Below are 55,707 nucleotides of genomic sequence, written 5' to 3'. Positions count from 1 at the left end.
CGCGCCCGAGGCGTCGCTGATGCTGATCTTCAGGAAGTCCGGCAGGCCCGAGAAGTCCTTCACCAGGCCCGTCGGCAGGGTCTTGGTCAGGGTCCGGCCGCCGGAGTGGATCACCTGCGACGCGACGACGGGGTCGTTGTAGGACTTGCGCGTCACCTGCAGCTCGAGCGGTCCCCCGTCGACCGTGATGTAGGTGCCGAGGTCCAGGTAGACCCCCGGCTGACCCTCGTAGCGGTCGACGGTCACCGAGGGGGAGGCGGCGATCAGTTGGAGCTTCGGTGTACCCGTGGGTGTCGCCGCTCCCGCGCCGGGCGCGTCGAGGGTTCCGGCGGCGCCGACGGTGAGGGTGGCGGCGGCGATGATCGCCGAACGCCGTAAGACGGTGGGGCGGTGTCTGTTCATGAGTGCTCTTTCTGCGTCTGGTCGGGACGAGTCGTGCACGTCTTGCAGGCACGGAAGCAGGTTCCTGTGTGCCATCTGTGAAAAGTGTGAAAGGTCGCTTCAGGTTGCCTGGCCGCCGAAATTGCCCTGAATCCAGGCTCGTTGTGGCTGTCAGCTGCTGGGCGGCGGCACACGTGCCCGGGTGAACCTTGTGGGTCGGCACCCAGGTCGATGCCGCAGGCCGGGGGCTCGACAATCCAGTCGAGAAAGCCTTTGCGGGCTGTCACCCTGGCCAGATGCTGCTCAAGCTCACCGGATCCAGCGGCGCGGGGAAGACCACGCTCGCTTTGGCCCTCGCCGACCGGCTGGAGGGGGTCGCGGTGCACGACTTCGACGAAGTCGGGGTCCCGGACCCTCCGACGCCTCCCCACTGGCGCCATCGCATGACCGAGGTGTGGGTGCGCCGCGCACTGGAGTATCAGGACCGTGGCATGGACCTGCTGTTGACCGGAAACTCACCGCTCGGTGAGGTCCTGGCCGCTCCCTCGGCCCCGTCGTTGAACGGAATCGCGACCTGCCTGATCGATGTCGCCGACCAGGACCGGCGCGACCGACTCGCCGCACGGGACGGCGGACGGTGGGACCAGGCCGCAACCGACTCCTTCTGCGGCTGGGCCGCCTGGCACCGCGGGCACGCTCGCGACCCGCGCTTCCGGCCTGATGTCATCACCGAGGGGAGCCGGCCGGAGATGGCCTGGGACCGGTGGACCTCGTGGACCGCCGAGGACCCCCGATGGCGCACACACCTGATCGACACCACCGGCCAGTCGCTCGCGACATCTGTCAACCAGGTCGAGCGATGGGTCACCGAACAGCGCGAGGCACACCGGTCAGGCCGACTGGCCTTGACTCGGGGCTGGGCAGATGAGACACGCGGCCGAACCACCCACGATGGTTGATCCACTGCCACTCACAGGCGAGGTTGATGATGCTGCGGGGACAGATCCACGAAGTCTGGGCTGCAACCTCACCCGGCAGACGTGGACGCAGCGACACCTCGATCACCGCACGCTCGCGCCCCTACGCTCCTACGCCGCTCGTGCGGGGACCGTGTGGCGCGATCGGTGGTGTCGGCTCGTAGGCTGCGGTCATGGCCGAGATCAAGACTCCGACACCCCGCGACGCCTTCGAGTTGCTGCTGGCCGGTAACCAGCGCTTCGTCGCCGGCGCCCCCGAACACCCGAACCAGGACGCCGCCCGCCGCGCCGAGATCGCCCCGTCCCAGCAGCCCTTCGCTGTGCTCTTCGGGTGTTCCGACTCCCGGCTGGCCGCTGAGATCATCTTCGACCGCGGCCTGGGCGACCTGTTCGTGGTGCGCACCGCGGGCCACGTGGTGGGTGCGGAGGTGCTCGGCAGCATCGAATACGGGGTGGACGTGCTGGGCTGCCCGCTGGTGGTGGTGCTCGGTCACGATTCGTGCGGCGCCGTGGGCGCTGCGTGCGCCGCGCTGGAGGACGGCATGGCACCGGCCGGGTACGTCCGTGATGTCGTCGAGCGGGTGACCCCCAGCGTGCTGGCGGCGCGGGCCGCCGGGCGGGTGGAGCCGGAGGAGATCCTCGCCGAGCACATAAGGCACACCGTCGATCTGCTGTTGGACCGCTCCCGGGTGCTGGCCGAGAAGGTCGCCGCCGGCCAGGCGGCCGTGGTGGGCCTGTGCTACCGCCTGGCTGACGGCAGTGCGGAACTCGTCGCGGCCCGCGGAATCGGTGCAGCGGTCCCCACCGCATCCTGAACCCGGCAAGCTCCAATGCTCGCTGGCGGACCTGGTCGGGACCCTTCCATCAGGGCGGGCACGACCAGGCCCGACAGGCGTCGACGTCGGTGCCGGTCACGCACTGGTCCGGGGCCCTGCAGCGCGGCGGAGCCGGTTGGCGATCGCCAGTCCCAGACCCTCCTCCACCGGCAGGGATGCGACGATGAGATCGCATCCCCGCTCGTCGAGTTCGCGCAGGAACCCGTAGAGCCCGCGGGCGTATGCGGCCATCGAACCGGGGACGGTCACCACGGCGTGCGCCTTCACCGGAGCCTCGGCAAGGGAGGGCGGAAGGAAGACTCCGACCTGGTGCCCGAGCTCCTGTGCGATCTCCGCTTCGGCGACGACCTTCTCGGGCTCGACGAGGACGACCCGGGCGCGCGGCGCGTAGTGGGACGGATGCTGGCCCGGCACCCGGACGCCGCTCGTCGAGTGGACCGCCAGCGGGCGTCCCAGCACCGCTTCGAGGTCCTCGCGGGTCACCCCGCCGGGCCGCAGGATGCTCGGCATCTCGCCGGTGGCGTCCACGATGGTCGACTCGACTCCGACCTCGCAGGAGCCGCCGTCCAGCACGAAGTCGACGCCATCACCGAGCTCCGTACGGACATGGTGCGCAGTGGTGGGGCTGACCTGGCCGAAGCGGTTGGCGGACGGGGCCGTGACACCGCCGCCGAAGGCTGACAGCAGCGCGAGGGCGACGGGGTGGTCGGGCACGCGCACGGCCACCGTTTCCAGGCCACCGGTCGCTTCGAGGGGCACCCTGCGACCGCGACGCAGGACCAGCGTGAGGGGTCCCGGCCAGAAGTGTTCGGCCAGCAGGCGGGCGGTCGCGGGCACGTCCTGGACCCAGTCGGCCAGGTGCTCTGCGCCGGCGAGGTGGACGATGAGCGGGTGAGAGGGCGGGCGTCCCTTGACCTGGAAGATGCGCGCGACGGCGGCGGGGTCCTCGGCGTTGGCGCCCAGACCGTAGACGGTCTCGGTCGGGAAGGCCACGAGCCCTCCGGCGCGCAGCACAACGGCCGCCTTCTCGATGTCACGGGTTTCCGCCGTCACCACGGCAATCCTTTCACCGTTCGGATCCCCCACATTCCACGGTCGCCTCGGCATACGACGATGCCTTCGGCATACGGCACCGCATGAGCTGAGGCGCACCAAAGCCGTCACGGCGACATGGGGGAACACCGCCAAGACGGCCCGGATCCAGCGTAGAACCGACGAGACCTTACCCGGTCGGCCGGGTTGCGCCGGGCGTCGCGAGACGGGAGCAGACCGGGAACCGTGCCCAGTACCCAACGACTCGGCAGCGTCAACGTTCCGACCACCCCGACCTCCGACTCGCCGGGAGCCGCAGCTGTTTCTGAGCTGTCGGCGGCTGGGTGTCCGCGGCTGTGGTCAAACCGGTGGCGTCTTGACGGACGGGCCTCGTAGTTTGTGCGCTCGTGACTGACGACCCGAGGACGCGCCCGGATCCATATGGCCTCGGCCGGGTGTTCAACGAGGTGGCGGAGCTCTACGACCGGGTCAGGCCGGGGTACCCGGACGAGTTGTTCGCGGATCTGGTCGCCATCACTGGCATGGGCGAAGGGTCGTCGGTGCTGGAGGTGGGCTGCGGCAGTGGTCAGGCGACGCGATCGCTGGCAGCGCTGGGCTGCTCGGTGACCGCCGTCGAGCCGGGCCCGGACATGGCCGAACTTGCTCGCCGTCGGGTCGCCGCCTTTCGTGATGTCGAGGTCGAGACGTCGAGGTTCGAGGACTGGGACGACCGTGGCCGGCGCTTCGATGCCCTGGTCGCGGCGTCGTCGTGGCACTGGGTCGATCCGTCTGTCGGCTGGCGGCGGGCGCACGAGGTCCTCTCGCCGGGAGGCTGGATGGCGCTGCTTGGGCACGTCGTGGTCCGTCGGCCGGGAGAGCCGGAGGTGTATGCCGAGAGCGCCGATCTGCACGAGCGGTTCTCGCCGGGGAACCCCGGCTGGTGCCATCCGCCGCTGGAGGACGACGTGCGCACCACCCACGAAGGCTGGGGCCTGGTCGAGGATCCCGGAGGATTGTTCGGTCCGACGGTGGTGCGCTGGTATCCGACGGTTCAGTGGTTCACCGGGGAGGGATTCGCCGATCTCCTTCGCTCGACGTCGCTGTATCGCAGGCTCGACCGGGAGGTCCGTGAGCCCCTGCTGGACGCTGTCGCCGAGCGCATCCGCACGCGGATGGGCGATCGGGCGCCACGCCGTTGTCTGAGCGTCCTGCGTGTCGGACGGCGCGCGGGGTGAGGCAGGGGAGCGACTTCTGAACCGCAAGCCTGGCCCCGCAGGAAGCGGGCCGGGGTGCCGAGCGGCGACGCTTCCTGGAGTTCGCCTTCGGCGGCCGGGGCGACGGAGTCCTGCTGATGTCGTACACGCGGACGTCGGTCTGCCGAACAGCTCGCCGAGGCACGGTTGCCGACCGCCCGGCTGGGACGCCGCTCGGGAACGTGGCGCCCTTCGCCATGCTCGACGGTGGCTCCTTCCACACTGCCTGACCCACCAAGGCCCTACCGCCTACGGGCTGCCGCCGCTACCGACGCTGATGGTTCCCCTTCTGTCCGGGCTGGTCCGTGAGAGCACCGGCGATTGAGAAGGTGGCCTCCGGGGGGACACATGGCTGCGTGGTTTTGGTGAGGTGAGGTGGTGATGTGCGGGTGGGTGGTGCCGTGCGCTGGTCGCGTCGGTATCCGGGTGGCGGTGGTGGCGCCCGTCGTGGCGGGGAGCGGCTGCGGTTTGTGGTGCTGGGCAGTCGGCCGCCGCGGGGTGCCGGATCGGTGACGCGTGCGCGCAGGGCCGGGGTGGCGGGGCGGGGGGCCGGAGAGGGTGTGGTGGTGGCCCGGGGGTTGCGGGTGGGGGCTGCGTATGGGTGGCGGCTGTTGGTGGTGGGGGTGCTCGCGTATGCGGGTTTTGTGATGTTGGGGCGTTTGCAGCTGGTTGCTGTGGCGCTGTTTCTTGCCTTGGTGGTGACGTCGGTGTTGCGTCCGCTGGTGGATCTTCTGGCGCGGTGGCTGCCGAGGGCGTTGGCGGTGGTGGTGGGTGTCGCAGGAAGCCTGATCGCTCTCCTTGGGCTGCTGGCGCTGGTGGGGGAGCTGGTGGCGAGTGAGTGGGACCGGTTGGGGCGGGAGTTCGGCGGGGGAGTGGGGCGTATCGAGCGCTGGCTGCAGGGGGCGCCTTTCCATGTGAGTCCCACGGTGATGTCGGATCTGCAGGGCAAGGTGGGTTCTTTTGTGTCCGAGCATCGCTCGGCTTTGGTCAGCGGTGCCGTGAGCGGGGCCGGGCGGCTGGTTGAGGTGCTGACGGCGGTGGTGCTTGCGCTGTTTTGTTCGGTGTTCTTCATTCATTCCGGTGACCGGTTGTGGTCCTGGTTCCAGGAGGGGCTGCCGCGGCGGGCGCGGGATGCGTTCGGCCGTGCGGGTGGTGCGGCGTGGCGGACCTTCGCCGGGTACACGCGGGGCATCGTGATCGTGGCGGCCACCAACGCGGTGCTGGTCGGCACCGCCTTGTTCGTGCTGCGGGTGCCGTTGGCGCTGCCGCTGACGTTGCTGGAGTTCTTTGCCGCGTTCGTCCCGCTGGTGGGGTCACCGATTGCGTTGGGGGTGGCCACGGTGGTGGCCCTGGCGTCGCGCGGACCGGTCATCGCGATCGTGGTGCTGGCGCTGATCGTGGTCGTCGGCCAGATCGAGGGCCATGTGCTGCATCCGCTGGTGATGAGCTGGGCGGTGCGGCTGCACCCGGTGGTGGTGGCCGTCTCGGTGATTGCCGGAGGCGTCCTGGCCGGGGTGGTCGGCGCGGTTGTGGCGGTGCCGATGGTGTCGGTGGCGTGGGCGGTGGGCAGTGAACTGCGCGGCCCCTGGGCCGGGCGGAGCGGGGTGGGTGCATAGGGCTCGCACCGATACGTCCGTGCGGCGGTGGCCGGAGGAGGGTCATGGCCCTTGATCCGGATCTGCGGGACTCGTGACCGACTCGACCAGGGCCTGAGGCAGGTCGAGCCCCGTAGGGCAGGAGACCGACGAGGCTCCTGTGTCGGTGGGTTGAGACGTCGAACACCTCCCTCGACGGCGCGGGAGCCTCGTGTGTCCGCGGCCCCACGTGATCCCTGCACCACACCCGCCCTGGGTGGTGGCTCGTGGCTCGCGGGGCTGCTGTGGTGGTGCTGAGGGGCGATCCAGATTTTCGGAGTTCGCGGTGTGCGGATGTCGAGAACGTGTCCCCGGCTCCGTCCCAGGGACATCAGCGGCCACCACCGGCCGCACGAGGGAGAAGGAGAAAACAACATGGCGATCCAGCGGATGGACAACGTCGGCATCGTCGTCGAGGACATGGATGCCGCCATCGCGTTCTTCGTGGAGCTCGGTATGGAGCTGGAGGGCAGGGCGGAGATCCAGGGTCCGTTCGCCGACCAGTGCACCGGACTCGACGGCGTCCGCTGCGACATCGCGATGGTCCGGACGCCGGACGGTCACAGTCGTCTCGAGCTGGCGAAATACCACAGCCCCGCGGTGATCAGTGCCGGGCCGCGCAACCGGCCGCACAACATTGTGGGCACGCATCGCGTCATGTTCGCTGTCGACGACATCGAGGACACCGTTGCCCGCCTGCGCCCCCACGGTGCCGAACTCGTCGGCGAGATCGCCAGGTTCGAGGACAGCCATCTGCTCTGCTACCTCCGAGGCCCGGAAGGCATCATCGTCGGACTGGCCCAGCAACTGCGCTGAGGCGGGGGACCGAACCATGCCGCTGCATCGCTTGTTTCAACCGGCCGCTGAGCCGCCAGACGACGGCGGCGGAAAGAGCGGCCGCGCAGATGTACAGCAGATCGCTTTCCATGACCCGCTCCAGCGCCTGGCTCGTCTGACCGGGAGTGCGGGCGTTCTTCAGCGCGGACAGGGCGTCGGCGCCCGTGGAGCCGCCGCCACGGGCGTGGCCGTGGGTACCCTGTACGGGCACTTCCCCACCAAGACCGACCTGGTCGCCGAAGTCGTCGCCGCATACGCGGGCTCGGCCGTCGCCGGCCTCATCCGCGCCGGGCAGGCCGACGGTGACATCCACGCGGACATCACCGTCAATGACATCTACCTGCTGTTCTCCACCGCACCCACTGACCAGCCACCCGCCGCCCGCAACGCTGGCTCGCCCTCGTCACCCCCCCCGGGCTGACGACACAAGCCCGCCAAACGGAGAGCTGACACCCCCCGGAGGCAGGCCGGGCTACAGCTCCTCTGTCAAGCGTGCCCAGGTATGGGCGTCCAGGCTGCACCGTGTAGTGCCGGTCGGGCCGGACCCCGTCGTCGTAGGCGAAGCGCAGGAGGGCTTGGTAGCCCTTGGAGCGCAGGCCGCCGAAGATCTTCTGGATGTTGGCCAGGGCGTTGGAGGGGATCGTGGTGGTGGCGTAGTCCCACAGGTGGACGTAGAGCTGGGTGAGTTTGACTCCTGTGGTGGGAACAGCCGGCCCGGCCGACACGGTTGCATCAACCGGGGACCGGCGCCACGGGGCGGGGAGCGCGGAGGCCGCAAGGTCGTCCGCCCTGCCAGGATCCGGGCCCCAGGATCGTGGCACGCCCGCCGCGCTGCTTGGACCAATACGTATGTCTGCTGGAGGACTGTTTCATGACTGACCGCCGCTTGACGCTCATGGCAGTACACGCCCACCCCGACGACGAGGCCACCGGAACCGGAGGGGTCCTGGCGCGGTATGCGGCGGAAGGCATCCGCACGGTTCTCGTGACGTGTACCGACGGCGGTTGTGGTGACGGGCCGGGAGGTGTCAAGCCGGGCGATCCCGGGCACGATCCGGCGGCGGTCGCCTCGATGCGCCGTCAAGAACTCATGGCGAGCTGTGATGTCCTGAAGGTCAGCGATCTGGAGATGCTGGACTATGCCGACTCCGGGATGATGGGCTGGCCGAGCAACGACGCCCCTGGATCCTTCTGGCAGACCCCGGTGCAGGAAGGCGCGGCCCGCCTCGCGGAACTCATGCGGCACTACCGGCCTGATGTGGTCGTCACCTACGACGAGAACGGCTTCTACGGCCACCCCGACCACATCCAGGCCCACCGCATCACCATGGCGGCGCTGGAGATGACCGAGCTGGCGCCGAAGGTGTACTGGACCACAGCGCCCCGCTCCATGATGCAGCGGTTCGGCGAGATCATGCGCGAGTTCGGCGAGGACATGCCTGAGCCGGACCCTGAGGCTGCGGCGCCGGTCGAGATCGGCCTCCCCGACGACGAGATCACCACATGGGTGGACACGACCGGGTTCAGCGGCCAGAAGTTCGACGCGCTGGCCGCGCACGCAAGTCAGGGCGAGAACATCTTCTTCCTCAAGATGGGCAAGGAGAGGTTCGGCGCGTTGATGGGCATGGAGACCTTCGTACGTGTCCAGGACGCGACCGGCGCGCCCGTACCCGAGAACGATCTCTTCGCCGGACTGCGCTGATCCGGCCGTCCGACCGGGCGTAGAAGCGCATTGATCGGCACGGCGCGTTTGAGCGGGTCACGCACCCGGAGGCTGGTTCGCAGGAGTTCCGCTCGTCGACACGCGCCCGCACCCGCGACCCGACACGCGCTCTTCCCCGACGGGCCGTCCGGTTGAAGTCCGATGTGTGAGAGGAGAGTTGGATGATGGCGGGTCGCCTTCCATGTGGCAGCACGTTGCGGCGGTCGACCAGCGATGCCAGGCGCGGGCCACGCGCTCGTACCACGGTGGTGCGCCCGCATGGGCTCCAGGTGCGGGCCTGACGAGACGTCATCGAAGCGTGGCCACGTCCTTCACAGCATGGCCAGGGCTGAGCGCGGCCGCGGTCATTGCGCCTGCGACCACGGGTCCTTGCGAGGCAGCTCGACCGCATGCTCGTCGCTTTCCCGCGCCCGGCGGGCGGGCCTGCGCCCGTACATCGTCCGCCTGACGACATCAGCAATCAGGTGCGGGTCGTATGGGGATCCTCGTCGCGCTGGTCATCTGGACCCAGGTATGTGGCCGTTCCCAGCAGTGTGGTGCCCCCTGGGAACGGCCACTCGGTGTCTGGCTATGCCGACCTCACGAGGTCGAGTCAGAACTCGATCGCGTGCGTGTGGTCTTTGTTGTCCTCGCTCATCGAGATGCGGTTCACGATCGTCTGGGACACATCCCCGTCGTCGAACGTCAGGTCGAGCCTGTAGCCGAACTTCCAGGTGTCATCGCCGTTCGGCTCGATGTGAAGTCGCAGACTGCCGCCCTGAAGCGCGTCCCAGGTGATGTTCCTCCGGACGAGCAGATTGACGGGCACGACGGAACCGTCGCCGAACTTGCCGAAGGTGTCGAACGCCGACGCCGCGGTCTTGCCGGCGGCAGTCACCACCTTGATGCTCAGGGTGGTGTTGTTGTCCTTGTCTTCGCCCGAGGTCAGGAATGTGATCTTGGCCGTGGTGAGGGTTGCGCCGACGTCCGCCGGGCTGAAGCTGCGCGACGGCGCGGCTTCGTGGCTGGGGGTGGCGCCGGCCACGCCTGCCCAACCCAAGAGTAAGGCGATGCTCGCCAGGACCGCGGCTACAGTGCGTCCGAGTCGTTTTCCTCGCATGGGATTCCTTTGTCCAGGCCCCATAGGAACGGGGCCGTGAGTGAAATGAGTGGGGGGACAGGGCCGACGACCTTCTGCATGGATGGTGCGCCGCTACGGGGCGGACCGTCACAGCCGTGCCATTCAGCGGAACAGGTATCACCCTCAACGGGGCGCACGGCTTGCTGACGGACCTCAGAAACCGACACGGCCACCGCCCAGACCACGCCGAGCTCGTCCTCACCGCTGCCCGGCGTGGGCGTTCCGGCGGGCCTGACAGGGACTTGGGAAGCGAGGAGAGTGAGTGTATGAGCGGGGGTTGGTCCGCGCTGGTGGTGGCCATTGTGGGTGTCGTCGGCACACTCGGCGCGGCACTTTTGACACAGAGTCGGGCTGACCGGACGAAACGGATGGAGCTGGAAGCGGCCCAGGAGCAAAGGCGCGAGGAGCGCCAACAGGCCGAGGCGTTGCGGCAGGCAGAGCGCTCCGAGCAGAAGGCGCAGGCGCTCTTCGAACTGCTCCGCTCTTGCTGCATCTCCCTGAACACGGCCTCACGGCAATACATGACCGCTCAAGTCAACCTCCTGCACGCGTTGCAGACGGGCACGGGGGTCGAGCTTTGCCTGGAACAGCTCGAAGCCAGCCGTATCGCCCAGCGGGACAGCTACGCGCAGGCTGAGATGGTGGTCCCTGACGACGTGCTCGCAGCGGCCACGGCAGCCGGCCACCGTCTGAACGCAGGCTATGGACTGCTCAAACGCATCTCCGCGACCACCCCATACGATCAGCAGGAACTGAACGCCTTCGCGGCCGGGGTCGATGAGTCGTGGAGCCAACTGGCGATGATGCGGCAGCGGATGCGCCAGGCCCTTGGCATCGAAGGCAGCATGCGGGCTGAAGGTGACGACTAGGGCACCGGGTCGGTACCCGGAGCACACGCCGCAGCCCGCCACGGAACTGCTGGTCACGGTAGGTCGGCCACGCGGCGCACTCGGTCGCAGTGAGGTCAGGGCCGTCGTCGTCGCAATGATCGGGGAAGAGCTTGAGCGGGGTGGAGACGTACGTCCAGGGGCGTTGTCCTCCGAAGCCGTGCATCTCGTCGAGCGCGAACCCCTCCGCCTCGGCCGGCCACCGCCGGAAGACCCCGAAACCGGTGGAGGACCAGGACACGTCCGGGCTGCTGACGTCGCCGTCACCGGGCTGAGCCCGGCCGCAGTTCAGCACGCTGATCGCCGCGCTGCGGTGCGAAGGTGCCACCGGACGCGCACCGGTCTCGCAGATCGGGCACGACGGGAAGGACCCGCTGCGAGCGCGGTGGCGCCGGGCGTGATCAGCGAAGGTACACCGGGAGGGAGCGGTGACCGTTGGAGATGAAGGACTCCACCGGCTCCAACTCGCCCCGCGGCACGGCGAGGCGCAGATCCGGGAAGCGCGCGAAGAGCGCCGGCAGCGCGATCCGCGCCTCCAGCCGCCCCAGCGGAGCGCCCAGGCAGAAGTGCACGCCGTAACCGAAGGCCAGATGCTCCTTGTCGACGCGGGTGACATCGAAGCGGTCCGCCTGGTTGCCGTACTTGCCGGGGTGACGTCCGGCGGCAGCGTACGCGGCCAGGATGGCCTCACCCTTGCCGATCACGACTCCTTCGGGACCGCCGAACTCGCTCATCGCCAGGTCCTCCACGGCGTATCGCAGCGGCAGGCTGGCGACCGGCGCCTCGACGCGCAGCGTCTCCTCGATCACGTCGTCCCAGGAGGCGCGGCCGCTGCGGACGAACGCGAGCTGGTCAGGGTGGGTGAGCAGGGCATGGATGGCGTTGTCGATGAGGTTGACCGTGGTCTCGTGGCCCGCGCTGACCATGAGCATCAGGGTGTCGAGGAGTTCCTGCTCGCTGAGGCCGGTGCCGCTCTCGTCGTCCCGAGATGCGATGAGCGCGGAGGTCAGGTCGTCGCCGGGTGACTCCCTTTTGAAAGTGACGAGTTTGGCGAGCGCGGCGTAGAACCGTGTGTAGATGTCGGTGACCTCCTCCGGCGTGGCGGAGGTGTGGAAGACGCCGTCCACGACGGCCCGTAGCTCTGCGCCCTGATCCTCAGGCAGACCGAACAGTTCGCTGATGACCTGGATCGGCAGCGGGTAGCAGAACCCCTCGCGCAGGTCGACGACCCGCCCGTCCTGTCCGGCCTGCTCGACCCCGTCCAGCAGGTTCTTGGTGATCTCCTCGAGTCGAGGCTGGAGCGCGGCGGTGCGGCGGGCGGTGAACGCCTTGGCGACCAGGGCTCGCAGGCGTTTGTGCTCGCCGCCGTACGCCGTGAACATGTTCTGCACCGCGACCCAGGTGAACAGCGGCCACTCCGGGGCGATTTCGCCGTTGATCCAGCGGGTCCAGTGCCGGCGCGGATCCTTGGAGACGCGCCGGTCGGTCATCAGGCGCTTGAGCAGATCGGGGGAGCTGACGGCCCATGCTTCAACCCCGTCGGGAAGTTCGACCAGAGTCACTGGTCCGTGCGCGCGGATCCGGGTGGCCTCGGCGTGGATGTCGCGGCCGGTCGGGTCGATCACTAAGGGGTGGGGGTTTCCCATTGCAGCCTCACAGTCTCGGACGCCTGTACGAAGCGTTACGCTACATGGCCGTAGCGTGGCAGGGCATGGGGCGTGCCTGCCGGCTAGACCGCGGAGGCGCGCAGCCGGGTTGAGGCCTTGGGGGTGGCCCCGCGGTGGGTGAGCCAGTCGCGGCCCTTGAGGTCGGCTGCGTCCGGATGCTGGGCATCCGGTCCCTTCGGCAGGATGCCCGCATCCTTCTTCGCCTTCGCCTCCTCGGTCGCGGCCTGCCGCTTGAGGACCTCGTTCGTGGGCCGCACCACGCAGCCGGGGACGGCTTGTCCAGATGGGCCGACAGATGGGTGCCGGGCCCCTCGAAGGCATGGAAACGCCACTGACCGAGGGGGACACGACGGACCTGCTCAGTCGAAGCGCAGATCGGAGAGTTGTTTCTTGGACAGGGTCAGGTCGTCCTCAGGTACGGGATGCGCTGCTCTGGTCGCCAGGATCGACGCCATCTCCCTGCCCGCCCGGCGTATCCGTGCGGGCAGGCCTTCCGTGTGCGCGTCGCTGCCTGACCCCCAGTCCTCCGACGCCGCGTACACGCCGGTCGGAAGGACCACGGTCCGCAGGTAGGTGAAGAGCGGGCGCAGTGCGTGGTCCAGGACGAGGGAGTGGCGGGCCGTGCCGCCCGTCGCGCCGATCAGGACCGGCTTGCCCGTGAGGGCACCCGGATCGATCAGATCGAAGAAGGACTTGAACAGCCCGCTGTACGAGGCGCTGAACACCGGTGTCACGGTGACCAGACCATCGGCGCTCGTCACCGCTTCGATCGCACCGGCCAGCTGCGGTGGGGGAAAACCGGTGACGAGGTTGTTGGCGATGGCGACAGCCAGGGCACGCAACTCGATGACGTCGACTTCCGCCTTGTGACCTTGATCGGCGAGCTCGTCGCGGACCGTGTCGGCGAGACGGTCCGCCAGTAGGCGCGTGGACGAGGGGGTGCTCAGACCCGCGGATACGGCGACGAGCTTCATGCGGTGGTCACCCTTTCCGAAGAGGTTTCCTGAGCGGAAGCGAGGAGCGATGCGTGCGAAGGCGCCTCCGGTACGTCCGCCGGCCGTCCGACGGCGAACTCCTTGCGCAGCACGGGTACGACCTCCTCGCCCAGCATGTCGATCTGCTCCAGCACGGTCTTCAGCGGCAGCCCCGCGTGGTCCATGAGGAACAGTTGGCGCTGGTAGTCGCCCGCGTACTCGCGGAAGCTCAGCGTCTTCTCGATCACCTGCTGCGGGGAGCCGACGGTGAGCGGGGTCTGGTCGGTGAAGTCCTCCAGGGAGGGCCCGTGGCCGTAGACCGGCGCGTTGTCGAAGTACGGCCGGAACTCCCGCACCGCGTCCTGCGAGTTGTGCCGCATGAACACCTGCCCGCCGAGCCCGACGACGGCCTGCTCGGGCGTGCCGTGCCCGTAGTGGGCATAGCGCTCCCGGTACAGCTCGACCATCCGCTTGGTGTGGTCGGCCGGCCAGAAGATGTTGTTGTGGAAGAAGCCGTCGCCGAAGTAGGCGGCCAGCTCGGCGATCTCCGGCGAGCGGATCGAGCCGTGCCAGACGAAGGGCGGTACGCCGTCCAGCGGCCGCGGGGTGGAGGTGAAGCCCTGCAGCGGAGTGCGGAACTTGCCCTCCCAGTCGACGACGTCCTCGCGCCACAGGCGGTGCAGCAGGGCGTAGTTCTCTATCGCCAGGTCGATGCCCTGCCGGATGTCCTGTCCGAACCACGGATACACCGGCCCCGTGTTGCCGCGGCCCATCATCAGGTCCACCCGGCCGTCGGCCAGGTGCTGGAGCATCGCGAAGTCCTCGGCGATCTTCACCGGGTCGTTGGTGGTGATCAGAGTGGTCGAGGTGGAGAGAACCAGCTTCTCCGTCTTCGCGGCGACGTAGCCGAGCATCGTGGTCGGTGACGACGGCACGAACGGCGGGTTGTGGTGCTCACCGGTCGCGAAGACGTCCAGGCCGACCTCCTCGGCCTTCAGCGCGATGGCGACCATGGCCTTGATGCGCTCGCGCTCGGTCGGAGTCCGGCCCGTGGTGGGGTCCGGCGTAACGTCGCCGACGCTGAAGATCCCGAACTGCACGGTTCCTCCGGTTATCAGATGATCGAGTGGTTCTCGAACGGTAGGAGCCCCCTACACGGGCGGGATGACTGCGCGTGCACGGGAAGTGGTCCCACAGCGTTCTTCGCCTCTGCGGCGTGACGTTCGGCGTTGTGACGGCCGAGGCCGCACTTCCAGCTCGGGGCGTGCCGGTCGATGCGGTACTGGGGCAGATCGGGGAAACGGTCCGCAATGGACTTGGGCATGATGCAGACGCCCTGGGCGATATCGGTGAGCTCCACCACGGCCAGGTCCACCGTGCCCTCACGCAGTGCCTGCCGGATGTCGGCGACGGCCGCCCGTCGCAGGTGCACGACCACGCCGGGATGCTCCGCACGCGGCTCGGCCAACGCGTGGTGGAGTCCCCGCCCATTCCCCTGCATCGTGCCGACCGTCACGCGCCGCGACGCCTCCCGGGTCGGTTCGGCGGCGCGGCGCGTCGCGCGTGCGGCGGCACGTTCGAGGGAGTGGACAGTGCCGGATACGGCGGACCGGACCACGTGCAGCCGTCGTGCCGCACCTGCTCACCCAGGCGGGCAACGGTCGGAGGCTGTTCCTCAGGCACGCACCAGCGGCGTGTCGACCAGATGCTCGGCCAGGAACCAAGCCTGCCGTTCGCCGGTGCGGATCACCTGGGAGACCAGCAGGTCGATGGTGCCGTCGTCACTGCACTCGGCGGTCCGGGCGGTGGCGTCATGGGCGTCGATGAGGATCGTCTCGTGGGCCTCCAGCAGCCGGGACAGCATGGCCGGCACCTCCTCGACGCCGTCCGGGGGCCGCGGGATCGATGTGATCTCGGCGACGTGCCGGGGGTCTGCCACCGCGACGCCGCCCAGCGACTGGACGCGTTCGGCGATGGTGTCGATGAGGTCGAGCTGTTCGCCCGCGTGCTTGTCCAGGAGCAGGTGCAGCTGGTAGAAGGTGGCGCCGCGCATCAGCCAGTGGTGCTTCTTGTAGAGGCCGTAGAGGATCTGCGTGTCCGCGAGCACCTGATTCAGGCGCTGGCAGGAGTACATCCGGGCCTCATAGGTCAGGGCGATGGGCAGCTGTTTGACGGTCCCGAACTCCTGGATCACCTCACCCTTCTGGTGCAGCAGGGGCTGACTGCTGTGGGTGGTGGGGGAGTTGGTGGTCATGGACGCCTCCTGCGGTTCCGTGCTGTGCGTACCCCGGTGACGCTAGGTGCCGGATCGGAAGGTGTCTTGACCGGCAGTGCATGCGACGGTGCCCGCCAGCGCACTGTGCCGGTCCCTGTCCTCGGCGTTCACTCTCGGTCAAGCATCCGTGCGCCGGTGGACTCGGGCCGCCTGCCGGCCGCTCTAGCGTCAGCGGAACAGTCCATGCCCGGCGAGCCGGCGGAACGAGGAGAGGCATGAGTGCGAACGAGCAGGCGGATGTGGTGGTCGTCGGGCTGGGGCCGGGCGGCGAGTACGTCGCCGGCACGCTGGCCGAAGCGGGACTTGACGTGGTGGGGGTCGAGGCGGAACTCGTCGGGGGTGAGTGTCCGTACTGGGCGTGCGTGCCCAGCAAGATGATGATCCGGGCCGGGAACCTGCTCGCCGAGGCGGGCCGGGTTCCCGCCCTCGCCGGTGAAGCGGTCGTGACTCCGGACTGGGCCAAGGTCGCCGGACGGATCCGCGACGAGGCCACCGACGACTGGAACGACCAGGTGGCCGCGGACCGCTTCACGGCGAAGGGCGGTCGGCTCGTCCGGGGGAGGGGGCGCCTCGCCGGGCCGCGCCGTGTGACGGTCGGTGATCGCACCTTCGAGGCCCGGCGCGGTGTCGTGCTGGCCACCGGCACCCGGCCTCGGATCCCCCCGGTGCCGGGTCTGGAGGGAACCCCGTACTGGACCAACCGGGACGCCATGGCCGCCAAGGAGCTAGCGGCGTCCATGGTGGTGCTCGGCGGGGGCGCCATCGGCGTCGAACTCGCCCAGGTCTTCGCCCGCTTCAAGTGTGCGGTCACGGTGATCGAGGGGCAGGACCGGCTGCTGCCGCAGGAGGAGCCCGAAGCAGGGGAGCTGGCCGCGCAGGTGCTGCGCGCGGACGGAGTCACCGTTCTCACGGGTGCCCGGGCGGGGCGGGTCAGCCACGACGGCGCCGGGTTCACCGTGCGCCTTGAGGGGGGTGAACAACTGCTGAGCGCTGAACGGCTCCTGGTCGCCACCGGACGTGAGGCCGACCTGACTTCCCTGGCGGTCGACTCGGTGGGGCTCGATCCCGCAGCGGGAGCCGTTCCCACGGACGGGCGGATGCGGGCCGGGGACGGACTGTGGGCGGTGGGCGACATCACCGGCCGGGGCGCCTTCACCCACGTGTCGATGTACCAGGCCGAGATCGCCGTCCGGGACATCCTCGGGCAGCCCGGACCCGCCGCCGACTACCGGGCGCTGCCCCGGGTCACGTTCACCGATCCCGAGATCGGAGCCGTGGGGCTGACGGAGCGACAGGCGCGGGAGCAGGGGCTCTGCGTGCGCACCAGCGTGGTGACCGTCGCCTCCTCCACGCGCGGCTGGATCCACGGGCCGGGCAACGAGGGGTTCATCAAGCTCGTCGAGGACGCCGACCGGGGAGTGCTGATCGGTGCGACCTCGGCGGGGCCGGTGGGCGGGGAGGTGTTGTACGGGCTGAACGTGGCCGTCCATGCCGAGGTACCCGTCGACCGGCTTCAGCACATGATCTATACCTATCCCACCTTTCACCGGACGATCGAGGCGGCCCTGGGAGCCCTCCGCTGAACCGCGCCCCGACCACACAGGCGGACCCGGCGGCGGGACGGTGGCGCACCATGATGGGCCGCGACCCCGATGAACCGCACCGATCCGCCACTTCGCTGGAGCTCTTCTTCGACCTGTGCTTCGTCGTCGCGGTGGCGCAGGCGTCCACCAGCCTGCGCGGGGCGCTGACGGCAGGGGACCACGGCAGCGGTGTGCTGCGCTTCGGGCTGGTCTTCTTCACCATCTGGTGGGCCTGGATGAACTTCACCTGGTTCTCCTCCGCCTACGACCCCGACGACGTCACATACCGGCTGACGGTGCTGGTGCAGATCACCGGATCCCTCATCCTCGCCGCCGGCGTACGCCGCGCTTTCGAGGACGGGGATCTGCACGTCATCACGCTCGGTTACGTCGTGCTGCGCACGGCCCTTGCCGCGCTCTGGCTGCGTGCCGCGCTGTCCGATCCCGCCCGGCGGAGAACCACGCTGCGCTTCGCCGCGGGGGTGACGGTATGCCAGTTCGGCTGGGTGGGGCTGCTCTTGGTCCCGGATCCGGTACGGCTGCCGGGCATCGTGGTGATGATCGTGGCCGAGGTGTCCGTTCCGGTATGGGCGCAGTCCGCCGGAATGACGCCCTGGCATCCGCACCACATCGCCGAGCGCTACGAACTGTTCACCCTCATCGTCCTCGGCGAGTCCGTCGCGGCCGCCACCGTCGCCGTCCGCAGCGCCCTCGACAGGCATCACGGCACCGGTGCTCTCTACGCGCTGGCGGCCGGCGGCCTGCTCATGGCCTACGCCATGTGGTGGCTGTACTTCGCTCGCCCCGCGCACACGCTGCTCGCCACGACGCACCAGGCCCACCGCAGGAGATTCCCCTGGGCCTACGGCCACTACCTGATCTTCGCCTCGGCGACCGCGGAGGGCGCCGGCCTGGCCGCCTACGCCGATCACGTCACGCGTCACACAGCGGCCTCGCCGACTGCCGCCGGCGCCGCGGTCACTGTTCCGGCGGCCGTCTTTCTGATCACGGTGTGGGGTGTTCACCTGCGGCCACACCAAAGAACCCTGGCCGAGCGGATTCCTTTCCCCGTCGTCGCGGTCGGGGTCTTGGCGGCCGCCTGGTCCCCGGCGCCCGCGCTTGTCGCCGGCGCGCTCCTGGCGGGCCTGGTCGCAGTGGTCACGGTGCAGAGCGGGTGACCGGGCCCCGCAGCAGGATCCCGGTCCTCAGCCGACATGAACGGTCTGCGCGGACGGACAGCCAGCAGACGGACACCTGCAGGAAGCCCGTCCGCGCGGCCGCCATGGCGTCCACCGCCTTGTCAGCCCGTGCCCGCACCGCCGTGCAGCGCGGTGCGCAGGGTGCCGGTGGCCGGCGTGATGGCGGCCTCGGCGGCGGGGGCCTCGCCCTCGTCGCGGAGCTCGTCGGCCTCGCCGGTGATGGCCAGGGCCGGGGGAAGGCCCGCGAGCTGCTCGGTGGCGGTGCGCAGTGGGGAGGCGGGGCGCTCGACGCGGCCGCGGGGCCGCTCCCGCTCCAGGAGTCGCCGCGCTCCCGGTCGCCGCGCCGTCACCCACCCCGGTGCACGGGTCCTGATCCGTCACCTTCCACCGCCACGGCCGCCCGCACCCGCTGCTCCTCGCGAGCAGAGCCGACGTCCCGTTCCAGGGGTGTGCGGCTCACGGCCGTAGCGAGGTCTTCCAAGGCCCGTTTCTGCAGTTCCGCCTCCCGCCGTACGACCGGGCTCCGGTTGCCGGCGGCGTTCTCCCACGCGTTGAGCGCTTCCTCCACGCGCCCCCAGTCCGGATTCCTGTGCTCGCGCACGTCGACTGCCGCCTGCGCGGTGTCCGCCTCCAGGGCCCCGGCGAATTGCTCCGCCTCGGGGACGAAACGGCTGTCGGCCCGCGGGACGTGGCTCTCCATGAGCATCGCCGCCCGGCCGAACCTCTTGAGCGCCTCCTGCGCCTCCTGCGCCTCGCGCGACGTCAGCCCCCTGGGGCGGACCGGCTCCTGCCTTGCCTGGTCGTAGGCCTCCTGCCAGGCGGCACGTGCCTCTCTGCTCGCCAGGAGGGCCTTGCGCATCTCGGCGCGATGCTCCCGGGTCGGTTCGGCGTAGCTGCGGAGCACCGCTGCCGCGTAGCGGCCGTTGGCGGCGAGCCAGTCCGCAAGCCGGCCCGACAGCCGGGGCGTCTCCCATGCGGGGAAGACCACGTACGCCACCATTGCCAGAGCCCCTCCGAGCAGGGTGAGCACCACCCGCTCCGGAACCGTCTGCTCCCAGGCCTGGCCGCCCATGCCGAGCAGGAAGACGACGTACGCGGCCGTGAAGCACTGGGAGTATGCGTAGCCGGTACGGATCAACGTGTACGAAAGGCCCACCGAAACCACCGCCAGCGCGCCGAACACATGAGCGTCCGGGCCTACGGCCCGCACCATTCCGGTGGCGAGCGCGACCCCCGCCAGGGTCCCGGCGAGGCGGGCCACGGCACGGGCGTACGTCCGGTGGAAGTCCGGCCGCATCACCATCACCGAGGCGATGGGCGCCCAGTAGCCGTGGCCGAGGGGCAGCCGGGCAGCAACCAGATAGCCGAAGGTGGCCACCGCCGCCAGGCGAACGGCGTGCCGGAACACGGGCGAGTCCCAGCGGAGCTCACGGCGGACCGCCCGGACGACGACCGGGACCAGCCGGAACATTGTCGGGCGCACCAGAAACCGGTCGCCCGCGGGGCCGGGCGACGTGGGCGCCTTCCCGAGTGTGTCGCCGCTCCCGGCGATCTCCAGCGCCTCTCCGAGCAGTTCCACGAGCCGCTCGGCGGCCTGCCCTTGGTCGCGGCCTGCTCGACGACCCACCGGGCGACGGCGTAGTTCTGCTCCTTGGCGACCGGATAGCGGGCCTCGGGGGACAGGTCCTACTCGGGGAACACCACAGCGGCACCCGCGCCGGATGGTGATCCACTCCTCGCCGATCTGTGGCTTTCGATCTCACCGGACTGCACCTCTTCGGACCGGCTGGAGCGGCTCTACGGCGTCCGACATGTGTATCTCCCCAGATTCGTCTGGCGCCGGGCTCGCAGGCGCGGTGAGGCGACTTTCGCATCAGACCGGGGAACTGACGAGTCGTCGATCGCAACGGCCGGCCGCTCAAGTGACGGCGATTGTCCACGAGCGCACCGGAGTTGTCCTCAGCGCGCACGGACAGGCAGTGCACTGTCGGAACGCATCCAGTGCACTGCTGGGATAAAAGGACCCTTTGGCTCGAAATAGCCTGGCGGCGCAGCAGTTGAGGGGCGCCGGGTTCGGGTTTGTGCGGTGCACAGTAGCCCGCCCCGGAATGCGGACCCGCCGCTGTCACACACATGGAAGTCGATGCAAGGCAATCGACACCGTTAATCCCGCAGGAGGTTGTCGAAAGGTGTCCACTATGCCGGTCGGTGGGCTGGTTCCCCGCGCCACCGACAACGCCGCGGACCTGGTCGTCCGCAACGCGAAGATCCACACCCAGGACCCGGTCCGCCCGCAGGCCGAGGCGATCGCCGTCCGCGACGGTGTCATCACGGTCGTCGGTGACGACAGCGACGTCGCCTCGCACGTCGGCCCGGACACGAAAGTGGTCGACGCCCTCGGCCGTCGGATCGTTCCTGGCCTCAACGACGCGCATCTGCATGTCATCCGAGGCGGGCTCAACTACGTACTGGAGTTGCGCTGGGACGGTGTCCCCACCCTGCGCCAGGGCCTGGCGATGCTGCGTGAGCAGGCCGCCCGCACACCCAAGGGCCAGTGGGTGCGGGTGGTGGGCGGATGGTCGGCCGAGCAGTTCGCCGAGCGGCGGCTGCCGACGGTCGCCGAGTTGAACGCCGCCGCGCCGGACACCCCGGTGTTCGTCCTGCACCTGTACCAGTCGGCGGTGCTCAACCGGGCGGCACTCAAGGCCGCCGGATTCACCCGGGACACCCCTGACCCCAGGGGCGGCCAGATCGTGCGGGGCCGGGACGGCGAGCCCACGGGCATGCTGCTGGCCGCCCCCAGTGCCCTCATCCTCTACTCGACCCTGGCCAAGGCCCCGGTGCTGGAAGGGGAGGACAGGAAGACCTCCACCCGTCACTTCCTGCGGGAGCTGAACAGGTTCGGCCTCACGTCGGCGATCGACGCGGCCGGAGGATTCCAGAACTTCCCCGACAACTACAGCACGGTCGTCGAACTGGCGAAGGCCGGTCAGCTGTCGCTGCGAATCGCCTATCACCTCTTCCCACAGACCGCCGGCCAGGAAATCGACGATCTCACCCGCTGGATCGAAATGGCCCGCCCAGAGGACGGGGACGAATGGCTGCGCCTCAACGGCGCGGGCGAGAATCTGACCTGGGCGGCGGCGGATTTCGAGAATTTCGGCGAGCCCCGGCCGCACCTCGCCGACTATGAAGCGGAATTCGAGAAGGCCGTACGCCTGCTCATGGAGAACGGCTGGGGATTCCGGCTGCACGCGACCTACGACGAGACGATCCGCCGGGACCTGGCGGTGTTCGAGAAGCTCGCCGCGGAGGGGCTGTTTCCGGCCGGCAACCGTTGGCTGTTCGACCATGCGGAGACCGTCTCCGCGGACAGTCTCGACCGCATCACCGCCCTCGGCGGCGCCATGTCCGTGCAGAACCGGCTGTCCTTCCAGGGAGAGGCGTTCGTACGCCGCTACGGTCCCGGTGCCGCGGCGGACGCCCCGCCGATCCGCGCCATGCTGGAGCGCGGCCTGACCGTCGGCGCCGGCACCGACGCGACGCGGGTCTCCACCTACAACCCGTGGGTCGCCCTGCACTGGCTCATCACCGGCCGCACCGTCGGTGACCTGGTCGTCCGCCCGCCGCACAACCGGGTCGACCGCCGCACCGCGCTGGCCATGTTCACCGAGGCGGGTGCCGCGCTGACCGGGGAGGAGGGCATCAAGGGCGTCCTGCGCCCGGGCTTCCTCGGCGACCTCGCGATCCTGTCCGAGGACTACTTCAACGTGCCCGAGCCGGACATCGCGCACATCGAGGCCCTGCTGACGGTCGTCGGCGGCCGGATCGTCTACGCCGCCGGCGAGTACGAGGGCCTGGACGAGGAGCTGCCGCCGGTCAGCCCCGGCTGGAGCCCGGTGGCGCACTTCGGCGGCTACCAGGCCACGCCCGTGACGGGCCTGTCGGGCGCCCGCCAGGCCGAACTGCTCGGCCAGGCCGTCGCCGAGTCGGAGCAGCACCGTCAGTGGCGTGCCCGACGCGGCCTGGCCCCGGAGACGGCGAGCACGTTCTTCGACCCCTGCTTCTCCCTCTGATCTCCCGGGAGGGGCCCGGCCATGATCCGCCCCTCCTGGGACACCACCCCAACTCGCACCGCGCACCGCGTGGTTGCGCTCACAAGCGGACACCTTTCCGCGATCACAACACCCCTAGAAGGGCTCCATCATGGTCAACATCTCCGAAGTCACCGCGGCCCCCAGCCCCGACCTGCTCACCCCGGACAACGCCGCGGTGCTGTTCATCGACCACCAGCCGCAGATGTTCTTCGGCACCGGCAGCGGCGACCGCACCGCGATCATCAACTCGACCGTCGGCCTGGCGAAGTCCGCCAGGGTGTTCGACGTGCCGGTCGTGCTGAGCACCGTGGCCGCCGAGTCCTTCTCCGGCCCGATCATGCCGCAGCTCGCCGAGGTCTTCCCCGACCAGAAGATCATCGACCGCTCCACGATGAACGCCTGGGAGGACGTCGACTTCGTCGAGGCGGTCAAGGCGACCGGCCGTAAGAAGCTGGTCGTCGCCGGCCTGTGGACCGAGGTCTGCATCGTCCTGCCCGTGCTCTCCGCCATCGCCCAGGGCTACGAGGTCTACGTGGTCACCGACGCCTCCGGCGGCGTCAGCCCGCAAGCCCACGAACACGCCATCCAGCGCATGGTCCAGGCCGGCGCGGTCCCGGTCACCTGGGTGCAGGTGCTGCTGGAGCTGCAACGCGACTGGGCCCGCACCGAGACGTACGCCGCCGTCAGCGAGGTGGTCAAAGAGCACGGCGGCACCTACGGCCTCGGGATGGTCTACGCGCAGGCCGTCATCGGGGCACACGCCGCCGGCTGATCCCCGGTCCTTCGCAGTGCAGTTAAGGACGGATTCAGGAACAGGCAGGAAGAGATGAACGCTGGACTGTTGGTCCTCCGGCTGGTGACGGGACTTCTCATCGCCGGCCACGGAGTTCAGAAGGTGAGTTTCCGGCTCGGGGGCCACGGCTTGGCGGGCGGAACCGAGGAGTTCCGCCACGACGGGTTCCGCGGCGGCCGGTTGACCGCGATCGTCGCGGGAGCCAGTCAGATCGGGGCCGGCCTGTTCCTGACCGCCGGACTGCTCACTCCCATGGCCGCGATGGCGGCCATGGGAGTGATGACGGTCGCGGGCACGGTGAAACTGCCCAAGGGCTTGTGGGTGCAGAACGACGGCTACGAATACCCGATGGTCCTCGTCGTCGTCTCCGCGGCGCTGGCCCTCACCGGGCCCGGCCGGTGGTCGCTCGACCAGGCGCTGGGTGTCACGCCCTGGCCGCTGTGGGTCGTCCTGCCCGCGATCGTGGCCGGCCCGGTGAGCGGACTGCTCACCCGGGTGGTGCTGCACCGCCCGTCCGCCGAATCGGAAAGGAAGCAGTATGCGCAGGCTCCTGAGTGACGCCGCAAGCACACTCGTACCGCCCCGACAGGACCGCCACGGCCCGCTGCCTCCCCTGATGCTGACCCTGACGGTGGTCACCGGTCTGGTCGACGCGGTGAGCTATCTGGCACTCGGGCATGTCTTCGTCGCCAACATGACCGGCAACGTGGTGTTCCTGGGGTTCGCTCTGGTGGGTGCCGCGAACCTGTCCGTGCTCGCCTCCGTCGTGGCGCTGGCGGCGTTCCTCGCCGGCGCGCTCGCCGGGGGCAGGCTCGGCACCGGGTTCGCGACGCACCGCGGGAACCTGCTGAAGACGGCCACCGCCGTGCAGACGGTGCTGGTCGCCGTCACCGTGGCCGCCGCTGCGGTCACCGACGGCCGGGTCACGACGGGTGTCCAGTACACGCTGATCGTGTTTCTCGGGCTCGGCATGGGCCTGCAGAACGCGGTAGCCCGGCGTCTGGGCGTCCCGGACCTCACGACGACCGTACTGACCCTGACCCTGACGGGGCTGGCCGCGGACTCCACCCCGGCCGGCGGTGCGGCACCGCGGCCGGGCCGCCGAATCCTGTCCGTGCTGGCGATGTTCCTCGGCGCCTTCGGCGGAGCCCAACTGGTCCTGCACGGCCACCTCGTGCTCACCCTGAGCCTGGCCCTGCTGCTTCTCGCGGTCACCTCTGCGACCACCCACCGTCTCGCGGCCGGCGACCCGGCCTGGACAAGGCCACCGTCCTGACAACAGGACCGGCCGCCCTACGGAATGCGCACCGGATACGTGTGAGCCCCCCCCGGACCAGGGGGCTCACACGTATCCGTGTCCCGTTCAGGGACTCGGAATGTTGCGCAGGTCGGCCGAGGCCAGCGGACCATGCGCCCGACGCCTCCGCTCAGGACCGTCCGGCGCGGGTCCCCTCATGGGCGAAGGCCGCGCGCACGCGCCGCGCAACTCGACGGGCCTCTCCACCCGGATGCCGTACTCACGGGCTGCCGTGGCGATGGCCGCGTAGTCGGTGTGCGGGTCGGTCGTGGCGTGCGGAGGCAGGCCGTACTGGACGTGAGTGTCATGCCGACGTCGCGGGGGTTGTCGCACACCCCGGCGCAGAACACTGTGCGCGTTCGGCGGCGTCCACCAGGTCGGTGAGCCGGGTGACTTCGTCAGCTCCCCCGGCCGTACCCGTTCGGGCGGGAGATCAGTGAAGGGGATCAGGTCCTCCCGCCGTACGGTTGTCGAGGCCGGCCGTCGGTTCGTCGAGCAGGAGGACCGTGGGCGCTCGCAGGACCGCGCTCGCGATGACGAGGCGGCGTCGCTGGCCCTGCGCGAGCGCACCGCCCAGCAGGCCCGTCGGGGTGTCGAGGGGCAGTTGCTCCAAGGCGGCGGTTGCCAGCGCGGCCAGAAGTGTGTCGTCGTCCGCGCCCGGCGCGGCCTGCCGGAGGTTCTCGGCGACGGTCGCGTCGGCGAGACCTCCGCTTCGAGGAGGGTGAGCGGCGGCTGCAGCAGCCCTGGGACGTGTGCCTTCTGGTCAGGTCCTTGCCGATTCCGGCGCCCAGGTGCGGTGTCCCGATGTGGAACTTGTTCTCGCCCTTGTCCGTGTCGGGCACGACAAGAAGGTTGTAGCCGTTGTTGTCGGTCTTCCCGTTGCCCTCGAAGGCCTCCAGTTTCGCCGGCTGCTATGCACCCATGAACGCAGCGGTGGCGTCGCCCACGTACAGCTGTACGGGCATCAGGATGGCCAGCACTCCCGGGGTGATGGACAGGGTGCGGGCGGGCGAAGGGCAGCGCGCGTTGCCTGACCAGGTACCACGCGGCGGACCCGCCGATGAACCAACCGGCGCTGATCAGCAGCGCGAGCAGGATGTGCGGATACCGGTAGGAGACCGCCGGGTTGAACAGCACGTGCTGTTGGCGGACAAGATCCACGTCGTGATCAGCAGGGTGCCGACGACGAGCATCCAGCAGGCGAACGCCATGGTCCGGGGACGCACGCGGCCGTCGCCGTACAGCTTGATTCCTATGAACCCGGCCTCCAGGAAAAAGGCCGTGACGACCTCCATCCCGATCGTGACACCGAGGATCGGGCCGACCGCGTGGGCGCATCTTCCCCAGTTGAGGCCGAACTCGAACGTCATCACGGTACCGGCGACCACACCGAGACCGGATCCGACCGCGAATATCTTTCTCGTATTCCTCTGCTCATGTGCGACTTCGCCCACGGCGTGGGCCGGTTCAGTCCGGCCTGCCGGTGAGCTCGGTGAGGGCACGGTCGATGTCGATGTGCACGCTCTCCGTGCCCGGCGGCACGAGTGAGACCGTCCGCCGCAGGAACGCGGCGACCGCTGACTCCGCGATGTCTATCATCGCCGCGCCGCCTGAGGACCTCAGGACGATGCGGACGGAGTTCGGATGGCAACCATGCCGGGGAATCACCAGTACGTCCCCGGTACCGGTCTGCCGGTGCAGGCCCTCCGTGAGCAGCGAGCGGGCGAACACCCAGTCCACGGATCTGGTCGCGGGTGCGCCGAGGGAGAGCCGGACGGCGTAGGGGTCGGACATCTCGTAATGCAGCTCCGCGGGCAGCGGGGTCGGCGGCTCGTCCGGGACACTGACGCGCACGGTCACCATGCACATGAACGACGATGGAGGCTGGATCATTTTCATTCCCCAACAAGGGCTGCGGTGCAGAAGTGGATTTCCTTTGAATAACCCTAGAGTTCCGCGGTGAGGGCACCTTGTCGCGGAATGCATGGAATGTGGTACGAGAAAGAACCGGGAATCGAATTCAGTGTGCCGAAACCTGGGTGTCGCGCCACTCGCGGGGGGCCATTCCGTAGGTGGCCCGGAATGCCCGGCTGAAATGGGCGGCACTGGTGAAGCCCCATCGGTGCGCCACCGCGGCGATCACGGTGCCATTCCCGCGGCGTGCAAGTTCGCGCCGGCACTCCTCCAGGCGACGCCGCTGAATCCACCGGCCGACCGTGGCGTCCTCGCTCTCGAACAGCTTGTGCAGATAGCGCAGCGATATGTGGTGGGCGCGGGCAATGGTCTGCGGGGTCAGGTCGGGGTCGGCGAGATGCCGGTCGATGAATGCCTTGATCCGCAGCAGCAGTACCCGGTTCCCGCCGGGCGTGTCCGCACTCGACCGGCCGAGAACCTCGTCGGCCAGCACGCCGAGCAGGTCCACGACGTTACGGGCCATCAGCTCGCCGGCACGCGGCGGGTAGGTTCCCGCGCCGTCCACCAGCCCGGCCAGAAAGGGCGAGAGCAGACCGCGGAGGGGTGCGCCGGGGCCGAGCGGGGAGGCCGTGACATGTGCCATGTCGGACTCGCTCAGGCCCAGGACGTCTCTCGGCAGGACGAGAGACTTCATCCGAAAGGACTGGGGAAGAATCAGCCGGCCCGGACGCGCCATGTCGTAGACGTAGATGTCGCCCGGTCCGAGGAGCCTTTCTTGGCCGCCCTGCTCCAAGCGGGCTACTCCTCTGTCCAGCTGTTTGACGACCACGTAGTCGTCATCGCCGCCCTGCGCGACGTGTCGGCGCGTTCGCAGGACGGACAGGCCGTCGCCGTTCACGGTGACGGCCTGGAGCCGGCCGAGAGGTGTCGCACGGATCGTGCCGGAATACACCTCGTCGGGGACATTGATGTCCACGGCGCCGAACGTCCCGGACAGGGCCTCGCGCCAGTACGCCCGTCTGCGGTCGACGGGCAGCGAATCGGTGGTGTGGAAGCTTCCGGGGGCGATTCTTTCCTGGACCAGTGCGTCAGGTGCCATCAGATCCGGCCCTCCCTTGTGCGGTATGAGTTCACGCGAGTACGTCGGTCTTCGGGGGGTGGCTAATCAGGGGTACCCGGGGCGCACAAGGTGCACAGGGTGCCCGGGGGCTGCTCAGGCTCCGGCCTCGATGAATGCGGCGAGATGATCTCCGCCCTCCGACCGGTGTGCCTTCTCCCACACCGTGCCAGTGGGCCCGGGCGCGGCACATCGCGTGAATCCGCTAGATCACGCCGGATCAGCAGCGCGGGGCTGGGACTCGCCTCACCGGACGGCTCCGTCGGTGGCGCCGGCGGCGACGTGGCGCTGGGCGACGACGAGGAGTACGGCGGCGGGGACGGATGCCATGACCGTGGTGGCCATGACAGCGTTCCACTGGTTCGTGTGGGCACCGATGTACTGGTAGATGCCCAGGGTGATCGGCCGAACCGTCTCCGTGGTGGTCAGTGTGAGGGCGAAGAGGAAGTCGCTCCAGGTGAAGAGGAAGGTGAAAACGGCTGCGGTGATCAACGCGTTCCTGCTCACCGGGAGCACCATGGAGCAAAAGACGCGCAGCCTGCCGGCGCCGTCCACCCGCGCGGCCTCCAGGATCTCCCTGGGAATGTTCCGCATGAACGAACTCATGACGATGATCGCGAACGGGACCCCGGCGGTGGAGTCGGCGAGGATCAGTCCGAGGTAGGAGTTCAGGAGCCCCAGGTCGTTGTAGGCGCTGTAGAGCGCGTTGGCGACGACGATGCTCGGCACCATCTGGGTGATCAGGATGCCGAAGAGCACGAGGTTGGTTCCGCGGAGGCGGAACTGGGCGAGCGCGTAGGCCGCCGGCGCGGCCAGCCCGAGGCTGAGGACGACGCTGCCGAGGGCTACGACGAGGCTGGTGAAGAGGTTGCGTCCCTGATCCCGCAGGGCGGTGATGTATCCACTGAGGTCCGGATGGGAGGGGAACCAGCCTCCCTGCAGTGTGTTGCCCGTCGGCTGGAGGGAGGCGTTCACCATCCAGTAGACGGGAAACAGCATCAGCGCGAGCAGGGCGATCCCGATGATGGTGGACGGCAGGCCACGGCCCGGTGCTCGCTTCACGGGATCGCCTCTCAGGCGTTCCGGGCGCGACGGTTGGCGCGCAGATGGACGATGGCGAAGGCGAGCGAGATGACGATGAGTACGTTGCCCATCGCTGCACCCCGCCCGAACTCGAACCGCTGAAAGGACAGTTCGTAGGACTGGGTGGCGATGGTCTCTGTGGCGTTTGCCGGCCCGCCGCCCGTCACCACGAGGATGATGTCCAGCACCTTGACTGTGTAGACCACGCCCAGCACCAGCACGACGCTCACCACGGGCCGCAGCAGTGGCCAGGTGACATGACGGAACGACGCCAGCGGGCCGGCGCCGTCCAGCTTCGCGGCCTCGTACAGCTGTGGCGGGATGTCCTGCAGGCCGCCGTACAGGATCGCGGTGTTGAAGGGGACCCCGACCCAGATGTTGATGAGGATCACCGACACCAGTGCCTGTGAGGTGCCGGTGAGCCAGGGGATCCCGGACGACGAGACGTGGAGGCCGCGCAGCGCTGCGTTGACGACTCCCGTGTCAGGGTCGAGCATCCATCTCCACGTCGCTCCGGAGACGACCAGCGGCAGCAGCCACGGCAGCAGGAGGAGCGACCGCAGAACGCCGCCGAGCGGGAAGCGGCGCTGGAAGAACAGGGCGAACGCCAGGCCGAGTACGAACTGCCCGATGAGCGACCCGGCGGTGAACAGGACCGTGGTCACCAGTGCCTTGTGGAACAGGTCCGACGACAGGATCTTCGCGTAGTTCTGCACCCCTACGAATGGCGCGGCGCCCGTGTAGAACGTCGTGGACGTGTACTCCTGGAGGCTCATCACGACGTTCTTGACGATCGGGTAGCCGAAGAACAGCAGCAGGTATGCCGCGGCGGGCACGACGAACATCCACTGAGCCAGCCGTTCCCCGAAGCGCGGGTCAGTCACTGGTCGAGATCTGCTGCGCATGCCTGAGGGCTTCCTCCGGAGTCTGCTCGCCGGTCAGCGCGGACTGGATCGCGGTGTAGATCCCGGTCGCCGCCTTGGGCCACTTGACGCCGAGTTCGCTGGTACGGGCCCTCGCCGCTTCCACGCTCTTGACGAAGGCAGCCATCGACGGAACCTGCGCGGCGTACTGAGCGGCCACCACCGAGCGGGACGGCACGGTGAAGTGCTGCTTGGCCAGGGCGAGCATGTTCGAGGAGTCGTTCAGGCAGGCGAGGACCCGGGCGGCCTTCTCCTGCCGGGCCTTGGAAGCGCTCTGCGGGACCGTCCACACCTCACCGCCGAGCGGTGTGACAGGAGTCTGCCCTGTCCGGGGGACGGGGATGGGGGCCACTCCCCAGTGCAGGTCCTTGTCCTTGGCCAGCGCGGGGATCCGCCACGGGCCGTTGATCATCATGGCCGTCCTGCCGGCGACGAACTGATCGTGGACGTCGGCCTGCGTCCAGTTCAGCACCGACTTCGACATGGATCCGCTCTTCACCAGGTCGACCCAGAGCTGCAGTGCCTGCGCTGCCTGCGGAGTGTCCAGCTGCTTCTCGTCCCCGCCGTTGGACCACAGGAAGGGCAGGAACTGCCAGGTGCCCTCAAAGGTGGCGTTCGCGTCGACCGCCATGCCGTAGCGCCCGGGACGGGTCAGCCCGGCCGCCGCTGTCTTCAGCTCGTCCCAGGTCCTCGGCACGGCGACACCGGCCTTGGCGAGCATGTCCTTGTTGTAGAACAGGGCGATCGTGCTGACGTCGGGCGCCAGTCCGTACACCTTTCCCTCGTACGTGCCCGCCGACAGGATGCCCTTGGCGAAGCCGCTGGAGTCGATGCCGTACCGGTCCAGCGGGGTCAGCGCGCCGGTCTGTGCGATCTGTTGGAGGTCGGGGTTGTCCAGCATCAACAGGTCGGGAAGGGTCCTTGAGGACGCCTGCTGCAGGACCTTGGGGATGAGCGACGCCCCCGGAACGCTTGACTGCTCGACCTTTACGCCGGCGGTCTTGCCACAGGCGGTGAGCATCTCGCCCCACTGGCTGTGTTCAGGTTCGTCGGTGTAGTAGTCGAGCGCCGTGATGGAGGTGACCTTGCCCGGTGCGGACGCGGCACCGGTTCTGCCACCACACCCGGTGGCAGTCAGTGCCAGGGCTATGGCTCCGGTCAAGAGGGCGGCGGTTCGCCGCGCCGGCGGTCTGGCCGGTGAGATCATGCGTGTGCCTTCAGCGAGGGACGACTGTGGCCGGGACTGGGGTCGCAGGGGTGGGGCGGAATCCTGTATGAAGACGTGTGATCACCCTTTTCCCTGCTCAGAAGGGCTGTCGAAGCTCGTCGCCGCGACCGATGCCCTGTTCGGTGGCTTCCTGGATCATCGCGACCACGGCGTCCGGCTGTGACAGTACAACGGCGTGCGAGCCGTCCAGCAGGTATTCGGTGGCCGCCATGCGCTGTGCCATGAAGCGCTGAGCGGTGGGGTTGAGCATACGGTCGGCGGTCGCGATGGCGTACCAGGACGGCTTGGAAGCCCATGCGGGCGGGCCTGATCTGCTGGTCAGCGCGCTGTGGGCGATCGGGCGTTGTGCCACGGACATCACATTCCTCGCGTGGGGCGGCAGATCGGCGGCGTACACCTGCGGGAACCGTTCCTCACTGAGGTAGAGCTCGCTGTCCGGGTCGCCGGGAAGCTGCGCCGGAAGGTCGGCGGTGAAGGTCGCGTCGGCCGCCGGCATGGGGGGAAAGCGGCTCGTGATGTCGAGAACGCACTCGCCGGCGTCGAGGCCGAACGCTGCGACGTAGCACAGCGCCACGACGTTGTCGGCGTCGGTTGCGGCGTGCGTGATGACCGCGCCGCCGTAGCCGTGGCCGACCAGCACCACAGGAACCTTGATGTCGCGCACCACGTTTCTTATGTAGGCAGCGTCATGGGACAGGCCGCGCAGCGGGTTCGCCGGGGCGCGCACGGTCGAACCGGCAGCCTGAAGGAGGCTGATGACTCCCGCCCAGGATGAGGCATCGGTGAACGCCCCGTGCACAAGCACGACGGTCGGCGGTTGGGGGACAGGTGGCATGGCGGTGCCCTCCGATTGAGTTCGCTGTCCCAGCCAAGCGGGTTCAGGCACGGAGAGGCATCGCGTGAACGTACCAATCATCCAGAGGTCCGCTCAGTGTCGGGCAGGGCCATGACCAGGTTGGCGAGCTGGACCCGGGAGTTCACCGCCAGCTTGCGGAAGGCGGAGGTCAGGTGTGTGTTGACGGTGTGCGGGGAGACGAAGAGCAGGTCGGCGGCCGACCTGTTGGTATGGCCCTCGGCGATCAGATGCGCGACCTTCTTCTCCGAGGCCGTGAGGGCGCCCCATCCCTGGACGGGGCGCTGCGTGGGCACTGCCCTGCCGCCGCCCGCCCCTGCACCGTCCAGGTCACGCCGCAGACAGGCCGCTGCGGCGTGAGCGCCTGACTCGGCGAACGAGCCAAGGGCCTGCGTCAGGGCGGCCACTGCCTGAGGTGTCCGGCCCGCTGCCAGGAGTGCCTGTCCGAGATCGTTGTAGGCGGCGGCCCGGACCAGGGGGCGGGGGCTTTCCTTGAGCAGTGCTACGGATTCCTCCAGCAGGCCGAGATCGTTTTTCACGAGCCCGAGGGACTGCGCCGCGATGCCCGTGGCGGTCGGCACCGCAGGGTTGCGTTCGGCGTGGGTCCGGGCCTGTGCGGCCAGATCCTCGGCGAGCTCGTGGTCCGCGCCGCGCAGGGCCATGCGTATCGCGGAGTCGACCCAGTCGCGCAACAGCCGCCAGCGCATGAAGAAACCTTCCCTCTGCACGTGTCGGAGCTTGTCGACGGCCAGTCCGATGTCCCCGTCGGCCTCGGCGTGGACGGCTTCCAGGAAGCGCACCGCGGCCGTGTTGCCAGGGTTCGGTTTGACCGCCAGTCTTTCCTGCGCCGCGGCGAGATGCTCCCGAGCTGCTTCCCGGTCGCCGCGCAGCAGGGCGATCCGGGAGCGGATCACGCGCGCGTTCACCTGCTGGACGGGCACCTGTACGTCGTCTTCCAGGCGCTCCATGGTCGCGAAGCCGGCGTCGGCGTCGTCGAGCCGGCCGAGCCCCAGATCGTGCTGGCCCTGTGCCCACAGCATCATCGCCTGACGCATCGTCCCGGCGTTGTCTCCCGCTTGCAGGAGCAGCCGTCCGCTGGACGCGAAGTCGTCCATGTGCACGTGCGCGACGATCTCTTCGGGAAGGAAGGCCGAATCGATGGTGCTGAGCGCGGCGAAGCGCTCCAGCGCGACGGCGTTCTCGCCCGCGTTCTGCGCGATCTCGCCGAGCCCGGACAGGGCCAGGACATGCGCCTCCCGGTCACCGATCGCGGTGGCGGCCCGCAGCGCGGTCTCGCCGGCCTCACGCGCCGCGACAAGATCATGTCCCCGGGACAGAGCCAGAGCCCGCAGGGCGGCCAGACTCGCCGCGGCCTGAGGAGCGGCGCCTGCGACGGCGAGGGCCGATTCGGTCCGGCGGCGCAGCTCATCGGGGAGATCCATGTTCCACAGCGTCCCGCCGAGGGCGGCCTGCAGCCGGCTGAACACATCCAGTGGTGGTCGGCAGGCCAGCAGCCGGTCGCCGGTGGACAGCGCTTCTCGACTCCTGCCGGCCCGGGTCAGACAGAGGATCGCCTGCTCACCCACTTCGAACCTCAGCGGCCGGGCGGGCGGCACCAGCTCCAGGGCGCGCGTCATCAGGTCGGCCGCGAGTCCCGGTGTGACCGGCAGCACGTCCTCAGCGGCTCGCCGTAGCAGCGCCACGGCCTCCTCGTCTCCGGGCAGGGCGCTCCTGAGGATGTGCGGCACCGCGTCGATCGGCCGGCGGCCCATGGCGACAAGATGGTGGGCGGCCTGCCGGTGCAGGGCCTTGCGGGCTGACGGCGTGATATCGACGTAGACGGCCTGGCGCAGCAGATCATGCCGGAAGACCACCTGGTCGCCGTCGTCGTCCAGAAGTCCGGCGCGCATCGCCTCCTCGAGCGCAGGGATCAACGTGGCGGGTGGTTGGCCGCACAGGGCGGCGGCGTCGTAGAAGCCGAACCCGCGCCCCAGCACGGCTCCCATCTGAAGGAAGCGCAGGGTGTCGGGCTGCAGGGCTCTCAGTCTGCCGCGCACACCCACCACGAGCGTGGAGGGGACGAGATCACCCGAGGCCTCGGCGCTACCCAGCCCCGCGAGCATCTCGACCGCGAGAAACGGGTTTCCTCCGGCCCCGTCGAGCAGATCCCGTACCCGCTCGTCAACGGCTGCCCCCAGGGTGTCGCCGGCCAGTTGGCGGATGGCCGCGCCGGACAGCGGCCCCAAGGGCACAGTGACCGTCACAAGCCCGTCGGCCGCGGCCGCAACGATCTCCTCCGCCGGCCCGGCGGGGTCCGGTCGCCCGGCCAGCATCCACAGAACCGGCGAGGTCCGCAGCCGTGCCGGAAGCTGCTTCAGGGCAAACCGGCTGAGCGGGTCGGCCCACTGCACGTCGTCCAGCACGATCAGCACCGGCGCGCTGCCGGCTCTGGCTTCGATGGCCTCCGCGAGGCGCTCCACCAGCCAGATCCGCTGATCCTGATTCCGGGCGAGATCGGCGAAGGCGTCGCCGGACAGCAGTGACTGGTCGCCGTGCAGGACGCAGACTGCCAACGACGAGAGGGGCACAATGCGATGCAGCTCATCGGCCTTGCCGAGGCCGACGGAGAATCCCGCTGCCCTGGCTGTGGTGACGGCCTCGGCGAGCAGCGTGGTCTTGCCGATGCCCGGTTCCCCCTGGAGCAGGGCCAACCCGCCGCTTCCGGTGCGGGCCACCGATGCGATCAGTGCCTGAAGTTCTTCGAGTTCGGCCTCTCGGCCGCGCAGACCCCTACGGGTCAGCAATCCGCCTGACCCCGCCACTTGCGCCCCTTCCGGCCCGCACTCGCCTGCCGGAGCCGGACTCAGCCCAAGGGCGATGAGGGACCGAACGTTCGGCAGCAGATCTCTTCTCTGACGTGAAGATCCTGCCAAGGGGCGGTGGATGCGCACATCACACGGGTTCGGCCGATCATGAAGGAGGGCGTGGGATACGAACCCGTCACTCTGTGTGTTCGCGGGCGCCGACCAGGCGGGCGAGGTCGACCCGGGAGGTGATGTCGAGCTTGGTGAACGCGTGCCGCAGGTGTGAGCTCACGGTGTGCGGTGAGATCGCGAGGCGTTCCGCGGCCTGCCGGTTCGTCAGGCCTTCGGCCACCAGCCGGATCACCGCGACCTCCGAGGCGGTCAGCTCCGGCCACACGGTGACGGACCCCTTGGACGTCGTACGGCGCCGGGGTGATCCCAAGGCCCGCAGGCGGCGGCGGACGCGTGCGGCGTCCCGCTCGGCCCCGGCCTGGGTGTAGAGGTCGAGTGCCTGGTCGAGGTGGGGCACGGCGTAGACGACGCGCCGTGCGGCCAGTTTGCGCCCGGTGTCCTCGAGCGCTGAGGCCCGTGGAATCAACCGGGGGATGCCCTCGTACAACTCGATGGAGCGAAGGAGGGGAACCAGGTCGTTGTCGAGCAGCCCCCGGGCGTGCGCGGCTGCCGCTTCCAGAATCGGGAACTGCGGGTTGAGAGCTGCCCGGCGCTCCGCCACCGCGACCGCGGCCGCGGCACGTTCCGGTGCGCCGGCCCGCAAGGCCATGCGGACGAAGACGGGTGCGTCGGCCGGATCGTCCGGGCTGGCCAATGAGGGGCCGTCCAGGCCGAATGTCCCGAAGGATTCGTCGAGCAGCGTCATGGCCCGGCCGGGATTGTCTTCGGCGTCCGCCACCAGCGCCAGCAGCCACGAGCCGACGTTGCGCACGAGGATCGCCGGGTCGTTCAGCATCCGCTTCACGTCGGCCGCGTATGCTCGCGCCGCCTCCAGGTCGTTCGTGTGCAGGGCCACGCGTACCAGCGTGTACAGGAGGGTGGCGTCGGCGAAGTTGCCCATGCTCAGCTCGTCGGCCATCGCGGACGCGGCCTCGGCCTCGGCCCGCGCATCCTCCAGCCGGCCCGCGTCCAGCAGCGCCCGGGACCTGTTCATGATCCACAAGCCCATGGCCGCGGCCTGGCCCTGCCGCTGGGTCTCCCGCATACCGGCCTCGGACTCGGCGAGCGCCTCCACCGAGCGGCCCGCCGCGTTCAGCAGGAATGCCGTCCACAGGGCCTCCGGCACCCACAGCGAATGCGCGAACCCGACTTCGGCGGCCAGAGCCGAAGCCCGGTCCGCACACTCGAACGCGGCGTTCCAGTCCAACCGGTAGAACTGCACGACCGAGTCGACGGCGACGGCGGTGGCCTCGGCAGCCTTGTCCTGAGCCTGCGCCGCGGCCTGCAGGGCATCGGCCACGGCCTGGGCGGTCGCCTCGAAGTCCCCCACCATCGCCAGTTCGAGGGACCGCAGAGCAAGCAACTGGGCCCGCAGCGAGGCCGGGATACCCGCAAGAGCGGCTCCGGCCTCGGCCTGCCGAGCCGCCTCTGTGAAGTCGTACTGGCCGGACACCCGCGCCAGGCCGAGCCGCACCTGCGCTTCGGCCTCGGGCTCCATGCTGCCGGGCAGGGCAGCGGCGGCAAGTCCCCTGGCCTCGGCCGGCTGCCCGGCCTGCCAGAGCAGCAGCATCGTCTCGGCGATGATCGCCGGCCGCTCCGGGGCTTGCTCGGCGGTGAGTTCCAGCGCTTGGCGGCTGAGTTCCACCGCTGACGACGGCGCGGACGTCGCGAGGTCCGCCGCGGCGGCTCTCAGCAGTTCCACAGCCCTGCGGTCACCCGGCCCCGCACTGTCCAGGAGCAGGGCGGCCGCCTCGGTGACCGGTGCCCCGCGCGCCAGCAGTACCTCGGCGGCATGGCAGCGCAGAGCCCGGCGTACGGACACGGGCAGGCTGCCCTCGACGGCCTCGCGGATCAGGTCGTGGCGGAAGAGCAACCGGTCGTTGCGTTCCACGAGAAGATGAGACTCGAGGGCTTCCTCCACCGGCGCTATCAGCGTCGCCGTCGGCTTGTCGAGCAGCTCGGCCAGGAGGTCGACGGTGACCGTGCGGCCGACGGCGGACGCGGTCTGCACGATCTCCCGGGTCGGTTCGGAGAGCTGGTCGAGACGCTGTCGTACGGAGGTCTGGAACCGGTCGGGAAGGCGTCCGCCCGTCAGACGCGCCACGTCGTGCTCGACGATCACCGAGTGTTCGTCGCGCATGCCGCGGAGCAGTTCCACCAGGAGCAGGGGCACGCCCTCTGCCCGGCGGGCGGCGCTCAGCGTTGCCGGATCCGGCGGCGCTCCCAGTACGTCCTCGGTGATCTGGGCGACCGCGGTGTCGGTCAGCGGTCCGAGCCGGAGCCGATGGGCACCGGCCTGGGCCAGCCGGTCCAACGTCGTGCGCGCGCCAGGTGTTCTCGTATCGCTGCGGACGGCCACCAGCCACAGGATCGCGTGCGAGGACAGGCGGGCCGAGAGCGTGCGCAGGGCGAGAAGTGTCACGTCGTCCAGCCACTGGACGTCGTCCAGGATGACGACCAGTGGTGTGCTGAGCGCCGCCTGTTCCAGCCGGTCCTGCAACTCCTGCAACAGCCAGAACCGCTGTTCGGGCGCGGCCGCGAGGACGCGCAGCTTGTCCATGTCGAACAACGGCTCAGGGCCCGTCAGCAGACCGTCCAGCAGCGGGCCCAGCGGAACGAACTGGCCGTCGGGATCCGCGCCTCCGCGGAAGACCCTCAGCCCACGGCGCACCGCGGCGGCCTGAGCCTCCGACAGCAGACGGCTCTTGCCACTGCCTGGCGCGCCTTCGACGCACACGATGCCGCCGCGGCCCTGAGCCAGCGCGTCGAACCGCGCGCCGATGAAGCCCAGCTCCTCTTCCCGGCCCCGTACGGGTGGCTGCACGCCATCGGGTCCGTCGGTGGGGAACGGCTGAAAACGGTCCAAGCGGGGCCCCGTATGAGTGCGTGGCTGACAGGAGACGGAACGTGTGAAACCAGGTGAGTGGTGCCACAGCGTGCCATGACTTTCTATTGAGGAAACAACACCGTCTGCCAGACGAGATGCCTCTCACCTGCATCTTAAGCCTGGTCGCCAGGGCGGCTTCCCGGATGTGGGCCGGCACTACAGGCATGCGGTACCTGGTTTCGCCGCCGCTCACTGGCGGAGCTCAGTGGCCCAGTAGGGGGGCCATGAATGGGGAGGGCGGCGCCGAGGACCGTCAGGGCGGTCCAGCCTCCGGCGTGAAAGACGACGAGCCGAGTTGCGAGCCGACCCCGCCGCCGACGAAGAAGATCGCGGCCAGGGCGATCAGTACCGACGCTGTGTCCGCCGACCCTGGCGAGGGCGAGGGCCAGGGCGGCGACCAGGAAGACGATGCCGGTCATGAGGCGTAGTAGCCCCCGCTCGTCCCAGTGCCCGGCGAACGGGGCGATGGCCGCTCCGGCCGCGCCGGCCACGGCGCAGGAGCGCCGGGTGGGTGCGCACCAGCCGGACGATGGAGCGGAGCACGTTGTGGTACGAGGTGGTGGTGGTCGGCGCGTGCTGTGGCAGGGCCACGGCGAGCATGGCCATCGGAGCGGCGGAGCCGATGAGGACGACGCGCCGGCCCGCGAGGTCCGGGACCAGAGTGCTCAACGTACGGGAGAGCAGGATGTCGGCGAGGAGGCCGCTCACCACCCGGCCGACTATGCGGCCGTGGGCGTGGTCGGAGGCGAGGCCGCGACGAACGGCACGAGGATCTGGGCGAGGACCGAGGCGGCGGCGCTGACCAGTGAGCATGGGGAGGCTCGTGGCCAGTCCCGCGGCCACGAGGGCGAGGGTCGTGGCCGCTGGGCGTGGTAGCGGTTGGCGAACGCCGGAGGCGATGGCCAGGAGTGTGACAGCGGGCCCGGTACGCCGTGACCGGCCGTTGCGGTTGCGGGCCGACGCGAGGTCCGGAGATCGGATGAGGCGGACATGTGAACCTGGTTGACGGGGCGAGCCGAGAGACCGGCGCGGGCGGAAGTGATGGGCGGCAACCTCCTTTGTGCCGTCACACAGGCAGAACCGTCGGATCCGCCCTTGGTACTACCTCATCCGCGGCGCTGGTCCGGGGTGTCAGTCATCTCGATCAGAGACAGGCCTGCAAGCGCAGGCGAAACGGATCCCCAGATGATGAGGTCGGGCGGTCAGTGCGCCAGAACCGTCTCCAGCCACCGCAGGACCTCGGGGGTCACAGGGTCGGCCACGTCGGCGAACTCGTCGTGTTTCTTGAGGAACTTCGCCACGTAGGGGCAGACCGGCACGACGCGTTTCCCTGAGGCACGTGTGTCGGTCAGTGCCTGCTGGACGAGGAGCGACGCCAGGCCCTGCCCGGCGAAGGCGTCGTCGATTTCGGTGTGGTGGAAAACGCGCTGGTCACCATGGTCGCGGTAGGCGGTAAGACCGGCGATCCTGCCGTCGACGAGGATTTCGTACCGGTGCTTGCCATCGACTCGCTGGACGGTCGGAGCGGCGGCGGGCTGTGTCATCGTGAGCCTCTCAGTGACGTTCTGGGTTCTCGCGCTGCGCGATGGCGGTATTCGGCAGGGCGGGCGCGGAAAGGGGATCGCCGTCGTAACCGTCGACGCTGCCGAAGCGGTCGGATGCGATGTCCCAGGCCTGCCGGGCGTCGACGATGTCTTCGTGGGTGCGGCCGATGAAGTTCCACCATGACGGTCGGTTCTTCGAACGGCGTCCCGCCGAGCAGGACCGCCCGAGCGGGAGCGACCTTCTTGTGTGTCGGCATCAACGTGTCGTTTCTCGTGCCGAGGTGGCCCAGCTCTGCCGGGCGCAGGGCCAGCCGACGGTCTTCAGACCAGTGTGCGGATGGGGAGCGACGTCCATGCCGCGTCGTGTCGGCGACGTCGTCCGGGCCGATGGGGCCCCGTGCGAGCGAAGCCGCGCCGGGGGATGTCGACGATGCACCAGGCACAGATCAGCGTTCGGGCCCGCTGCGGCTGCGTGCGCCGCACCGTCATGGCTCGTGGGCCGCCCACCGGGACCGTCCCGCGCGGACAGCACGTCGACCTGTGGCGCGGAATCACCGCGGTCCACGGCAGTGCGGTGCGGTGCGGTGGGATCCACTTCGACGTTGCTCATCGCACAGCTCTCCAACCCACTGGGTTCGTTGCTCTGCCGGGAGCGAGCGCCAGGTCGGCGCTCGCGGCGTCCGAGCCGGCGAGGGATCGCGGGCATGGACAGCACATTAGGAGTGGCCGACGGAGGCGTCTTGTCTGTCGGTGCACCACCAGTGGCCCGTCCGCGCCTGCGAGAGGCGCCGGCAGGGGACGGCTTCGAAGAGCCTTGCGCTGCAGCGTGCCGCGACACGTGTCCGGGTCCTGGCACTTCCAGGCAATGAGCGGTGCGCTCGCGGACAACAGGGGGCGGAACGTCCGCCCTAGTGTGCTGCCATCCCGTGCAGCGCATACCGCGAATGCACGGACGTCGGCAGCCCATGAGCCGACGCCGTCCGTGCAGCCCCCTCCCTCATTGAGACGGAGTGTGGTCCTGCGCGCGCCAGTAACTCCGGACGAAGGAACAAGACGATGCCGTACATCACCGTGGGCCGGGAGAACTCCACCACCATCGATCTCTACTACGAGGACCACGGCACCGGACAGCCGGTCGTCCTCATCCACGGCTTCCCGCTCGACGGCCACTCCTGGGAGCGGCAGAGCGCCGAGCTGCTGAACGCGGGCTACCGCGTGATCACCTATGACCGCCGAGGCTTCGGGCAGTCGAGCCAGCCGACGACCGGCTACGACTACGACACCTTCGCGGCGGACCTGAACACGGTCATGGAGACCCTCGACCTGCGGGACGCCGTCCTGGTCGGCTTCTCGATGGGCACCGGCGAGGTAGCCCGCTATGTGTCCGCCTACGGCACCGCCCGTGTCTCCAAGGTCGCATTCCTGGCCTCGCTGGAGCCCTGCCTGCTCAAGACGGACGACAACCCCGACGGGGTCGCCCCCAAGGAGTTCTTCGACGGCATCGTCGCGGCCGTCAAGGCGGACCGCTACGCGTACTACACGGACTTCTACAAGGACTTCTACAACCTCGACGAGAACCTCGGTACCAGGATCAGCGAGGAGGCCGTACGCAACAGCTGGAACGTCGCGGCGGGCGGGGGCTTCTTCGCCGCGGCCGCCGCACCGTCGACCTGGTACACCGACTTCCGGGCCGACATCCCGGCGATCGATGTGCCGGCCCTGATCCTGCACGGCACGGGCGACAGGATCCTCCCCGTCGAGGGGACCGCGCGCCCCTTCCACAAGGCGCTGCCCTCCGCTGACTACGTGGAGATCGAGGGCGCCCCGCACGGACTCCTGTGGACGCATGCAGAGGAGGTCAACACCGCGCTCCTCGCCTTCCTGAGGAAGTGACCCCGCCGCAGGCCCGCGCGACGGGCCTGCGGATCGAGGCCGCCGTCGGGATCGCCGGGGACGGGGATCCCGACGGGGCCGGGGTGGCAACATGGTTCGGGATCGAGGCAGACCGACAGGAGTCATTCCGCGCCGGGGTTGAGCAGGACGATTTCGCCGATGTGGTGGGCATCCAGGAGGCGATGGGCTCTCTCGGGATACGGGCTCATCGCTGAACGCACGCACAGCCCTGCGACTGTCCAATGCCTCAAATGCGTCCAAGTCTTCGCGTCCTGTCACTCGACCGGGTTCCTCTACCGTATTCAGCGGTCAGCGGGACCGTCATGACGAAGAGAGTGCCCATGGTTCCGACGTTGAGGATCGAGGCGTTCGTTCTCGCCGCAGTGCCGATCACCGCCCCGGTCACCAATTTCCGGGGCCAGCCGGTGTGGCTTTCCGAGCCGCAGTGGCCGGTCGATGACGCATGGGCTGAGCCGATGCGCTTCGTCTGCCAGATCGTGCGACATCGCCTTTCCCGACGAGGGCGCGAACGCGGTAATCGTGCAGCCGGGCGGTGTGGAGTACACCGTGTGGCTCCGGCCAGACAAGGACCCAGGCTTTCGTCCTCAGCATGACCACGGCAGACCGCCGCCCGACGGCCACGATCAATACTGGGAGCAGATCAGCGGTGACAAGATCGGCGGAACGCCCGCGTTCTTTCAAGGCGATGACTGGCCTGGCGGAGGCCCCTGGAAACTGGCACTGCAGCTGAACTCGAACTTCCAGCCCTTCCACCTCAATCTCGGCGCTGCGCCTACCGCGTTCGTCTCGCCGGACGCCAAGCAGGGCCGGTTGCTCGTACAGGACACCTGACCGAGGTCAGGAAGCGTGGGCCGTCGGGGCGGACCTGGATCCTGTACCGGCGGTCATGTGGCCGGTGGACGATCCACGCCGCAGACCGCCGCCCATGACCAGAACAAGCACCCTGACGGTCTGTCACACCCTGCCCGACCGCCCGTACCTGCGGGGGGAGCCCTCGAAGTTTCGCTCTTGTCTCTGTGCCGTGATGGCGTCGTCTTCGGCCTGCCGCCCTCCTTGATCATTGAAGTTCGGGTCTCGTTTCCCCTCGTTCAGTACGGCCGGGCGGCCGGCCGGTGAGCCGGGGCGAGGCGGTCCGCCTCGGACCTGGGGAAGCTGATCTTCTTCGGGTCTCCGTCCGAGGTGTAACGCTTGACCGTCCCGTCGCGGAGCTTGTCCAGCCAGGCTGTCGAGGTGAATTGGGCTTCGGGGCCGGTCGCCGCCTGGGAGCGAATCCGCGGGATGGCACCGGGGTCGAAGGTGGTCGAGAAGGGGGAAGGGGCGGGGTCGGCTCCCACCAGGTAGACACCCTGATGCTGGTAGCGCACACCGTCAGCGGTTCCCTGCAGCACCAGTTGCCGGGAGTGGGGCATCGAACCGTTGGGAAGTGCCATCGACACCACCGACAAGCCGGGCACGGCTTGGGTGATCGCCCTCTGGTTGTCGGCGATGGCCTTCTGGGCGGTGTCGTCGTCCACCGTGCCCAGTGAGGTGTGCCGCAGGGTGTGATTGCCGACCTCGAATCCGTGTTTGACGAGCCAGTCCAGCGACTTTCGGCCGCCTGGCTCGCTGAACGGATCGCCGTTGACGAAGAAGGTGGCCACGGGGCGGAATCCGGGGTGCTTCCGGGCGACGTCCAGCAGGATGCCCACCGCGGTGTCGGACGCGGGCCGGCCATCGGCGTCCAGACGGAACTGGGTGACGGTCGAGTCGTCGAAGGTCAGCACCACAGGGTGGGTACCGGCGGGAATGTCGATCTTCCCACTGCTGAACTCCCTCGCGGTGACAGGTACGTAGCTCTCCCGTGCCAACCGTTCCAGCTCGGCGCGGAAGTCCTGCGGCGTGCGGTCGTACACACTCCTGGGCTCGGCCACCAGTTGGTGGTACATCAGCACCGGGACCGCACCGAGCTCGTCGGCGTGCACTGTCGCCGGGTCGGCAACCGCTACCTGCCCGCCGATCTTGCGCGCCCGTACTGACGGCGTGTCCTGGCCCCCTTCCGGCGGGGATTGGGCTGCCGAGCAGGCGGTGACCAGCAGGATGACCGATGCGGCGATGACCGCTCCGCCGCTTCGGTGGGTTTGACGCATGATGCCTCCGGATGGGAACGAGATATTTCCCGTCGCCTCCAAGCCTCGGGCAACAACGTGCCGCACACCCCGGCACGATGGGCCGAATGCATGATTACCCGCTCGAAACCTCTTGGGTGGACGGTGTGGCGGCTATGTCATATCGCAAGGAACCCTCTTTCGAGAACGGCAGAGTGAACATGCGCGGAGATCGACTCCGAATACGATTCACCGTCATAGCCATTTCCGTGCTGGTCCCGGTCTGCGCGGCGCTCGGGGCCTTCGCGATACAGTCCTCCTCCGGCAGGCTCCAGGTCGAAGGGCTCAGCAGCAAGGGTGTGTTGGGCCGAGCCGACGTCAGCAACCCGCGCTTTGCCATCACGGCCGAGAAGGGGGCCGACCTGGCCGAGCTGGAGGTGCGCCTCGACGGTAATCCGGTGCACACCCACCAAGCCGACCGCCGCCTCATACTCGACACGCCCTCGCTCGCCGAGGGCAAGCACGAACTGACGGCCACATCCCACAGTGGCCTGCCCTTCCTGCACGACATATCCCGGACGTTCACCGTGGACACCACAGCCCCGAAACTGCGGCTGACTCCCACCCATGCCACCGGGCCCGGCGCACCGGTGACGGTGCGTGGCCGGGTCGAGGACGCCGGTCAGGTGAAGGTCTCCATAGCCGGTGTGCCCGTGGCCGTCGGCAACGACGGCACCTTCTCCCGCCGGTTCGAGAAGCCCCCCGCCCGTATCGAGGTGGCGGCCACGGACGCGGCCGGCAACGTCACCCGCGAGCACGTGAACGCGGTCGTGCCCTATCCCCTCACCCGGGCCGCACACCTGACCGCCATCGGCTGGTCCTCACCCGAGGTCCGCGACCCGGTTCTCCAACTCGTCAAAGACAAGAAGCTCAATGCCGTGGAGCTCGACATCAAGGACGAGAACGGCGAGGTCGGCTACGACTCCTCCGTGCCGCTGGCCCGCGAGATCGGCGCCGTGAAGAACCGCTACGACGCACACAAGGTGATCGCCACCCTGCACGGCATGGGAGCCCGCGTCATCGGCCGCATCGTCGCCTTCCGCGACCCTATCCTGGCCCAGGCATCCCACGACCAGGGCAAGGACCACCGCCTGGTCCAGGCCCCCGACGGCAGCCCGTACGACGGCGGCCACTACGGCACGCTCTCGTTCACCAACTTCGCCGACCCCGAGGTCCGCCAGTACAACATCGCCCTGGCCACCGAAGCGGCCAAGCTGGGCTTCGACGACATCCTGTACGACTACGTGCGCCGCCCCGACGGGAAGCTCTCCACACTGCGCTTCCCCGGCCTGGGCGACCAGACTCCCGAAAAGTCCATCGCCGAGTTCGTCGCCGACACCCAGCGCCTCATCCAGCCCGAAGGCAAATACCTCGGGGTCTCGGTCTTTGGCATCGCCGCCACCCGGCCCACCGAAATCGCCCAGGACATCCCCGCCATAGCCCAACACGCCGATTACATCGCTCCCATGGTCTACCCCTCGCACTGGGCCGCCGGTGAGTACGGGGTCGCCAGTCCGAATGCCAGCCCGTACGAGATCGTCAACCGGTCGCTGGCCGACTTCGTCAAGCAGGTCAAGGGCACCAGGGCCGTGATCGTCCCCTGGCTCCAGGACTTCTCCCTGGGCGTCCACTACGGCCCCACCGAAGTCGCCGACCAGATCAGGGCGGCGGCCAGGGACGGCATGAATTCCTTCCTGCTCTGGAACGCCGGAGCCACGTATCAAGGGGCGGCGCTGACCACCCTGCGATGACAAGAGGCTGGATCTCCAGCAGGTAGGTTGCGCACCAGCGAGTTGCTCATGCCCTTGCCGGGAGCGGCTCGTGGATGCGGCTTTGAAGGCCTGCCTGGTGTGGGTGACGGCATTGGTCAAGTCGCCGGTGAGAGGTGGCATTCGGAGAGGCCGATGGTGTGACTGCGTCCGGCCGGCGGACGGCCACGGCCTGGTGGACGGAGTCGGCAGCCTCGCCCTGTCGTCGTGGCACGGGGGAGTGGTGGGTCGGCAACGGCTGTCCGTAGACCCGGTCCCAGGGGCCGTAGCGTTTCGGCACATCGCGCCGGGGGGTGCCGGTCCTCGTCCGCCACCGTCTGCCGTCAAGTCCGCCATCGACACCGTCCTGGCCGAGGCCGCCGAGGTGGACGGCGCCCCACCGTGACCGTGATCGAGCGCCGCATCCCCAAGCCCGCACCGCACCGGGCCGCCACCGCGTCTTCCGCCGCCGACACGCGCGCGGACGACAACCTGTCCCGCCTGCGTCGGGAGAACAGCGACCTGCGCCTGCGCCGCACCCCCGCCCTGTATGAGGAGGCCATCCGCCAGCTGGCCCTCGAAAACAGCGCCCTGCGCGGCGGCAGCCTGGTCGTCGCCGTGCCCACCCGCACCCTGCCCGCACCACCCCTGACTCCGAACAGCCCGGGAGGCGCGTGCGGGCCGGGACGGACCTGCGTAGATGGTGCAGTGTGACACTGCAACCCCCGGTCGAGCCGATGCCGGCCGAAGTACGCCGGCCTGGCCCCGCGACGGGACGCTGGCGGGGATGCGGGGCTTGGTCAGGTCGGTTGGGGACGGCCGAAGAGCAGGTCGTAACCTGTCGGGAGCTGGAGCAGGACCTGGTCCAGCAGGTCGTGGCCGGCGGCGTCGGCGACGGTGCTGAGGACGGCGCTGACGTCCCAGGCCGCGGTCTGTTCGGTGGCTCCCTCGATCCAGGCTGCCGTCGCCCGCACGAACCTCTCAGGCGTCAGCGGCTCGGCGCTTTGCAGGGGGTTGAGCAGGATCAGGGCAAACTCGTCTGGCAGGCGCGCCGCCAGCTGGGCGCGCACCTCGCCCACCAGGTGGGCACCCAGCAGGGCAAGGACCACGCGTGCCGCCCGCTCGGCTTCGTGTTCCGTTTCGTACTCGCCGCGTTCCTTCACCTGGGCGAGGAAGGCTTCGCGTCGCAGGGTCATGTGCCACCACCCTTCTTCGGCTCTCTACTTGGAAGGTCAGGGGCGAAGGGCGGGTGAGGGGGGAGATCAGGTGCCCGCCCTCGTCCCTCGGCTGGCCCTGGCCGCCGTCGGTCGGCCGGGGATCTCCTTTGCCGACGTCGGCGGCGTGGACGTACTCGGGGTGCCCCTGGGGGTGCGGTGTCAGCTGGCCAGATCGGCTTTGCCGAAGAGGACGGCGCAGCCGGAGGGGAGCTGGCTGATGATCTGGTTCAGCTCTCCGCCGGAGACAGCGTGGGCAACGGTGGTCAGGACGGCGCTGGCGTCCCACTGTGCGGTGCGCGGCCGGGCGCCGGTGCGTTCGGCGACTCGGCGGTAGAACTCCTCGATCCCGAAACTCTCGGCCTGCGCCTGCTTGGCCTGGGCCAGTCCCTGTCCGAGCGGAGCGGGCAGCTGGGAGGCAAGGTCGTCGACCTCACCCGGGCTGATGCGCTGGGCGAGCACGCTCAGCACCGCGTTGGTGACCTTCGCGGCTTCGTCCTGGCTGGCGTATTCGCCGAGCTCGCGTACGCGAGCGAGGAACTCGTGGTGCTGCATGGTTCGTCACCTCCGCTTGCCAGTGATCTCAGGGCATCGAGGGCGATGCCCTCTTCCCCGGTACCCAGATGGGGGGCAAGCCTGTCAGTTCCGCATGACAGGCAACGGCGGCTTGTCCGGGCGGGCGGATGGCCCCCGTCCGCCGCACTCCGGCGCCGGTGCGCTCGTCGCGGGCGGGGCCGGCCCGGTGACCTCCACAGTCGCCGGGCGCAGCAGGTTCTCGCCCAGCCGGTAGCCGGGGCGCAGGACCGCAGAACACACCAGGCTGTCCGCGGTGGCGCGGACGTGGTGGGTGACGGCGTCGTGGCAGGTGGGGTCGAACGGATCACCCACCTCACCGAACGAGGTGACGCCCAGCGAGCCGAGCTGCTCCTTGAGGCTGTCGGCGATGTCCTTCAGACCGGGCGTGAGCGGTTCGTTGGCACACGCCCGGTCGACGGCGTCCAGCACCGGCAGCAACGCCCTGAGCACGTTGGCTGCGGCGATCTCGCGCACGGCCAGGCGGTCCCGCCGCACCCGCTTGCGGTAGTTGTCGTACTCGGCCTTGACCCGCTGCAGGTCGGCGGTCCGCTCCTGAACCAGGCGCCGCAGCTGCTCCAGCTCGGTGCTCTGCGGACCGCTCCTGGTCATCGTCAGCCAGCCTCCGGCTTGTCGTCATCAACGATCTCGGCGTCCACCACGTCATCCTCGGCCGGATCACCGCTCGTGCCCTCCGCGGAGGCTCCGGTCGGCTGCTCGGCCTGGGACTGCTGATACAGGGCGGTGCCGATCTTCTGCGCGGCCTGGGCGGTGCGGTCAACGGCCTGCCGGATCGCGGCGGTGTCCTCGCCCTGCAACTTCTCCTTCAGGTCGGCCAGCGCCGACTCGGTCTCGCTCTTCGCGTCCGCCGGGATCTGCTCGGGGTTGTCCTTGAGGAGCTTCTCGGTGGAGTAGACGAGCTGTTCACCCTGGTTGCGGGTCTCGGCCGCCTCACGCCGCTTGCGGTCCTCCTCGGCGTGCTGCTCCGCTTCCCGGACCATGCGGTCGATGTCGTCCTTGGGCAGCGCGGAGCCGCCGGTGACGGTCATCTTCTGCTCCTTGCCGGTGCCCAGGTCCTTGGCGGAGACGTGCATGATGCCGTTGGCGTCGATGTCGAAGGTGACCTCGATCTGCGGCACCCCCCGCGGCGCCGGGGGCAGGCCGGTCAGCTCGAACATGCCGAGCTTCTTGTTGTAGGCGGCGATCTCCCGTTCGCCCTGGTAGACCTGCACGGTCACCGAGGGCTGGTTGTCCTCGGCGGTGGTGAAGATCTCCGAACGCTTCGTCGGGATGGTGGTGTTGCGCTCGATGAGCTTGGTCATGATGCCGCCCTTGGTCTCGATGCCCAGGGACAGCGGGGTGACGTCGAGCAGCAGCACGTCCTTGACCTCACCCTTGAGGACACCGGCCTGCAGGGAGGCGCCGACGGCGACGACCTCGTCGGGGTTGACGCCCTTGTGCGGGTCCTTGCCGGTCAGTTCCTTCACCAGCTCGGTGACGGCCGGCATCCGGGTCGAGCCGCCCACCAGGACCACGTGGTCGATGTCGGACACCTTGATCCCGGCGTCCTTGATCGCGTTGTGGAACGGCGACTTGCAGCGTTCCAGCAGATCGGCGGTCAGCTGCTGGAACTGGGCGCGGGTCAGCTTCTCGTCCAGGTGCAGCGGGCCCTCCGAAGAAGCCGTGATGTAGGGCAGGTTGATCGTCGTCTCGGTGGACGACGACAGCTCGACCTTCGCCTTCTCCGCCGCCTCCCGCAGCCGCTGCACGGCCATCTTGTCCTTGGACAGGTCCACGCCGTAGTGGTTCTTGAACTCCTTCACCAAGTGGTCGACGATCCGCTGGTCCCAGTCGTCACCGCCCAGGTGAGTGTCGCCGTTGGTGGCCTTGACCTCGATGACGCCCTCACCCATCTCCAGCAGCGACACGTCGAAAGTGCCGCCGCCCAGGTCGAAGACGAGGACCGTCTGGTCGTTCTCCTTGTCCAGGCCGTAGGCCAGCGCGGCCGCCGTCGGCTCGTTGATGATCCGCAGCACGTTCAGGCCCGCGATCTCCCCGGCCTCCTTGGTCGCCTGCCGCTGGGTGTCGTCGAAGTACGCCGGCACCGTGATCACCGCGTCCGTGACGTCCTCACCCAGGTAGGACTCCGCGTCCCGCTTCAGCTTCTGCAGCACCCGCGCGGAGATCTCCTGCGCCGTGTACCGCTTGCCGTCGATGTCCCCGTGCTCGGGGAACCGCCAGGCGTGGTCGCCCATGTGCCGCTTGACCGAGCGCGCGGTGCGCTCCACGTTCGTCACGGCCTGCCGCTTGGCCACCTCACCGACCAGCACCTCACCGCTCTTGGCGAAGGCCACCACCGACGGGGTCGTCCGCGCGCCTTCGGTGTTGGTGATCACAGTGGGCTCCCCGCCCTCCAGGACCGAGACCACCGAGTTCGTCGTACCCAGGTCGATACCAACCGCCCGTGCCATCTGAGCTCTCCTCCTCGTCGTCACCTCGTTCTCCGTCTCACCGGCCGGGAATCCACCGGACCGGCCCCGCACGTAGCGGCGGCTCGGGACGCACGTCCCCGAGCACCACCGCATACCGCCGTACGGGCCGCGCGGGCAGGGTGGGGGCAGCACCTCGATCGGGCGACGGCAGCATGCGCTCCAGGCGCTGGTCGTAGGCCGCCCGCAGGAGGGGATCGCGCAGTGTCTCGTACGCCGCCCGCACCTGGCCGAACCGTGCGGTGGTGTCCGCGTCCACTCGGGTGTCGGGGCGCAGTTCCCGTACCCGGGCGCGGAAGGCCGAGGTGATCGCCGCGGTCGTCGCCGAGGGCTGCACCCCCAGTACCGCGTACAGGTCCGATTCTGGCTCCGGCGCCTGCACCTCCGGCCACCTCCTTGTCCATGCTGAGCTGCTTTTCCCTGCTGTCTTGCCTACCTTTATGGGATAAAACTTGAGTCTTACCTTGTCAAGTCTGGCGAGGTGCAGCGGAGGCGGTGTCCGCTGTACTCCGGGACTGCGGAACGCTGAGCGGTGCAGTGGGCGAAGGAGTGGAAGCAGAGATCAGGGCCCGTGGTTCGCGGGCGCCGTCCACGAAGCCGTCCAGGTGATCCGGGCAGTGCGCGCCTGTCCCGTGACGGCGGGCGCGCACTGTTGTTGGCAGGGACCTCGTACGGCGACCTCCTGGGCTCTGCGGCGGCCCCCGAAGGGCGGCACGATCGGCGCTCACGTGTGAGCTGCGGCATTGCCGGTCCACGCCGTCGGCCTCCACGATGACCGGACCAGACGAGGTCAAGGAGGGCAGCTCCTCATGGGTGATCATGTGCACGTGCGGCTCAGCCAGGGGCTGAGCGTGTCGGCCGAGGGGGACCTGATCGAGCACTCCCGCTGCCGGTGCGGGGCCACCTTCACCAAGGTGTTCGACGCGGATGGCAGGAATTCCGAGGGCCCGGCCCCGTCCTGATGCGCTCCCAGCGCCGTACGCAAGTGGCCGGCAAGGGCTCTCCCGGCCCGAGCCTTCGGTCGGTCACCGGCTGTTCAACGCCGCTACAACGCCACGAGGATGGCCCGGCCAGTTGCCGCTGGTCGACGGTCGGATGAACCGGCGCGGCGCTGGGAGCGTCCGGGGGCACGCAGGGTTCCGCCAGGGTACAGAGGCGGAAGAAGTAGCGGTGCGTCGTCGCCCGGAAGCGAGGGCTGTCCGCGTCACCCGGTCGAGGACTCAGGCTTGGGCTGCCGACCGCTGGCGTGGTGTACGTGGTCCCGCATCACGCGCACTGTCCCCACGCCGGCGTGTCGTGGGGTAGGCCGCCCGGGTGCCCCCCCCCGATGGCGATGCCCGCCAGGCGTCCAGGGAGCACGTCGCGCCCATGTCAGACAGGGAGCGGGCCGTCCACCCAATTGGGAGCGGCGAGCCGGGGCCGGTCCGCCGCGGCCCCGGACAGCGGCGCGAACTGCTGGGCAGGGGCACGACTTCCGGGACCGGCACGGGCCGTCCCCGTGGGTGCGACCGAGTACCTGTGGCACACCGTGGTCACGTTCGAGTCGATAGCCGGTGACGATCTCGGCGGAGATTCGGACGACGAGATCCATGCCCATGCCGACCCAGGGGACGGGAAGGTTCAGGTAACAGGCCACCTCGATCGGGTCGATGATCCGGGTGGCCCGGCCGGTGACCACGAGGCTTCAGCCGGTTCGGGTCTGCTGGTCGAGGTGGTCGGCTTCGTAGTAGGTGAAGCCGGTGCGGCCCACGGGGACACTGGCCTGCAGCGCCAGGGATTCCTCGCGGCCCAGTTCGGCCATCCTGGCAGTGGGCCCAGGGACTCGTTGTGCGTGGCCTCCCCTGCTGCTGCGATGGCAGCGCCGAGAACGGGAGGATGACTCCTTGCACTGGTCACAGCCAGTGCCGTTCGGCCGTCGCCCGCCCTCGGTGTTGGGCTTTGCGGTACGCGGCCGGGCTGCGGCACCACCATGGGGTCTGTCTGTCACTTGTGGGCGTCCCGCGGTCGCAGATGCACGATGGAGTCGGAGACGGCGTCAGGGCCCCGGGCTGGAGCCCGAGGCCCTTGACGAGAGGAGCTGCTGTGGCGTCAGCTGTCCAGTTCCTTGCGGTCGCTGCCGCCGCTGATGGCGATCTTGCGGGGCTTGGCCTGCTCGGCGACCGGGATCCGCAGGCTCAGCACACCGGCCTCGTAGGTGGCTTCGATCTTGTCGGTGTCGAGGGTCTCGCCGAGGAACAGCTGTCGGCTGAACGTCCCTGCGGGCCGCTCGGTGACCACCGTATCGGTGTTCTCGCCGTACGCCGGCTTGCGTTCGGCCCTCACCGTCAGGACATTGCGCTCGACATCGAGATCGATCGACTCCGCGTCCACGCCCGGCAGGTCCAGCTCCACGACGAACGTGTCACCCTCACGCCAGGCGTCCAGCGGCATGCCCGCCGGGTGCGCGGCCGTGCCCCAGACCCGCTCGACTAGCCGGTCAAGCTCGCGGAAGGGATCCGTACGCATCAGCATCTGTCATCCCTCCTTCACGTCGTTCCTGCGTCCAATCCGCTCTACTTCTGATATATCACCACGCCGGAAAGTTGACAACTATCGGCTCAACTTTTGGGACTGTTCTGGGCAATGACCTGCCGCAGCCAGGCCGCGTCACCCTCCGGGTCGGCAGTGGACAAGGCAGGCGGCTATACGGGGCGTCGTGAGAGAAGGTCGTCACCACCAGCACCGGGCTCTGGGCGCGCAGGGCGGCGAAGTCCCGGCCTCGGGGGTGCTCCAGTTCGCCCACACACCAGCGCCCGGGACGGAAGCGGTAGCGGGGCCCGGGATGCGGGCGCACCGCGCGCCACCAGTGCGGCTCCACGCGGACCTCGTCCACGAACGCAAGTGGCAGGCGCACGCTGCGGCGCCGCGCCGCCAGCGCCCACCTCCACGGCAGACCCACCACCAGGTCGCCGCCGTCGATGCGCAGCCGCGTCACGATGCTCACCTGCCTTTCGGGTGTCCAGGGCGCACCGCAGGCGTGGCGCCCCGCGCGCCTGCGGTGCGCCGCGCCTGAGCTACTCCTGGGAAGCCGGTCAGTGGGCCACGCGGGCACCGGAGGCCGGCCCGGCCCACGACCGCGCACCGCGCCCGGGACGGGTGCGGTACTCCCGCCAGGCGGCAGCCAGCCACAGACCGCCCGCGATCAGTGCGTACATGCCCAGCACCAGCGCGATGGCCACCGCCCCGGCCTCCGGGCGCAGCCACAGCAACGCCCCCGCCGCCACCGACACGCCGGCCGAGGCCCGCCACCACCATGCGTGCCGCAGCTCATGCCGCATCCGCGTGGCGACCCACAGCTCCAGGCAGCCCGTCACGATGGCCCAGGCGCCCGCCACGACCAACAGCGCCAGGGCCGTCAGACCCGGCCATACGGCCGTGATCAGTCCGGCCACCACTCCCAGGGTGCCCGCCGCCGCACAAGTCGCGGCGGGCCGGCGCTCATGCCGGTGCCGCCATGCCGTGCCCAGCAGCATCACACCGTCCGCCAGGGCGTACACGCCGAACGCCCAGGCCAGAGCCAGCACCGTCAGCTGCGGCCAGAGCAGCGTCAGCACGCCGAACACCACCGCTGCCGCGCCGCGGGCGGCCAGCAGCCAGACCGTCTTCATCCTTTCCGTCACCAGCGACCTCCCTTCCGGCCATCCCGTGCGCCGACAGTCGGACCGCCCCGGTGGCGGCCGACGACATCGACGCAACCGAACACGTTGGCACGTATAGGAGATTGAGTCGCCTATTGTCAACTTCATGCAGTGGGTACTTGTCAGAGAATCTCCTGTCGGGTTATACGAATAGGCGGTACTCGATCATCAGGCCGCAGTGCCTGCGGCCCGCCTTGAGGAAGAGAGAGGTTGGACATGCTTGCGCGTACGGGTGTTCTGGGCGATCTCGACCGGCTCACGCAGCAGCTCGCGAACGGCTCTGCCTCGTCCGGCACCGTCATTCCGGCGGATGCCTGGCGCGACGACGAAGCGCTCTACCTGCAGTTCGATCTGCCCGGCATGGACCGCTCCACCATCGAGCTGACCACAGAGCATCAGACGCTGACCGTGATCGCCGAGCGGCCCTCCCCGATCCCGGCCGACGCCCGTCCCGTGCTCACCGAACGACCCGCCGGCCGCTTCGCCCGCCGCCTGACCCTGTCCGATGCCCTGGACACCGCGGCCGCCGAGGCCGTCTACGACAACGGGGTCCTCACGCTGCGCATCCCGCTGGCCGCACACGCCAAGCCCCGCAAGATCGCCATCTCCGGTGGCGCACCCAAGCAGCTGAGCGCCTGAGCTCCACCAACCCTTCCGTCCCCATGCGTCGAAGGAGGTTCACACCATGGGCGCCCTGCTGTGGCTGCTCATCCCGCTCTTGGTCGGTCTCGCCGCCAGCGTCTGGGCCTGGGGCACCGGACACCGCCACCCCGGCCTGCCCGGCCACGACACCTGGGAAGACCTCGACCGCTACCAGCGACTGCGGAGCGCCCTGAGCACCGACGAACACGCCACCACGGCGTGAGTTGGGTGAGCGCGCGGCCGAGAGATGCATCCTCAGCGCGGGCGAGGTTGCCGGGTGTCCCTTCACCCGTCGCTGAGCTGCGCGTTCGTGGCGGTGGCCGCGGGTTCCAGGCAGGGTGCTGTGCATGCCGAGTCGGTATCCGGCGTGCCCCGCGCGCGGGCCTGGCAGGGCTTGGTCGCCGGGGCCGGGTATGTGACAAACGACCGAACCCGCCCCGCGGGGGCGGGCTGGGGTATGGCGGTCAGCCCGCGATCTCGATGCGTCGGGGCTTGGCCTTCTCCGACTTGGGGACCTTGGCGGTGAGCACCCCGTCGGCGAGTTCGGCGCTGACGGGCTCTTCGTCGGTGTCCTGCGGGAGGGGCACCCGGTAGTCGAACTGGCCGGTGCGCCGCGTACGGTGGCGCAGCACGCCGGTGCGTTCCTTTTCCGTGATCTCGCCGTGCACGGACAACTCGCCGGCGTTCAGCTCGATGGCGATGTCGTCCTTCTCACCTGTCCGACTCCGGCAGCCGCGCAGAGTCGCATACAGAGGCGGCGAGCATCGGTTCCGGCAGTGTCCACCTCGCAGCCCGTGTCTTCCACCCAGCCCGCCCATCGGCAAGCCGAGTGTGTGTACGCACCCGACTACCGGCCCGATCACGGCAGGCGGGGCCCGTGTCGTACGGTCTGATGTCGCGGCCGCCCATCGTCCGCAGCGGATCTCACCGATCTCGGCCGTACCGGAGGCACGGCCGAGAGATCTGAACCGATACCGGGGATCAGGCTGCGACGAGCTCCTTCTCGCGCTCCGGCGTTGTGACCGTGGGCTTCTTGTTCGGCAGCGAGAGCCGGAAGACCTTGCGCCATGCCGAGAACACCTGCTTGGGCAGCGGCCCGGAGACGTACTCCAGCTCATACTTTTCGAACAGCGCGCGCACCTTCACCGCGACCTCGGCGTACCGGTTGCTCGGCAGGTCCGGGAACAGGTGGTGCTCGATCTGGTGCGAGAGGTTGCCGGTCATGAAGTGCATGGCCTTGCTGCCGCTGATGTTCGCCGAGCCCATCATCTGGCGCAGGTACCACTGGCCGCGCGTCTCGCCGTTGATCGACCGGCGCTCGAAGACCTGCACGCCCTCGGGGAAGTGCCCGCACATGATCACCGAGTGGGACCAGACGTTGCGGACCAGGTTCGCGGTGAACGTGGCGGCGAGCGTGGGGAGGAACGACGGGCCCGACAGCAGCGGGTGGATCACGTAGTCCTTGAGCACCTGCTTGCGGATCTTGCGGCCCACGGCCTTGGCCCGCGCGCGGAACTCCGGGTTCTTGCGGCGGCGTTTGTGCAGGTTCTTGCCGAGCTCCAGGTCGTACGCTGCGATGCCGTACTCGAAGAAGCACGCGTTGATGAAGTTCCACAGCGGCTGGCCGAGGTGGAACGGGTGCCACTTCTGGTCCTCGTCGACGCGCATGATGCCGTAGCCGAGGTCGTTGTCCTTGCCGATCACGTTGGTGTACGTGTGGTGGAGCTCGTTGTGCGAGTGCTTCCACTGGTCGGCCGGCGAGACGTGGTCCCACTCCCAGGTGGTGGAGTGGATCTTCGGGTCTCGCATCCAGTCCCACTGGCCGTGCAGGATGTTGTGGCCGATCTCCATGTTGTCCATGATCTTCGCCACGGACAGTCCGGCGGTGCCGAGCAGCCAGGCGGGCGGGAAGATCGAGAACAGCAGCACGCCCCTGCTGACCAGCTCGAGCTTGCGCTGCGCCGAGATGACCTTACGGATGTAGGCGGCGTCGTTCTCGCCGCGGCTTGCGATCACCTCGTCGCGGATCGCGTCCAGCTCGCGGCCGAGCTCCTCGATCTGCTCTGCGGTCAGGTGGGCGGTGGGGTCGATGGCGGTCAAGGTGCTCCTACCGTTCGATGTCGCAGGGGCCCGCCGCGGCGGACACGCAGGTCTGGATGAGGACGCCCGGCTCGGCCTCGGTGATCTCGCCGGTGCGCAGGTCGCGGACGGCGCCGG

The 55,707-nt window shown here is 69.2% G+C and carries 55 protein-coding genes and 5 pseudogenes (2 of these 60 running past the window's edge); 24 read left to right on the top strand and 36 right to left on the bottom strand.

Annotated features, from left to right (window positions below):
• Window positions 1–402, bottom strand: the 5' portion of a protein-coding gene (locus ACWDAG_RS27210) for a lysyl oxidase family protein (RefSeq protein ID WP_450698184.1). It extends 1,110 nt beyond the left edge of the window; the window shows 402 of its 1,512 coding nt (coding positions 1–402); its start codon is at window positions 400–402; its stop codon lies off the left edge, out of view.
• Window positions 403–677: 275 nt separating this feature from the next.
• Between ACWDAG_RS27210 and ACWDAG_RS27205 the strand changes: the two genes are divergently transcribed.
• Both ACWDAG_RS27205 and ACWDAG_RS27200 read left to right on the top strand, forming a co-directional pair.
• A complete protein-coding gene (locus tag ACWDAG_RS27205; protein WP_450698183.1) occupies window positions 678–1,340 on the top strand; it encodes a hypothetical protein in 663 nt (220 codons plus the stop codon).
• 191 nt (window positions 1,341–1,531) lie between these two features.
• Window positions 1,532–2,173 carry a carbonic anhydrase gene (locus tag ACWDAG_RS27200; protein WP_450698182.1) on the top strand — a complete coding sequence of 214 codons (642 nt, stop codon included), beginning with the start codon at window positions 1,532–1,534 and terminating at the stop codon, window positions 2,171–2,173.
• Between the two features lie 96 nt (window positions 2,174–2,269).
• Here ACWDAG_RS27200 and ACWDAG_RS27195 read toward each other — a convergent pair whose 3' ends face one another.
• Window positions 2,270–3,247, bottom strand: coding sequence for an L-threonylcarbamoyladenylate synthase (locus ACWDAG_RS27195; RefSeq protein WP_450698181.1), 978 nt, complete (start codon window positions 3,245–3,247; stop codon window positions 2,270–2,272).
• 434 nt (window positions 3,248–3,681) lie between these two features.
• On the opposite strand from ACWDAG_RS27195, the gene ACWDAG_RS27190 reads away from it, so the two are divergent.
• The 4 genes from ACWDAG_RS27190 (at window position 3,682) to ACWDAG_RS27175 (ending at window position 7,371) form a co-directional block, all read left to right on the top strand.
• Window positions 3,682–4,461 (top strand): class I SAM-dependent methyltransferase, encoded by a 780-nt coding sequence (locus ACWDAG_RS27190; RefSeq protein ID WP_450698180.1) that lies wholly within the window; start codon window positions 3,682–3,684, stop codon window positions 4,459–4,461.
• Between the two features lie 578 nt (window positions 4,462–5,039).
• Window positions 5,040–6,095, top strand: a complete 1,056-nt coding sequence (locus tag ACWDAG_RS27185) for an AI-2E family transporter (RefSeq protein ID WP_450698179.1) — start codon at window positions 5,040–5,042, stop codon at window positions 6,093–6,095.
• Window positions 6,096–6,488: 393 nt separating this feature from the next.
• Window positions 6,489–6,929, top strand: coding sequence for a VOC family protein (locus tag ACWDAG_RS27180; RefSeq protein ID WP_450698178.1), 441 nt, complete (start codon window positions 6,489–6,491; stop codon window positions 6,927–6,929).
• 205 nt (window positions 6,930–7,134) lie between these two features.
• A complete protein-coding gene (locus ACWDAG_RS27175; protein ID WP_450698233.1) occupies window positions 7,135–7,371 on the top strand; it encodes a hypothetical protein in 237 nt (78 codons plus the stop codon).
• On the opposite strand, the gene ACWDAG_RS27170 is transcribed toward ACWDAG_RS27175, so the two are convergent.
• Window positions 7,277–7,675, bottom strand: a complete 399-nt coding sequence (locus ACWDAG_RS27170; RefSeq protein WP_450698177.1) for a DUF4874 domain-containing protein — start codon at window positions 7,673–7,675, stop codon at window positions 7,277–7,279. The two genes, ACWDAG_RS27175 and ACWDAG_RS27170, sit on opposite strands and share 95 nt — an antisense overlap.
• A 146-nt stretch (window positions 7,676–7,821) precedes the next feature.
• Between ACWDAG_RS27170 and ACWDAG_RS27165 the strand changes: the two genes are divergently transcribed.
• On the top strand, window positions 7,822–8,652 hold the full coding sequence (locus ACWDAG_RS27165; RefSeq protein ID WP_450698176.1) for a PIG-L family deacetylase: 831 nt from the start codon (window positions 7,822–7,824) through the stop codon (window positions 8,650–8,652).
• Between the two features lie 613 nt (window positions 8,653–9,265).
• On the opposite strand, the gene ACWDAG_RS27160 is transcribed toward ACWDAG_RS27165, so the two are convergent.
• Window positions 9,266–9,697, bottom strand: a complete 432-nt coding sequence (locus ACWDAG_RS27160) for a hypothetical protein (protein WP_450698175.1) — start codon at window positions 9,695–9,697, stop codon at window positions 9,266–9,268.
• Between the two features lie 362 nt (window positions 9,698–10,059).
• Here ACWDAG_RS27160 and ACWDAG_RS27155 point away from each other — a divergent pair, with 362 nt between their 5' ends.
• The gene (locus ACWDAG_RS27155; protein WP_450698174.1) at window positions 10,060–10,662 is read left to right on the top strand and encodes a hypothetical protein; all 603 of its coding nucleotides are present in this window, start codon (window positions 10,060–10,062) and stop codon (window positions 10,660–10,662) included.
• Between the two features lie 419 nt (window positions 10,663–11,081).
• Here the strand turns inward: ACWDAG_RS27155 and ACWDAG_RS27150 are convergent, their stop codons facing one another.
• From ACWDAG_RS27150 to ACWDAG_RS27125, 6 genes are all read right to left on the bottom strand, one after another.
• Entirely contained in the window at window positions 11,082–12,326 is a 1,245-nt protein-coding gene (locus ACWDAG_RS27150; RefSeq protein ID WP_450698173.1) for a cytochrome P450 family protein, read from the bottom strand.
• 83 nt (window positions 12,327–12,409) lie between these two features.
• The gene (locus tag ACWDAG_RS27145) at window positions 12,410–12,607 is read right to left on the bottom strand and encodes a hypothetical protein (RefSeq protein WP_450698172.1); all 198 of its coding nucleotides are present in this window, start codon (window positions 12,605–12,607) and stop codon (window positions 12,410–12,412) included.
• Between the two features lie 99 nt (window positions 12,608–12,706).
• Complete coding sequence (locus ACWDAG_RS27140) at window positions 12,707–13,321, bottom strand: FMN reductase (RefSeq protein WP_450698171.1); 615 nt, start codon at window positions 13,319–13,321, stop codon at window positions 12,707–12,709.
• Window positions 13,318–14,421 carry an LLM class flavin-dependent oxidoreductase gene (locus tag ACWDAG_RS27135; RefSeq protein ID WP_450698170.1) on the bottom strand — a complete coding sequence of 368 codons (1,104 nt, stop codon included), beginning with the start codon at window positions 14,419–14,421 and terminating at the stop codon, window positions 13,318–13,320. The genes ACWDAG_RS27140 and ACWDAG_RS27135 overlap by 4 nt, the downstream gene beginning before the upstream one ends.
• Before the next feature lie 14 nt (window positions 14,422–14,435).
• Window positions 14,436–14,822 carry a hypothetical protein gene (locus tag ACWDAG_RS27130; protein ID WP_450698169.1) on the bottom strand — a complete coding sequence of 129 codons (387 nt, stop codon included), beginning with the start codon at window positions 14,820–14,822 and terminating at the stop codon, window positions 14,436–14,438.
• A 174-nt stretch (window positions 14,823–14,996) separates the two neighbouring features.
• Window positions 14,997–15,575: a Dps family protein gene (locus ACWDAG_RS27125; RefSeq protein ID WP_450698168.1), complete on the bottom strand. Its 579-nt coding sequence runs from the start codon at window positions 15,573–15,575 to the stop codon at window positions 14,997–14,999.
• Window positions 15,576–15,811: 236 nt separating this feature from the next.
• Between ACWDAG_RS27125 and ACWDAG_RS27120 the strand changes: the two genes are divergently transcribed.
• Together ACWDAG_RS27120 and ACWDAG_RS27115 are read left to right on the top strand one after the other, a co-directional pair.
• Entirely contained in the window at window positions 15,812–17,179 is a 1,368-nt protein-coding gene (locus ACWDAG_RS27120) for a dihydrolipoyl dehydrogenase family protein (protein WP_450698167.1), read from the top strand.
• 50 nt (window positions 17,180–17,229) lie between these two features.
• Window positions 17,230–18,357 carry a low temperature requirement protein A gene (locus tag ACWDAG_RS27115; RefSeq protein WP_450698166.1) on the top strand — a complete coding sequence of 376 codons (1,128 nt, stop codon included), beginning with the start codon at window positions 17,230–17,232 and terminating at the stop codon, window positions 18,355–18,357.
• Between the two features lie 122 nt (window positions 18,358–18,479).
• Here ACWDAG_RS27115 and ACWDAG_RS27110 read toward each other — a convergent pair.
• The 3 pseudogenes from ACWDAG_RS27110 to ACWDAG_RS27100 form a co-directional block, all read right to left on the bottom strand.
• Window positions 18,480–18,671, bottom strand: a pseudogene (locus ACWDAG_RS27110) (esterase); the annotation flags it as partial.
• 53 nt (window positions 18,672–18,724) lie between these two features.
• Window positions 18,725–19,975 (bottom strand): annotated as a pseudogene (locus ACWDAG_RS27105) (FUSC family protein); the annotation flags it as partial.
• A pseudogene (locus ACWDAG_RS27100) lies at window positions 19,975–20,097 on the bottom strand (alpha/beta hydrolase fold domain-containing protein); the annotation flags it as partial. The pseudogenes ACWDAG_RS27105 and ACWDAG_RS27100, both read right to left, overlap by 1 nt.
• Before the next feature lie 479 nt (window positions 20,098–20,576).
• On the opposite strand from ACWDAG_RS27100, the gene ACWDAG_RS27095 reads away from it, so the two are divergent.
• From ACWDAG_RS27095 to ACWDAG_RS27080, 4 genes are all read left to right on the top strand, one after another.
• Complete coding sequence (locus tag ACWDAG_RS27095) at window positions 20,577–22,454, top strand: amidohydrolase (protein WP_450698232.1); 1,878 nt, start codon at window positions 20,577–20,579, stop codon at window positions 22,452–22,454.
• Window positions 22,455–22,584: 130 nt separating this feature from the next.
• Window positions 22,585–23,247 carry a hydrolase gene (locus ACWDAG_RS27090; RefSeq protein ID WP_450698165.1) on the top strand — a complete coding sequence of 221 codons (663 nt, stop codon included), beginning with the start codon at window positions 22,585–22,587 and terminating at the stop codon, window positions 23,245–23,247.
• Between the two features lie 54 nt (window positions 23,248–23,301).
• A complete protein-coding gene (locus ACWDAG_RS27085) occupies window positions 23,302–23,826 on the top strand; it encodes a DoxX family protein (RefSeq protein WP_450698164.1) in 525 nt (174 codons plus the stop codon).
• Window positions 23,807–24,544 (top strand): YoaK family protein, encoded by a 738-nt coding sequence (locus ACWDAG_RS27080; protein WP_450698163.1) that lies wholly within the window; start codon window positions 23,807–23,809, stop codon window positions 24,542–24,544. Before ACWDAG_RS27085 ends, ACWDAG_RS27080 begins: the two co-directional genes overlap by 20 nt.
• A gap of 454 nt (window positions 24,545–24,998) precedes the next feature.
• Here ACWDAG_RS27080 and ACWDAG_RS27075 read toward each other — a convergent pair.
• The 10 genes and pseudogenes from ACWDAG_RS27075 to ACWDAG_RS27030 all read right to left on the bottom strand — a co-directional run.
• Window positions 24,999–25,250, bottom strand: a pseudogene (locus tag ACWDAG_RS27075) (ATP-binding cassette domain-containing protein); the annotation flags it as partial.
• Between the two features lie 394 nt (window positions 25,251–25,644).
• Window positions 25,645–26,019, bottom strand: coding sequence for a cytochrome ubiquinol oxidase subunit I (locus tag ACWDAG_RS27070; RefSeq protein WP_450698162.1), 375 nt, complete (start codon window positions 26,017–26,019; stop codon window positions 25,645–25,647).
• 13 nt (window positions 26,020–26,032) lie between these two features.
• Window positions 26,033–26,458 (bottom strand): SsgA family sporulation/cell division regulator, encoded by a 426-nt coding sequence (locus tag ACWDAG_RS27065; RefSeq protein WP_450698161.1) that lies wholly within the window; start codon window positions 26,456–26,458, stop codon window positions 26,033–26,035.
• Window positions 26,459–26,585: 127 nt separating this feature from the next.
• Window positions 26,586–27,578 (bottom strand): helix-turn-helix domain-containing protein, encoded by a 993-nt coding sequence (locus tag ACWDAG_RS27060; RefSeq protein WP_450698160.1) that lies wholly within the window; start codon window positions 27,576–27,578, stop codon window positions 26,586–26,588.
• A 264-nt stretch (window positions 27,579–27,842) separates the two neighbouring features.
• Window positions 27,843–28,658, bottom strand: coding sequence for a carbohydrate ABC transporter permease (locus tag ACWDAG_RS27055; protein WP_450698159.1), 816 nt, complete (start codon window positions 28,656–28,658; stop codon window positions 27,843–27,845).
• Between the two features lie 11 nt (window positions 28,659–28,669).
• Window positions 28,670–29,584 carry a carbohydrate ABC transporter permease gene (locus tag ACWDAG_RS27050; RefSeq protein WP_450698158.1) on the bottom strand — a complete coding sequence of 305 codons (915 nt, stop codon included), beginning with the start codon at window positions 29,582–29,584 and terminating at the stop codon, window positions 28,670–28,672.
• Complete coding sequence (locus ACWDAG_RS27045; RefSeq protein WP_450698157.1) at window positions 29,556–30,764, bottom strand: sugar ABC transporter substrate-binding protein; 1,209 nt, start codon at window positions 30,762–30,764, stop codon at window positions 29,556–29,558. The genes ACWDAG_RS27050 and ACWDAG_RS27045 overlap by 29 nt, the downstream gene beginning before the upstream one ends.
• Window positions 30,765–30,906: 142 nt before the next feature.
• Window positions 30,907–31,629, bottom strand: coding sequence for an alpha/beta hydrolase (locus ACWDAG_RS27040; RefSeq protein WP_450698156.1), 723 nt, complete (start codon window positions 31,627–31,629; stop codon window positions 30,907–30,909).
• Window positions 31,630–31,742: 113 nt separating this feature from the next.
• Entirely contained in the window at window positions 31,743–34,505 is a 2,763-nt protein-coding gene (locus ACWDAG_RS27035) for an ATP-binding protein (RefSeq protein ID WP_450698155.1), read from the bottom strand.
• Between the two features lie 178 nt (window positions 34,506–34,683).
• The gene (locus ACWDAG_RS27030) at window positions 34,684–37,482 is read right to left on the bottom strand and encodes an ATP-binding protein (RefSeq protein ID WP_450698154.1); all 2,799 of its coding nucleotides are present in this window, start codon (window positions 37,480–37,482) and stop codon (window positions 34,684–34,686) included.
• Window positions 37,483–37,769: 287 nt separating this feature from the next.
• Here ACWDAG_RS27030 and ACWDAG_RS27025 point away from each other — a divergent pair, with 287 nt between their 5' ends.
• Window positions 37,770–37,973: a hypothetical protein gene (locus ACWDAG_RS27025; protein WP_450698153.1), complete on the top strand. Its 204-nt coding sequence runs from the start codon at window positions 37,770–37,772 to the stop codon at window positions 37,971–37,973.
• Window positions 37,963–38,421, top strand: a complete 459-nt coding sequence (locus tag ACWDAG_RS27020) for a hypothetical protein (protein ID WP_450698152.1) — start codon at window positions 37,963–37,965, stop codon at window positions 38,419–38,421. Before ACWDAG_RS27025 ends, ACWDAG_RS27020 begins: the two co-directional genes overlap by 11 nt.
• Window positions 38,422–38,747: 326 nt before the next feature.
• On the opposite strand, the gene ACWDAG_RS27015 is transcribed toward ACWDAG_RS27020, so the two are convergent.
• Entirely contained in the window at window positions 38,748–39,089 is a 342-nt protein-coding gene (locus ACWDAG_RS27015; RefSeq protein WP_450698151.1) for a GNAT family N-acetyltransferase, read from the bottom strand.
• A 10-nt stretch (window positions 39,090–39,099) separates the two neighbouring features.
• Window positions 39,100–39,699, bottom strand: a pseudogene (locus tag ACWDAG_RS27010) (pirin-like C-terminal cupin domain-containing protein).
• A gap of 446 nt (window positions 39,700–40,145) precedes the next feature.
• On the opposite strand from ACWDAG_RS27010, the gene ACWDAG_RS27005 reads away from it, so the two are divergent.
• The 3 genes from ACWDAG_RS27005 (at window position 40,146) to ACWDAG_RS26995 (ending at window position 41,834) form a co-directional block, all read left to right on the top strand.
• The gene (locus tag ACWDAG_RS27005) at window positions 40,146–40,982 is read left to right on the top strand and encodes an alpha/beta fold hydrolase (protein ID WP_450698150.1); all 837 of its coding nucleotides are present in this window, start codon (window positions 40,146–40,148) and stop codon (window positions 40,980–40,982) included.
• Window positions 40,979–41,197: a hypothetical protein gene (locus ACWDAG_RS27000; protein WP_450698149.1), complete on the top strand. Its 219-nt coding sequence runs from the start codon at window positions 40,979–40,981 to the stop codon at window positions 41,195–41,197. The genes ACWDAG_RS27005 and ACWDAG_RS27000 overlap by 4 nt, the downstream gene beginning before the upstream one ends.
• A 241-nt stretch (window positions 41,198–41,438) precedes the next feature.
• On the top strand, window positions 41,439–41,834 hold the full coding sequence (locus ACWDAG_RS26995) for a hypothetical protein (RefSeq protein ID WP_450698148.1): 396 nt from the start codon (window positions 41,439–41,441) through the stop codon (window positions 41,832–41,834).
• A gap of 257 nt (window positions 41,835–42,091) precedes the next feature.
• Here ACWDAG_RS26995 and ACWDAG_RS26990 read toward each other — a convergent pair whose 3' ends face one another.
• Window positions 42,092–43,129 (bottom strand): polysaccharide deacetylase family protein, encoded by a 1,038-nt coding sequence (locus tag ACWDAG_RS26990; RefSeq protein WP_450698147.1) that lies wholly within the window; start codon window positions 43,127–43,129, stop codon window positions 42,092–42,094.
• A 227-nt stretch (window positions 43,130–43,356) separates the two neighbouring features.
• Between ACWDAG_RS26990 and ACWDAG_RS26985 the strand changes: the two genes are divergently transcribed.
• The gene (locus tag ACWDAG_RS26985) at window positions 43,357–44,898 is read left to right on the top strand and encodes a putative glycoside hydrolase (RefSeq protein ID WP_450698146.1); all 1,542 of its coding nucleotides are present in this window, start codon (window positions 43,357–43,359) and stop codon (window positions 44,896–44,898) included.
• A gap of 399 nt (window positions 44,899–45,297) precedes the next feature.
• On the top strand, window positions 45,298–45,609 hold the full coding sequence (locus ACWDAG_RS26980) for a hypothetical protein (RefSeq protein WP_450698145.1): 312 nt from the start codon (window positions 45,298–45,300) through the stop codon (window positions 45,607–45,609).
• An 86-nt stretch (window positions 45,610–45,695) separates the two neighbouring features.
• Here the strand turns inward: ACWDAG_RS26980 and ACWDAG_RS26975 are convergent, their stop codons facing one another.
• The 5 genes from ACWDAG_RS26975 to ACWDAG_RS26955 form a co-directional block, all read right to left on the bottom strand.
• Window positions 45,696–46,091 carry a DUF2267 domain-containing protein gene (locus tag ACWDAG_RS26975; RefSeq protein ID WP_450698144.1) on the bottom strand — a complete coding sequence of 132 codons (396 nt, stop codon included), beginning with the start codon at window positions 46,089–46,091 and terminating at the stop codon, window positions 45,696–45,698.
• A 180-nt stretch (window positions 46,092–46,271) separates the two neighbouring features.
• Window positions 46,272–46,664 carry a DUF2267 domain-containing protein gene (locus ACWDAG_RS26970; RefSeq protein ID WP_450698143.1) on the bottom strand — a complete coding sequence of 131 codons (393 nt, stop codon included), beginning with the start codon at window positions 46,662–46,664 and terminating at the stop codon, window positions 46,272–46,274.
• Between the two features lie 84 nt (window positions 46,665–46,748).
• Window positions 46,749–47,294 (bottom strand): nucleotide exchange factor GrpE, encoded by a 546-nt coding sequence (gene grpE / locus ACWDAG_RS26965; protein ID WP_450698142.1) that lies wholly within the window; start codon window positions 47,292–47,294, stop codon window positions 46,749–46,751.
• A 2-nt stretch (window positions 47,295–47,296) separates the two neighbouring features.
• Window positions 47,297–49,153: a molecular chaperone DnaK gene (gene dnaK, locus ACWDAG_RS26960; RefSeq protein WP_450698141.1), complete on the bottom strand. Its 1,857-nt coding sequence runs from the start codon at window positions 49,151–49,153 to the stop codon at window positions 47,297–47,299.
• A 37-nt stretch (window positions 49,154–49,190) separates the two neighbouring features.
• Window positions 49,191–49,553 carry a J domain-containing protein gene (locus ACWDAG_RS26955; RefSeq protein WP_450698140.1) on the bottom strand — a complete coding sequence of 121 codons (363 nt, stop codon included), beginning with the start codon at window positions 49,551–49,553 and terminating at the stop codon, window positions 49,191–49,193.
• 427 nt (window positions 49,554–49,980) lie between these two features.
• Here ACWDAG_RS26955 and ACWDAG_RS26950 point away from each other — a divergent pair, with 427 nt between their 5' ends.
• Entirely contained in the window at window positions 49,981–50,133 is a 153-nt protein-coding gene (locus tag ACWDAG_RS26950) for a hypothetical protein (protein WP_450698139.1), read from the top strand.
• A gap of 1,126 nt (window positions 50,134–51,259) precedes the next feature.
• Here the strand turns inward: ACWDAG_RS26950 and ACWDAG_RS26945 are convergent.
• Window positions 51,260–51,682 (bottom strand): Hsp20/alpha crystallin family protein, encoded by a 423-nt coding sequence (locus ACWDAG_RS26945; RefSeq protein ID WP_450698138.1) that lies wholly within the window; start codon window positions 51,680–51,682, stop codon window positions 51,260–51,262.
• 560 nt (window positions 51,683–52,242) lie between these two features.
• A complete protein-coding gene (locus tag ACWDAG_RS26940; protein ID WP_450698137.1) occupies window positions 52,243–52,830 on the bottom strand; it encodes an HdeD family acid-resistance protein in 588 nt (195 codons plus the stop codon).
• Between the two features lie 234 nt (window positions 52,831–53,064).
• On the opposite strand from ACWDAG_RS26940, the gene ACWDAG_RS26935 reads away from it, so the two are divergent.
• A complete protein-coding gene (locus tag ACWDAG_RS26935; protein WP_450698136.1) occupies window positions 53,065–53,487 on the top strand; it encodes an Hsp20/alpha crystallin family protein in 423 nt (140 codons plus the stop codon).
• Between the two features lie 46 nt (window positions 53,488–53,533).
• The gene (locus ACWDAG_RS26930) at window positions 53,534–53,713 is read left to right on the top strand and encodes a hypothetical protein (RefSeq protein WP_450698135.1); all 180 of its coding nucleotides are present in this window, start codon (window positions 53,534–53,536) and stop codon (window positions 53,711–53,713) included.
• A 241-nt stretch (window positions 53,714–53,954) separates the two neighbouring features.
• Here the strand turns inward: ACWDAG_RS26930 and ACWDAG_RS26925 are convergent, their stop codons facing one another.
• The 3 genes from ACWDAG_RS26925 to ACWDAG_RS26915 form a co-directional block, all read right to left on the bottom strand.
• Entirely contained in the window at window positions 53,955–54,308 is a 354-nt protein-coding gene (locus tag ACWDAG_RS26925) for an Hsp20/alpha crystallin family protein (RefSeq protein ID WP_450698134.1), read from the bottom strand.
• 163 nt (window positions 54,309–54,471) lie between these two features.
• A complete protein-coding gene (locus ACWDAG_RS26920; RefSeq protein WP_450698133.1) occupies window positions 54,472–55,590 on the bottom strand; it encodes a fatty acid desaturase family protein in 1,119 nt (372 codons plus the stop codon).
• 7 nt (window positions 55,591–55,597) lie between these two features.
• Window positions 55,598–55,707 carry the 3' portion of a ferredoxin reductase gene (locus ACWDAG_RS26915; protein WP_450698132.1) on the bottom strand. It continues 946 nt past the right edge of the window, so 110 of the gene's 1,056 nt are visible here — the last part of the coding sequence; the start codon falls outside the window, past its right edge; its stop codon occupies window positions 55,598–55,600.

It is taken from the genome of Streptomyces sp. NPDC001157 (genome assembly GCF_053598255.1).
This window is presented reverse-complemented; position numbering and strand designations above follow the sequence as displayed.

Coding starts and splice junctions, on each gene's coding strand:
- ACWDAG_RS27155 (WP_450698174.1), top strand. CDS start 10,060: ATGAGCGGGGGTTGGTCCGCGCTGGTGGTGGCCATTGTGGGTGTCGTC.
- ACWDAG_RS27125 (WP_450698168.1), bottom strand. CDS start 15,575: ATGACCACCAACTCCCCCACCACCCACAGCAGTCAGCCCCTGCTGCAC.
- ACWDAG_RS27085 (WP_450698164.1), top strand. CDS start 23,302: ATGAACGCTGGACTGTTGGTCCTCCGGCTGGTGACGGGACTTCTCATC.
- grpE (WP_450698142.1), bottom strand. CDS start 47,294: ATGACCAGGAGCGGTCCGCAGAGCACCGAGCTGGAGCAGCTGCGGCGC.
- ACWDAG_RS26925 (WP_450698134.1), bottom strand. CDS start 54,308: ATGGGCGGGCTGGGTGGAAGACACGGGCTGCGAGGTGGACACTGCCGG.
- ACWDAG_RS26975 (WP_450698144.1), bottom strand. CDS start 46,091: ATGACCCTGCGACGCGAAGCCTTCCTCGCCCAGGTGAAGGAACGCGGC.
- dnaK (WP_450698141.1), bottom strand. CDS start 49,153: ATGGCACGGGCGGTTGGTATCGACCTGGGTACGACGAACTCGGTGGTC.
- ACWDAG_RS27115 (WP_450698166.1), top strand. CDS start 17,230: ATGATGGGCCGCGACCCCGATGAACCGCACCGATCCGCCACTTCGCTG.
- ACWDAG_RS27065 (WP_450698161.1), bottom strand. CDS start 26,458: ATGATCCAGCCTCCATCGTCGTTCATGTGCATGGTGACCGTGCGCGTC.
- ACWDAG_RS26930 (WP_450698135.1), top strand. CDS start 53,534: ATGGGCGCCCTGCTGTGGCTGCTCATCCCGCTCTTGGTCGGTCTCGCC.
- ACWDAG_RS26995 (WP_450698148.1), top strand. CDS start 41,439: ATGACGCATGGGCTGAGCCGATGCGCTTCGTCTGCCAGATCGTGCGAC.
- ACWDAG_RS26990 (WP_450698147.1), bottom strand. CDS start 43,129: ATGCGTCAAACCCACCGAAGCGGCGGAGCGGTCATCGCCGCATCGGTC.
- ACWDAG_RS27090 (WP_450698165.1), top strand. CDS start 22,585: ATGGTCAACATCTCCGAAGTCACCGCGGCCCCCAGCCCCGACCTGCTC.
- ACWDAG_RS27180 (WP_450698178.1), top strand. CDS start 6,489: ATGGCGATCCAGCGGATGGACAACGTCGGCATCGTCGTCGAGGACATG.
- ACWDAG_RS26935 (WP_450698136.1), top strand. CDS start 53,065: ATGCTTGCGCGTACGGGTGTTCTGGGCGATCTCGACCGGCTCACGCAG.
- ACWDAG_RS27020 (WP_450698152.1), top strand. CDS start 37,963: ATGAGGCGTAGTAGCCCCCGCTCGTCCCAGTGCCCGGCGAACGGGGCG.
- ACWDAG_RS27050 (WP_450698158.1), bottom strand. CDS start 29,584: ATGCGCAGCAGATCTCGACCAGTGACTGACCCGCGCTTCGGGGAACGG.
- ACWDAG_RS26945 (WP_450698138.1), bottom strand. CDS start 51,682: ATGCTGATGCGTACGGATCCCTTCCGCGAGCTTGACCGGCTAGTCGAG.
- ACWDAG_RS27060 (WP_450698160.1), bottom strand. CDS start 27,578: ATGGCACCTGACGCACTGGTCCAGGAAAGAATCGCCCCCGGAAGCTTC.
- ACWDAG_RS27120 (WP_450698167.1), top strand. CDS start 15,812: ATGAGTGCGAACGAGCAGGCGGATGTGGTGGTCGTCGGGCTGGGGCCG.
- ACWDAG_RS27200 (WP_450698182.1), top strand. CDS start 1,532: ATGGCCGAGATCAAGACTCCGACACCCCGCGACGCCTTCGAGTTGCTG.
- ACWDAG_RS27140 (WP_450698171.1), bottom strand. CDS start 13,321: ATGAAGCTCGTCGCCGTATCCGCGGGTCTGAGCACCCCCTCGTCCACG.
- ACWDAG_RS27095 (WP_450698232.1), top strand. CDS start 20,577: ATGCCGGTCGGTGGGCTGGTTCCCCGCGCCACCGACAACGCCGCGGAC.
- ACWDAG_RS27130 (WP_450698169.1), bottom strand. CDS start 14,822: ATGCAGGGGAATGGGCGGGGACTCCACCACGCGTTGGCCGAGCCGCGT.
- ACWDAG_RS27150 (WP_450698173.1), bottom strand. CDS start 12,326: ATGGGAAACCCCCACCCCTTAGTGATCGACCCGACCGGCCGCGACATC.
- ACWDAG_RS27080 (WP_450698163.1), top strand. CDS start 23,807: ATGCGCAGGCTCCTGAGTGACGCCGCAAGCACACTCGTACCGCCCCGA.
- ACWDAG_RS27015 (WP_450698151.1), bottom strand. CDS start 39,089: ATGACACAGCCCGCCGCCGCTCCGACCGTCCAGCGAGTCGATGGCAAG.
- ACWDAG_RS26950 (WP_450698139.1), top strand. CDS start 49,981: ATGGGTGATCATGTGCACGTGCGGCTCAGCCAGGGGCTGAGCGTGTCG.
- ACWDAG_RS27165 (WP_450698176.1), top strand. CDS start 7,822: ATGACTGACCGCCGCTTGACGCTCATGGCAGTACACGCCCACCCCGAC.
- ACWDAG_RS27005 (WP_450698150.1), top strand. CDS start 40,146: ATGCCGTACATCACCGTGGGCCGGGAGAACTCCACCACCATCGATCTC.
- ACWDAG_RS27205 (WP_450698183.1), top strand. CDS start 678: ATGCTGCTCAAGCTCACCGGATCCAGCGGCGCGGGGAAGACCACGCTC.
- ACWDAG_RS27025 (WP_450698153.1), top strand. CDS start 37,770: ATGAATGGGGAGGGCGGCGCCGAGGACCGTCAGGGCGGTCCAGCCTCC.
- ACWDAG_RS26970 (WP_450698143.1), bottom strand. CDS start 46,664: ATGCAGCACCACGAGTTCCTCGCTCGCGTACGCGAGCTCGGCGAATAC.